This is a genomic window from Pseudomonas sp. TAA207 (genome assembly GCF_001529285.1).
GTDB lineage: Bacteria > Pseudomonadota > Gammaproteobacteria > Pseudomonadales > Pseudomonadaceae > Aquipseudomonas > Aquipseudomonas weihenstephanensis.
The window spans coordinates 57,672-115,342 of the sequence record NZ_LLWJ01000060.1 but is presented as its reverse complement, the minus strand read 5'-3'; the positions used below and the strand labels follow the sequence as shown (position 1 = coordinate 115,342).

General features: G+C 56.2%; 50 protein-coding genes, 1 other RNA gene and 3 pseudogenes (2 of these 54 cut by a window edge). 33 read left to right on the top strand and 21 right to left on the bottom strand.

The annotated features are described in order from the left end of the window. The 3 genes and pseudogenes from AP059_RS07490 to AP059_RS23215 all read right to left on the bottom strand — a co-directional run. A protein-coding gene (locus tag AP059_RS07490) for a hypothetical protein (RefSeq protein ID WP_059762639.1) crosses the window boundary here: on the bottom strand, positions 1-51 show its start. It extends 330 nt beyond the left edge of the window; 51 of the gene's 381 nt are visible here — the first part of the coding sequence; its start codon is at positions 49-51; the stop codon falls past the left edge of the window. 186 nt (positions 52-237) lie between these two features. After that, positions 238-1,101, bottom strand: coding sequence for a methyl-accepting chemotaxis protein (locus tag AP059_RS23220; protein WP_420877442.1), 864 nt, complete (start codon positions 1,099-1,101; stop codon positions 238-240). Further along, positions 1,093-2,025 (bottom strand): annotated as a pseudogene (locus AP059_RS23215) (methyl-accepting chemotaxis protein); the annotation flags it as partial. The gene AP059_RS23220 and the pseudogene AP059_RS23215, both read right to left, overlap by 9 nt. A gap of 482 nt (positions 2,026-2,507) precedes the next feature. On the opposite strand from AP059_RS23215, the gene AP059_RS07480 reads away from it, so the two are divergent. Beyond that, positions 2,508-3,230 (top strand): histidine phosphatase family protein, encoded by a 723-nt coding sequence (locus tag AP059_RS07480; protein ID WP_371260625.1) that lies wholly within the window; start codon positions 2,508-2,510, stop codon positions 3,228-3,230. Between the two features lie 5 nt (positions 3,231-3,235). Here the strand turns inward: AP059_RS07480 and AP059_RS07475 are convergent, their stop codons facing one another. The 5 genes from AP059_RS07475 to AP059_RS07455 form a co-directional block, all read right to left on the bottom strand. Further along, on the bottom strand, positions 3,236-3,823 hold the full coding sequence (locus tag AP059_RS07475; protein WP_256209752.1) for a DUF2589 domain-containing protein: 588 nt from the start codon (positions 3,821-3,823) through the stop codon (positions 3,236-3,238). A gap of 65 nt (positions 3,824-3,888) precedes the next feature. Beyond that, entirely contained in the window at positions 3,889-4,536 is a 648-nt protein-coding gene (locus AP059_RS07470) for a DUF2589 domain-containing protein (RefSeq protein ID WP_048365950.1), read from the bottom strand. A gap of 81 nt (positions 4,537-4,617) precedes the next feature. After that, positions 4,618-5,001 (bottom strand): transcriptional regulator, encoded by a 384-nt coding sequence (locus AP059_RS07465; RefSeq protein ID WP_048365951.1) that lies wholly within the window; start codon positions 4,999-5,001, stop codon positions 4,618-4,620. A gap of 233 nt (positions 5,002-5,234) precedes the next feature. Continuing rightward, positions 5,235-5,741, bottom strand: a complete 507-nt coding sequence (locus AP059_RS07460; RefSeq protein WP_059762632.1) for a hypothetical protein — start codon at positions 5,739-5,741, stop codon at positions 5,235-5,237. Positions 5,742-5,995: 254 nt separating this feature from the next. Continuing rightward, positions 5,996-6,439: a TM2 domain-containing protein gene (locus AP059_RS07455; protein ID WP_048402712.1), complete on the bottom strand. Its 444-nt coding sequence runs from the start codon at positions 6,437-6,439 to the stop codon at positions 5,996-5,998. Between the two features lie 291 nt (positions 6,440-6,730). Here AP059_RS07455 and AP059_RS07450 point away from each other — a divergent pair, with 291 nt between their 5' ends. The 17 genes from AP059_RS07450 (at position 6,731) to AP059_RS21965 (ending at position 24,988) form a co-directional block, all read left to right on the top strand. Further along, a complete protein-coding gene (locus AP059_RS07450) occupies positions 6,731-7,744 on the top strand; it encodes an ATP-grasp domain-containing protein (RefSeq protein ID WP_059762630.1) in 1,014 nt (337 codons plus the stop codon). Positions 7,745-7,785: 41 nt separating this feature from the next. Further along, on the top strand, positions 7,786-8,925 hold the full coding sequence (locus AP059_RS07445) for a trypsin-like peptidase domain-containing protein (protein WP_059762628.1): 1,140 nt from the start codon (positions 7,786-7,788) through the stop codon (positions 8,923-8,925). A gap of 76 nt (positions 8,926-9,001) precedes the next feature. Then, positions 9,002-10,138 (top strand): phosphoribosyltransferase domain-containing protein, encoded by a 1,137-nt coding sequence (locus AP059_RS07440; protein ID WP_059762627.1) that lies wholly within the window; start codon positions 9,002-9,004, stop codon positions 10,136-10,138. Then, the gene (locus tag AP059_RS07435) at positions 10,128-10,886 is read left to right on the top strand and encodes a hypothetical protein (protein ID WP_059762625.1); all 759 of its coding nucleotides are present in this window, start codon (positions 10,128-10,130) and stop codon (positions 10,884-10,886) included. Before AP059_RS07440 ends, AP059_RS07435 begins: the two co-directional genes overlap by 11 nt. Further along, positions 10,879-11,973 carry a cysteine protease StiP family protein gene (locus AP059_RS07430; protein ID WP_059762623.1) on the top strand — a complete coding sequence of 365 codons (1,095 nt, stop codon included), beginning with the start codon at positions 10,879-10,881 and terminating at the stop codon, positions 11,971-11,973. The genes AP059_RS07435 and AP059_RS07430 overlap by 8 nt, the downstream gene beginning before the upstream one ends. Continuing rightward, complete coding sequence (locus AP059_RS07425; RefSeq protein WP_048365959.1) at positions 11,973-12,932, top strand: HpcH/HpaI aldolase/citrate lyase family protein; 960 nt, start codon at positions 11,973-11,975, stop codon at positions 12,930-12,932. Before AP059_RS07430 ends, AP059_RS07425 begins: the two co-directional genes overlap by 1 nt. Continuing rightward, on the top strand, positions 12,929-13,603 hold the full coding sequence (locus AP059_RS07420) for an HAD family hydrolase (protein ID WP_059762620.1): 675 nt from the start codon (positions 12,929-12,931) through the stop codon (positions 13,601-13,603). The genes AP059_RS07425 and AP059_RS07420 overlap by 4 nt, the downstream gene beginning before the upstream one ends. Positions 13,604-13,679: 76 nt before the next feature. Further along, entirely contained in the window at positions 13,680-14,270 is a 591-nt protein-coding gene (locus AP059_RS07415; protein ID WP_048365961.1) for a TerD family protein, read from the top strand. Next, positions 14,267-15,478 carry a TerD family protein gene (locus tag AP059_RS07410; RefSeq protein ID WP_059762619.1) on the top strand — a complete coding sequence of 404 codons (1,212 nt, stop codon included), beginning with the start codon at positions 14,267-14,269 and terminating at the stop codon, positions 15,476-15,478. The genes AP059_RS07415 and AP059_RS07410 overlap by 4 nt, the downstream gene beginning before the upstream one ends. 66 nt (positions 15,479-15,544) lie before the next feature. Then, positions 15,545-15,994, top strand: a complete 450-nt coding sequence (locus AP059_RS07405) for a tellurite resistance TerB family protein (protein ID WP_048365963.1) — start codon at positions 15,545-15,547, stop codon at positions 15,992-15,994. A gap of 7 nt (positions 15,995-16,001) precedes the next feature. Then, entirely contained in the window at positions 16,002-17,048 is a 1,047-nt protein-coding gene (locus tag AP059_RS07400) for a TerC/Alx family metal homeostasis membrane protein (RefSeq protein WP_048365964.1), read from the top strand. A 27-nt stretch (positions 17,049-17,075) separates the two neighbouring features. Continuing rightward, positions 17,076-17,651, top strand: a complete 576-nt coding sequence (locus tag AP059_RS07395) for a TerD family protein (RefSeq protein WP_048365965.1) — start codon at positions 17,076-17,078, stop codon at positions 17,649-17,651. Positions 17,652-17,690: 39 nt separating this feature from the next. Further along, positions 17,691-18,269 carry a TerD family protein gene (locus AP059_RS07390; RefSeq protein ID WP_048365966.1) on the top strand — a complete coding sequence of 193 codons (579 nt, stop codon included), beginning with the start codon at positions 17,691-17,693 and terminating at the stop codon, positions 18,267-18,269. Positions 18,270-18,701: 432 nt separating this feature from the next. Then, complete coding sequence (locus AP059_RS07385) at positions 18,702-19,217, top strand: Hcp family type VI secretion system effector (RefSeq protein ID WP_059762617.1); 516 nt, start codon at positions 18,702-18,704, stop codon at positions 19,215-19,217. A 137-nt stretch (positions 19,218-19,354) separates the two neighbouring features. Beyond that, entirely contained in the window at positions 19,355-20,176 is an 822-nt protein-coding gene (locus tag AP059_RS07380; protein WP_238938491.1) for a DUF4123 domain-containing protein, read from the top strand. Next, the gene (locus AP059_RS07375; protein WP_059762613.1) at positions 20,176-23,853 is read left to right on the top strand and encodes a toxin VasX; all 3,678 of its coding nucleotides are present in this window, start codon (positions 20,176-20,178) and stop codon (positions 23,851-23,853) included. Before AP059_RS07380 ends, AP059_RS07375 begins: the two co-directional genes overlap by 1 nt. Further along, positions 23,846-24,988: a hypothetical protein gene (locus tag AP059_RS21965; RefSeq protein WP_120752325.1), complete on the top strand. Its 1,143-nt coding sequence runs from the start codon at positions 23,846-23,848 to the stop codon at positions 24,986-24,988. Before AP059_RS07375 ends, AP059_RS21965 begins: the two co-directional genes overlap by 8 nt. Positions 24,989-24,997: 9 nt before the next feature. Here AP059_RS21965 and AP059_RS07365 read toward each other — a convergent pair whose 3' ends face one another. After that, positions 24,998-25,555 (bottom strand): hypothetical protein, encoded by a 558-nt coding sequence (locus tag AP059_RS07365; RefSeq protein ID WP_059762609.1) that lies wholly within the window; start codon positions 25,553-25,555, stop codon positions 24,998-25,000. Between the two features lie 381 nt (positions 25,556-25,936). On the opposite strand from AP059_RS07365, the gene AP059_RS07360 reads away from it, so the two are divergent. From AP059_RS07360 to AP059_RS07345, 4 genes are read left to right on the top strand one after another with little or no spacing between them, the layout of a single operon-like run. Then, positions 25,937-27,913, top strand: coding sequence for a type I restriction-modification system subunit M (locus AP059_RS07360; protein WP_059762607.1), 1,977 nt, complete (start codon positions 25,937-25,939; stop codon positions 27,911-27,913). Next, positions 27,910-29,253 (top strand): restriction endonuclease subunit S, encoded by a 1,344-nt coding sequence (locus AP059_RS22680; RefSeq protein WP_059762605.1) that lies wholly within the window; start codon positions 27,910-27,912, stop codon positions 29,251-29,253. Before AP059_RS07360 ends, AP059_RS22680 begins: the two co-directional genes overlap by 4 nt. Continuing rightward, entirely contained in the window at positions 29,253-32,453 is a 3,201-nt protein-coding gene (locus AP059_RS07350; protein ID WP_059762604.1) for a type I restriction endonuclease subunit R, read from the top strand. The genes AP059_RS22680 and AP059_RS07350 overlap by 1 nt, the downstream gene beginning before the upstream one ends. A 27-nt stretch (positions 32,454-32,480) precedes the next feature. Beyond that, a complete protein-coding gene (locus AP059_RS07345) occupies positions 32,481-33,392 on the top strand; it encodes a restriction endonuclease (RefSeq protein ID WP_082706769.1) in 912 nt (303 codons plus the stop codon). A 130-nt stretch (positions 33,393-33,522) separates the two neighbouring features. Here the strand turns inward: AP059_RS07345 and AP059_RS07340 are convergent. From AP059_RS07340 to AP059_RS07300, 9 genes and pseudogenes are all read right to left on the bottom strand, one after another. Further along, positions 33,523-34,603, bottom strand: a pseudogene (locus AP059_RS07340) (IS3 family transposase). Between the two features lie 102 nt (positions 34,604-34,705). After that, positions 34,706-34,933, bottom strand: a pseudogene (locus AP059_RS07335) (integrase arm-type DNA-binding domain-containing protein); the annotation flags it as partial. A gap of 187 nt (positions 34,934-35,120) precedes the next feature. Then, positions 35,121-35,512: a transfer-messenger RNA gene (ssrA, locus tag AP059_RS07330) on the bottom strand. Positions 35,513-35,584: 72 nt separating this feature from the next. After that, positions 35,585-35,875 carry a hypothetical protein gene (locus AP059_RS07325; protein ID WP_059762600.1) on the bottom strand — a complete coding sequence of 97 codons (291 nt, stop codon included), beginning with the start codon at positions 35,873-35,875 and terminating at the stop codon, positions 35,585-35,587. A gap of 257 nt (positions 35,876-36,132) precedes the next feature. After that, a complete protein-coding gene (locus AP059_RS07320) occupies positions 36,133-38,943 on the bottom strand; it encodes an FAD-binding and (Fe-S)-binding domain-containing protein (protein WP_059762599.1) in 2,811 nt (936 codons plus the stop codon). Next, positions 38,940-39,611, bottom strand: a complete 672-nt coding sequence (locus AP059_RS07315) for a LutC/YkgG family protein (protein ID WP_059762597.1) — start codon at positions 39,609-39,611, stop codon at positions 38,940-38,942. Before AP059_RS07315 ends, AP059_RS07320 begins: the two co-directional genes overlap by 4 nt. Beyond that, positions 39,608-41,068: a LutB/LldF family L-lactate oxidation iron-sulfur protein gene (locus tag AP059_RS07310; protein WP_059762595.1), complete on the bottom strand. Its 1,461-nt coding sequence runs from the start codon at positions 41,066-41,068 to the stop codon at positions 39,608-39,610. The genes AP059_RS07315 and AP059_RS07310 overlap by 4 nt, the downstream gene beginning before the upstream one ends. Beyond that, positions 41,065-41,889, bottom strand: a complete 825-nt coding sequence (locus AP059_RS07305; protein WP_059762593.1) for a (Fe-S)-binding protein — start codon at positions 41,887-41,889, stop codon at positions 41,065-41,067. Before AP059_RS07305 ends, AP059_RS07310 begins: the two co-directional genes overlap by 4 nt. 111 nt (positions 41,890-42,000) lie before the next feature. Then, on the bottom strand, positions 42,001-43,695 hold the full coding sequence (locus AP059_RS07300; protein ID WP_048365984.1) for a lactate permease LctP family transporter: 1,695 nt from the start codon (positions 43,693-43,695) through the stop codon (positions 42,001-42,003). A 258-nt stretch (positions 43,696-43,953) separates the two neighbouring features. Here AP059_RS07300 and AP059_RS07295 point away from each other — a divergent pair, with 258 nt between their 5' ends. After that, entirely contained in the window at positions 43,954-44,721 is a 768-nt protein-coding gene (locus tag AP059_RS07295) for a GntR family transcriptional regulator (RefSeq protein WP_048365985.1), read from the top strand. A gap of 148 nt (positions 44,722-44,869) precedes the next feature. On the opposite strand, the gene smpB is transcribed toward AP059_RS07295, so the two are convergent. Then, positions 44,870-45,352 (bottom strand): SsrA-binding protein SmpB, encoded by a 483-nt coding sequence (smpB, locus tag AP059_RS07290; RefSeq protein WP_048365986.1) that lies wholly within the window; start codon positions 45,350-45,352, stop codon positions 44,870-44,872. A gap of 116 nt (positions 45,353-45,468) precedes the next feature. On the opposite strand from smpB, the gene AP059_RS07285 reads away from it, so the two are divergent. Genes AP059_RS07285 through AP059_RS07275 form a run of 3 tightly spaced genes read left to right on the top strand, consistent with a single transcriptional unit; the run spans position 45,469 to position 47,627 of the window. Beyond that, positions 45,469-46,872, top strand: a complete 1,404-nt coding sequence (locus AP059_RS07285; protein WP_059762591.1) for a sodium-dependent transporter — start codon at positions 45,469-45,471, stop codon at positions 46,870-46,872. Positions 46,873-46,879: 7 nt separating this feature from the next. Next, positions 46,880-47,314, top strand: a complete 435-nt coding sequence (locus tag AP059_RS07280) for a type II toxin-antitoxin system RatA family toxin (RefSeq protein ID WP_048365988.1) — start codon at positions 46,880-46,882, stop codon at positions 47,312-47,314. Then, positions 47,307-47,627: an RnfH family protein gene (locus tag AP059_RS07275; protein ID WP_059762589.1), complete on the top strand. Its 321-nt coding sequence runs from the start codon at positions 47,307-47,309 to the stop codon at positions 47,625-47,627. The genes AP059_RS07280 and AP059_RS07275 overlap by 8 nt, the downstream gene beginning before the upstream one ends. A 51-nt stretch (positions 47,628-47,678) precedes the next feature. On the opposite strand, the gene AP059_RS07270 is transcribed toward AP059_RS07275, so the two are convergent. Next, on the bottom strand, positions 47,679-48,200 hold the full coding sequence (locus tag AP059_RS07270; protein WP_048365990.1) for an outer membrane protein assembly factor BamE: 522 nt from the start codon (positions 48,198-48,200) through the stop codon (positions 47,679-47,681). Between the two features lie 98 nt (positions 48,201-48,298). On the opposite strand from AP059_RS07270, the gene fur reads away from it, so the two are divergent. Next, positions 48,299-48,712 carry a ferric iron uptake transcriptional regulator gene (gene fur / locus AP059_RS07265; protein ID WP_003439580.1) on the top strand — a complete coding sequence of 138 codons (414 nt, stop codon included), beginning with the start codon at positions 48,299-48,301 and terminating at the stop codon, positions 48,710-48,712. Between the two features lie 95 nt (positions 48,713-48,807). Here fur and recN read toward each other — a convergent pair whose 3' ends face one another. Further along, positions 48,808-50,490, bottom strand: coding sequence for a DNA repair protein RecN (recN, locus tag AP059_RS07260; RefSeq protein WP_059762586.1), 1,683 nt, complete (start codon positions 50,488-50,490; stop codon positions 48,808-48,810). Positions 50,491-50,738: 248 nt separating this feature from the next. On the opposite strand from recN, the gene grpE reads away from it, so the two are divergent. The 6 genes from grpE to carB all read left to right on the top strand — a co-directional run. Next, the gene (gene grpE / locus AP059_RS07255) at positions 50,739-51,305 is read left to right on the top strand and encodes a nucleotide exchange factor GrpE (protein WP_048365992.1); all 567 of its coding nucleotides are present in this window, start codon (positions 50,739-50,741) and stop codon (positions 51,303-51,305) included. A 101-nt stretch (positions 51,306-51,406) separates the two neighbouring features. Then, positions 51,407-53,323, top strand: a complete 1,917-nt coding sequence (gene dnaK / locus AP059_RS07250; protein ID WP_048365993.1) for a molecular chaperone DnaK — start codon at positions 51,407-51,409, stop codon at positions 53,321-53,323. 320 nt (positions 53,324-53,643) lie between these two features. After that, entirely contained in the window at positions 53,644-54,768 is a 1,125-nt protein-coding gene (gene dnaJ, locus AP059_RS07245) for a molecular chaperone DnaJ (RefSeq protein WP_059762584.1), read from the top strand. Between the two features lie 10 nt (positions 54,769-54,778). Next, positions 54,779-55,585: a 4-hydroxy-tetrahydrodipicolinate reductase gene (dapB, locus tag AP059_RS07240; protein ID WP_059762582.1), complete on the top strand. Its 807-nt coding sequence runs from the start codon at positions 54,779-54,781 to the stop codon at positions 55,583-55,585. Positions 55,586-55,845: 260 nt separating this feature from the next. Continuing rightward, positions 55,846-56,982 (top strand): glutamine-hydrolyzing carbamoyl-phosphate synthase small subunit, encoded by a 1,137-nt coding sequence (gene carA, locus AP059_RS07235; RefSeq protein ID WP_059762580.1) that lies wholly within the window; start codon positions 55,846-55,848, stop codon positions 56,980-56,982. Positions 56,983-57,094: 112 nt separating this feature from the next. Continuing rightward, positions 57,095-57,671, top strand: the 5' portion of a protein-coding gene (gene carB / locus AP059_RS07230; protein ID WP_048366043.1) for a carbamoyl-phosphate synthase large subunit. It continues 2,645 nt past the right edge of the window; the window shows 577 of its 3,222 coding nt (coding positions 1-577); its start codon is at positions 57,095-57,097; its stop codon lies beyond the right edge, outside the window.

Below are 57,671 nucleotides of genomic sequence, written 5' to 3'. Positions count from 1 at the left end.
GGTAAGCAACACACACAACGCACTGATCCAGCCAACCACTTTCAAACGCATTCTCAACCTACTCAAGCCTGGGCCTGCGCTGTAACAGCGACCTGTCTGGATCAGCTGTTTCAGCGCATTTTCAGGAAAATAAACGGGTCAGGACTGTAGCGTTTAGGCCACCGTGAGTGCCTTCACTCACGGCCGCCATTTTTTAGAATTCACTCAAACCTTTCAGTACGTAGCCGTTGGCGCAGGTCAGATCTTGAAGTGGCTCACCATCATTTGCAGCTGGTTGCCCAAGCGTGCCAATTCAACACTGGACTTGGCCGTCTCATCGCTTGCAGCCGCTGTTTGCTCGGACACGTCGCGCACGTTGATGATGCTGCGGCTGATCTCTTCGGCCACGGCGCTTTGCTGTTCGGCAGCGGCGGCAATTTGCTGGTTCATCGACTGAATATTCGACACGGTGCGGGTGATGCCTTGCAGCGACGTGCCCGCCTGACGGGTCAAGGTCACGCTGCTGTCGGTCAGGCCACGGCTGGTGTTCATCACGCTGGCCACCTGTTGCGTGCCACTTTGCAGGGCTGCGACCAGGGTTTGAATCTCTTCGGTGGATTTTTGCGTGCGTTGGGCCAGGCCGCGCACTTCGTCGGCCACTACCGCAAACCCGCGTCCGGCTTCACCGGCACGGGCGGCCTCGATGGCCGCATTGAGCGCCAGCAAGTTGGTTTGTTCGGCCACAGCTTTGATCACGTCCATGACGCTGCCGATCTTGTCGCTTTCTTGTTGCAGCACTGCCATCGCTTCGGTTGAGCGAGCGACCTCAACCGCCAGGCGCTCGATTTGATCAATGGCCTGATTCACCACCCGATCACCCTCACGGGCTTCGCCATCGGCAGCCGCTGCGGCTTGCGAGGCGTCTTCAGCGTTGCGCGCCACTTCCTGCACGGTAGCGGTCATTTCGTGCATTGCGGTGGCCACTTGATCGGTCTCGATCTTTTGGCTGTTGACCCCGGCGCTGGTCTGTTCGGTGACCGCCGACAGTTCTTCGGCGGCGCTGGCAATTTGCGTCACGCCATCGCGGATACCGCCAATCAACTCGCGCAGGGTGGTGCCCATGCGTGCAATGCCTTGTTGCAACACACCCAAATCATCGCGGCGCGTAATGCGCAGGTTCTGGCTCAGGTCACCGGCGGCAATGCGCTCGACCACGTCCAGGGTTTCACGCAGCGGACGGGTGATCTGGCGAGTAATGACCACCGCTGCACAGATACCAAATAGCAACACAAGCAGGGTGCTGATCAATTGAATGGTGTTGGCGCTGGCGCTTTCGTTGTCGCGACGTTCGAGCTGGATTTTGTACAGCTCATCACTGCGGCTGAGGATGCCCGAGCCGTAGTCGGTCATTTCCTTACGCATGTCGGTGATGGTTTTGTCTGTGTCGGCGTAGACCTGCAACGCCTGTTTGTATTGCGCCAGAGCGCCATCCAGCGTGCGCAAGGTGTCAGGTGCGCTGGCGCTGAAGTGGGTATTGAGTGCGCTCAGGCTGGCGATGGCCTCGCTCAGTTGTTGGCGAGCGGCTTGTTCATTGGCAACCGTTTGGGCGGCAATGTAGGCACGCACCTGGTAGCGCGCCAGCAAGAACTGCTCACGGACGGCGGTCAACGTACTCAGTTGTTCAAAGCGCCCTTCATCACCGGGCGCGCTTTGCATCACGCGGGTTTTGAGCACGTCCATCGCATCGCGGGCGACTTTGGAGCTGTGGTCCATGTTGTCGCGTGAGACAGCGGACTCGACATACGCCTTGCGCATGGTCACCAGCGCGGATTGGTATTTGTTGATGATGTCGTGCTGTTCGTTGAGCAGCTTGAGGTTTTCCGGGCTTTTGAACGAGGCGATCAGCAGCTTTTGCTGCGCCACAAACGCGTCCAGTGTGTTCTGTACGTTTTGCGCGGCGGTCTCGTCGCCATCGGTCAGCATGTATTGCAAACGTGCAACGCGCAGGTTGGTCAGCGAGCCGTTGAGGCGCGTGATGTCACTCATCCAGTTACTGCGGTCGATCAGTTTGTCCAGGCTGAGCCAGTCGCTGATTGCCATTAATAAAGTCAGGGCCAGCACCAGGCCAAAGCCCAGTGCCAGTTTCATGTTCACGCTGATGTTGCTCAGCCAGCTATTCATCTGTTCCTCCAGGAACCGTTCGCTACTTGATCGAGATTTCGCTGGAGAGTCTTTTTATTCTGGCCCAGCAGAAGGTGTATTGGGCTGTATCGGCGGGCAGTTGCAGAGCTGAAACGGTTTTTTAAACAGCTCGATAAACGGTAAACAACCTTATAAACATTGTGCTTTTTTGGGTCGGCGCGAATGGCCGATCACGTTTTTTTTCACATTCGTTTCACTGATCACTTACGTCGCAGTTTTTAGACTTCTGTTCAGTCGGGTGATGGCTGCCGCGTGCAAGGATCTGCCTCGCACACACGGCTTTTCGACCTCATTCGTTCACCGACTCGTACAGGGGCATGTGTATCGTGACGTTAAGTTTCGGCCTTACCGGCGTTAAAGGCTCAGCGCTGCGCAGCGTGCTGGCGCGTTACAGGAATGCTCTGGTGGTGCTGGCCGCCAGCGTGTTGGCAATTGCGCTGACCGTGCAACTGCTGGCACCCGCCTCGGCGCCGAACCTGGCGCAGCCGCGTCATCTAGACCGTTTGCAGACACTGACTGAGAGTTGGGCACGGGGCGATGTGATTGCTTTGGTGCGCCATGTTGAGCGTTGCGACCGCTCACGCGCGGCGTGCCTGGGACCGGTGGATGGCGTGACCCTGCGCGCAACCAGCACCGCCCGCCGGCTCGGTGCCGACTTTCAGCACCTGGGGCTACAGAGTGTCGACGTTTACAGCAGCCTGCTGACCCGCGCCCGGCAAACAGCCGACTTTATGTTTGAGCGGCCCGTGCAGCCGCAGGACTGGCTGTTCAATTGTCGTGGCTCCATGCTGCGCGATGCCCTCAAGCACAAGGTGGCGGGGCGCAATCTGATACTGGTGACCCACAGCGAGTGCATGGATCAGTTAGAGAAGTCGATGCACGTGGCCACCGACACGACTTTCAGTTACGGCGCCTCGTTATTTATCAATGCGCCGGGGACAAACACGCCACCGCAGATGTTGGGTTTTATCGAAACCCAGGACTGGAAAAAGGTCTTGCCGGCGCAAGTGGCGAGCGTTCACGAAGAGGCAGACATGCCCCACCTCTGATGGCCTCACGGTTCATTCAAGGGGGTGGCGGGTGTTTTCAGGCGTGAGTCATCATTGCGCACCGGACTGATCAGTTGGGTGTATTCCTCGATCATGCGGTGAATCGCCTCTGGCGGCTCGCACGCGCGAAACTCCATGCTGATTTGCATCTCATCGGTTTTACGCGTGTGCACGTCGTTCTTCTCACAGCCGAATGTCACAAAGAACTGCGCGCAATCGAGTTCGCCGTTCTCCAACGCATGGCTGGCCTTCTGTTGTTCGGTGGCGTGCATGCGCACCGACAGGTCGACTTTCATGACCTCCAGTGCCAACCCGCGCGGTGCCACCAGGGTGACCAGCGGCACGCGCATGGTGTGCTGCTCGTCGAGCGCGACGGCCACCATTTTGGCTTTCATGGGGGTTTGCAAATCATCAATGTCGTAGTCGAAAAACTGGTCGAACAGTTTTATGTATTGCTGCGCCACCAGGTTTTGCGTGGCGGCCGCGGCTTGCTGCAAGCCGCGGGTAATGCTGCTCAAATCGCAGGCCGTCATTGGCGTCTTGCGCCGGTCGGGCAACGCCAGCGGGTCTTTTTGGCGATTGAAAAGCGCCATGTTTCACACTCCTTGGTGTGGGGTGAGTAACCCCGTCGTCACGGACGGGGTCAGGTCGAGGAGGGTCAGGCCGGATCGTGGGTGGCGCTGCCTGGCGCTGGCAATACGCCTGCGGTGGGCAGCGCATCAAGGTGTTGCGCGGTCGCGTTCGGCATCACGATGGGCTTGGTGGCGGCATCGGTGAGGAAGTCGATCACACGCATCAGGGCTTCAGGCGGGTCTTGGCGTACCACTTTGGTGCTGATGGCATAGCGTGCGCGGGTATCGGTTTTGCGGGTTTGCGACGACTTATGGCTGGCCGAGCCTTTGATCGACACATTGAACGGGCCCCAGCCCATCGACGCGGCAAAACTGCCTTCGCCACTGGTTTCACGGGTGCTTTCGGCTTGCTGACTGATGGTCAGCTCGAAGTCGATATTGCCCTCTTCAATGGTGATGTTCGGGTGGCTGATGGCCGCGAGCAGCGGAATGCGCATCTGCTTGGTGACGGTCCCCTTGTAGACGCCTTGGTCGTCTACCAGCGTTTCGTCGTAGTCAAACTGCACCGAAACCGCTTTGCCATCCTGAATGCACACACCCATGAGGAAGTCGGCATAGGATTTACTGGCCTGTACTTGTGCCTGAATCATGGCCTGCAAAGGTCCGGCGATCATGCGGTCCAGCGGCAGGGCGTTGATCACTGAGCCGATGAGGCCCGAATCGATTTGTGACATGGTCAATCTCCGTATTGAGCTGCGCGAGGGTGCGCAATGTCACTCTAGGGGGCCGGCCGAGGGCCGTTCAGCGGGAACCGATTACCTCGCAATCGAGGTTTCGAGGCGGCGAATATTGCCGATCTGGCGCAGGCTCAAACCGTACTTGTCCGCCAGTACGCTGCGTGACAAGCCCTCACAGGTTTCCTGCTGAATGTGTTGATTGCGGATCTGGCGGCAGAAGTGATCGGCCTTGGGGATTTCCAGCGCCAGCCCGGCGAAACGCTTGATCAGCGCGCCGAGCGCATCGGGGGGCAAGATTTGCGACAGCGAGGTGCGTTCCGGGTGTTTGGGGATGTACTTGGGCCTGCCACCAAACGCGCAGGTCAGGGTGTACGCATGCTCAAGGCCCACGCAGTCGATCAGCGCTTGCAGCGAATGAGGCAGTTGGCGAATGTTGACCAGGTTGAGGTCGTTGACGTCCATTGTTCGGTCCTTGGAATCTTAAGTGTCCATTTGGATACTAAGGACGCGTGCCACCTCGGTATAAGTAGGAAATGCACCCCTTACAGATAGGAATTATTACCAAGTGATCTAGGGCGAAGCCTGAGCGCTGCACTGCGTTTTCCCCTAGCTATCAAGGCAAACGTCATCTCGGGCGGGGGTGTGAACGTCAGCGTTATCGCCCGGCCATTGCGGTCGGGCGGTGACAGGACGGCTTAATTGCGTGTCAGCAAGCGATCCCAGTTTTGCCCATCTGGAAAGGCTTTATCGCTCAGCTCGCGGGCCACAACATTGTCGATATCAGTGGCGCTCAACGTCTTTTCGTCCAGCCACGGCCACGTCGCATCGGCATCACGAAAGTTGAGTTGATCATTGAGTTGTTGGCAGGCGAGGGCGAGCAGGTGCAGCAGGTTCAGGTGGCTGGCGATGTACGGTTTTTGCGTTTGGGGGGTGCGGCTGAGCAGCGTCGATACATCACTCGCTTCAGCGCTGATCAAGGTATCGCTCAGCAGGCTCCACACCAGGGTGCCGTCACGGGACGTATCTTTATTGGCGTAGGCCGGGTCAGAGCTGACTTCAAGGGTGAGCTTGAGTTTTTGTTTTTCGAGCTGGTCAATCAAATAGTAGGCCAGGTCCGATTGACGCAAATAGGCAGTGGCCGTGTTCACAGCCAAATGGGCGTCATAGTCGTTCAGGGTTTTACTGGTCACGGTAATGGTCATGGCGGGTTCCTTGACGGGTAGAAAACATTGTCAGAGGAGCGTAGCCAAAACCCTGTGATCGGCCATGCCAAGTCGGGTTCTATTGCCGTGGATCAGGGTTGTGGCAGATGCCGTAGCCGATGGTGCAGGCTGCGTGCGGCAACAACGTCGTCGTAAAGTCCGATAAGGCGATGTTTGAGATCAAACGCCTGCTCAGAGTTCACGCCCGTTTTGCGTCCGGACACAGCCTGACGGCGGTTATGCGCAGCGGTTGCTTAGAACCAAGGCTTGCGGCCAACCACGTAAGTCTGTTCGAAGTCTTCGTCGGTCTTGGTCAGGTAGATGATGAATTCGATGAAGGCGATCAGGCCGATGATCATCGATGGCACGCCCAGCAGAATGAAGCCGAACAGGAACACCAGCAGCATGATGATGCCTTGAGCGTTGTAGCCCAGGTAGAACTTGTGCGCGCCAAAGGCACCCAGGAAAAACGCCAGCAACGCCGCCGGAATTTTTTTCGAGTTGCCGGAGGTGGCCGGGCCGTCCTGGAAGATCGCTTCAGCGTTGCTGCCATTGGTGGAGAAATCTACACGGCTGCCAGCCTTTGGCAGTACTGCGCTTTTCCACTGATCAACGCTGAACGAATAACGATTGCCGTCATCCGCCGAGATGGTGCCGGTACGACTCGTAGAGTTGAACTCAAGAACCTTGCCTTTCATGTACTGCTCCTTGTTTTCCCCTCGCTGAGTGAGGGGTAGATAGATGAGTTGCTGTGAAGTCTTTGGGGTGTAACCGGCGGACTTAAACGTGAAACACGTTCAATCGAATCGGCGACCGCAAACGAGCCGGTCAAAGCCAATTAATGCCGAATGTTTCAAAATGGGCGGCAATTGGAGCACGCGCGATAGTGGCATTTCAATAGTACTGTTTAGATGCGTTTAAATTGACAGGGCCTGGCGTAGAATCCCGCGCTTAGCGTGTCTCTCCTCTACCTGTACCAAGGGATGTCCATGATCTGGTTTCTTGAAGGGCAATCCAGCCAACGTGATGTGATTGCCGGCGCCCGAGCGGCGTTGCCTGACGGCGTTCAAATTTTTGCCTCGCACCGCCAAAGTCGTCCTGAAATCACCGGGTTGGCGGATGTGGCCTGGCGCGAGCCGCAGGACAACGAAGAGCGGATTGCCTGGGTCATCCAGCAGGCCTGCGCCAACGGCATCCAGGTGGTTTTGGCGGGCCGTGTGGGGCATGTCTACGAAGCGCATCGTGCAGACTTCGAAGCCGCAGGGTTGGTGCTGGTCACCGGCGCGTTGAGCCTGGACACCTTTGAACGGGTGGACGACAAGTCGATATTTACCCGTGAAGCGCTGGCTGCAGGCATGGCCTGTATCCCTGCGATCACGGTGCAGACTCAAGCCGAGCTGGAAAGTGCCTACGCGCAGTTATCGCGTGACGGCCGCGTCTGCGTGAAACCCACACACGGTATTTATGGACAGGGTTTTTGGCGTTTGGCCGAGGATGTAGACCCGTTTCGCTGCTTCGCCAACGCCGACTCCCACGAAGTGGACCTGAGTGTTTTCGCCCAGGCCTATGGCCGTTCACAACAGCCCAAGCCTTTGCTGGTGATGCCTTACATGCCGGGCAGTGAGTGCTCGGTGGACATGGTGTGCGAAGCAGGTAAAGCGGTGGCGTTCGTCGGTCGGCGCAAGCAGGGGTTAATGCAGTCGTTCGAGCGCGACGGCGCTGCCGTCGAGCTGGCGATCGAGGCCGCAGAGCATTTCAGGTGCGACGGTATCGTTAACGTACAAACCCGCGATGATGCCCATGGCGCGCCACATTTGCTGGAGATCAATTTGCGTTATTCGGGCGGTGTGGGTTACACCCGTGAAACCGGTGTGAACTTGCCCGGTATCTTCGCCACCCGTCGCCTGAAACTGCCCGAACCCGTGAGCGTTTGGCACCCGGATATTCAGGTCAAAGCCATCACGGTGGCCGTTTCGGTTCGTGAAGAAGAGCTGTTAAGGTGAGCGCCATTCATTAAGCGTACTGGCCAGAGGAATCAAGGAAGATGAAATTGATGCCGGGAGGCAATGGGCCTCTGAAGTCGGTGCGCTGTGAACTGAACCTGACCTGCGCACGCGCGGGGGCTTTGGGAGAGTACGCCGGGCTGGCATTGCTGGCGCTGGATGACAAGCGTCAGCCGGTCGCCGAGCCTGCGCTGCTCCATCAGCCGCAACCTTGGATGCAATGGCACGACACCTGCGGTGTGGCGCGTTTGAGCCTGGCACTGGATCAATTACCGGCGAGCTGTGAGCGCGTGTTACTGGTGCTGTATGTGTATGGCGCGCTGGGCCCGCTGCGTGAGTTGGGTTCATTTCAACTCCAGGCCGACGAAACCATCGAACATGACCTGACCCTGGCGGACTATGGCGACAGCGCGATGGTCATTGCCGAGGTGTACCGGCGTGGCGATCAATGGAAAATCCGCGCCTTGGCGGAGGCTTCGGCTTACGGTCTGAGCGCCTTTGCCCGGCGCATGGGCATCAGCCTGGATGACCGGCATCCGCAACGGCTCAGCACCGAATCTGACGACAGTGCCTCGCGGCAGAGCGCGACCGGTACAGGCTTTGCTGTCAGCGCGCAGCATATTTTGACGTGCGCCCATGTGATTGAAGGGCTGAACCATCTGTTTATTGACTCGTTCGACGGTCGCTTCAAGGCCGAAGCCGTGGTGGTCGACCGCAAGAATGATCTGGCGTTGTTGCGGGTCAGTGGCGCGCCAGCGTTCACGCCTGTCACGTTTCGTGAAGGCATCGGCAGCGAGTTGGGCGAAAGCGTGGTCACCCTTGGTTTTCCACTGGCCGGGTTGGCGGGTGGAGGCGTGCAAGTCTCCCAAGGTGTGGTATCGGGGCTATTTGGTGTGCGCGATGATGCCAGCCTCATGCAGTTCACGGCGCCGATTCAACCGGGCTCCAGTGGTAGCCCGGTGTTTGATCAGTACGGCAGGGTGGCAGGTTTGGTCACCTCAAGCATGGCCGATGCACAGAACATGAACTTTGCCGTGAAGACGGCGCTGTTGCTGGCTTTTCTTGAAGCTGCCCGCGTTCCCGCTCAGAGAGGACGCAGCGAACACGCATTGAGTACGCCCGAATTGGTGCGGTCTTCGCAATCGGGTTTGTGGCGAATAGACGCCAGCCATCTCCAGTAACGATTTCGCGCTTGTTTTAAACGGTTGAGTCGCGAATCGTCTCTCACTTTTATGTATTTCCAGGTATGAAACTTCAATGAATAGCGGTAACCCCCTGACCGACTCCAAGGCTTTGCACGCAAACCTTAAGCGCGGTCGCCTGGTGGTTGAGGTCAATGCATCGACCTTTGATCCTCAGGCACTTTTCAGCTTTGCCGAACGTCGTAATCCCAAGCGCGCCTTTTTATTTGTGTCACGCGTGCTCGGTCGTCACATCCCGGCCCGTCCTTCGTTGATGGCTGACAGTTTCAACGCCCTTGCGGCACACATTCCTTCGGACTTGCCTGGCCCCGTGCTGGTGATCGGCATGGCAGAAACGGCCGTCGGCCTGGGTGGCGGTGTACACCGCGCGCTGAGCCAGACCCGTGATGACAGTGTTTATCTGGTCAGCACCCGTCACCCCACTGGCAGCGAACTGTTTGCCCGCTTTGAAGAAGAACACAGCCACGCCAGTTCGCACTTGCTGCACCTGCCGCAAGACCCGAAAACCCGCGAACTGATGCTGACTGCTCGCTCGCTGGTGCTGGTGGATGACGAAGCCTCGACCGGCAACACGTTTATCAATCTCTCCAATGCCTTGGCCGAGGCCGGGCTGAGTAACATTGAGCGCCTCGTCACTGTCACCCTTACAGACTGGTCGCAAGATGCCGTGCGTAAAGAGCTGGGTCAACACGTCACCAGCGTGTCGTTGCTCGACGGTCGCTACACGTTCGACGAAGATCCAACCGCTGACCTGCCTGAAATGCCTGAAGTGGGCAGCGTTGCCCAAGGCGACTGGCCTCTGGATGCAAATCGCGACTGGGGGCGCATGGGTGTGCGCGAACACCTCGATACACTGGCGCCAGACCTTGAGGTCACACCCGGTGAACGCATCTTGGTGGTGGGTACCAGCGAGTTTGTATGGCGTCCCTTTTTGTTGGCCGAACGCCTGGAAAAAGCCGGTGCCGATGTGCATTTCAGCTCCACCAGTCGCTCGCCGATTGCCTTGGGCCATGCCATCGATCACGCGCTGTCGTTCTCTGACAACTACGGGCTGGGCATTCCCAACTTCCTTTATAACGTCGCCCCCGGCCAGTTCGACCGGGTGCTGATTTGCAGTGAAACCCCGGCCGCTGCTGTCGACCCGGCGCTGATCAGCGCATTGAATGCGCAGGTGATCGTTGATGACAAGTAATCGCCCGCTGGTGTTTGTTGACCTCGACGACACCCTGTTCCAGACCGCCCGCAAAATGGGCGACGAACCGCGCTTCACTGCGACCCTCGACGTTGACGGTCAGCCCAATGGGTTTATGAGCGCGACGCAAAAGAGCTTCGTTGAGTGGCTGTTGGCGACCTCGGATGTAGTACCGGTCACCGCGCGCAGCATTGAGGCCTACCAGCGGGTGCAAGTGCCGTTTACCCACGGCGCGGTGTGTGCCCACGGTGGCGTGATTCTCGCGGCGGACGGTTCGCTGGATGCCGCTTGGCACGCACGCATGTGCGAGCAGTTGGCACTTGAGCAAACGCGCCTGCGTCAACTGAGTGAGCAAACGCTGGCGATTGGCACTGAGTTGGGTTTCTCGTTGCGCGGTTGGGTGGTTGAAGAGCAAGGGTTGGCCAATTACGTGGTCACCAAGCACAACAACGAAACCGATGAAGCGCTGCTCACCGTATTGGCCGAGGTCAAGGCGCGGGGGCTGCTGGAGGGCTTGTACGTCCACGGCAACGGTAACAATTTGGCGTTCCTGCCGCTGGCGCTGCAAAAGCGTGAAGCGGTGCGCGAGTGGATCCGCCGCGACCAGGCGATCAACGGCAAGCGCCCAATGCTTGGCTTTGGCGACAGCGTGTCCGACCTGGGCTTTATGGCCGAGTGCGATTGGTGGGGCACGCCCCGGCGCGGGCAACTGGCCAGCCATGTAATGGCGAGCGTCGACCATGAGTGACGCGTTTGAAGGGTTGCAGACAGTGGGCAGCGGCAGTTATGCCGCTGATGACGTGCACTTCCTGCTGCGAGCGATGCAGATTGAAGTTACCGATGTGCAGGAAAAAGAGCGCCTGATCCAGACTCAACAGCGTCATTACTCCGAGATGATCAGTCAGGAGCATCCACCGTCTGACACGCATAAAAGCCTTTACCTGCTGGCGCTGGCGCAAAATGGCGCCCGCATGGCTGGCGATGTGCAAGCACTGGCTCAGGCGTTGAATGAGCGTTACACCGGGCCTTCCATCGCGCTGGTGTCGTTTGTGCGTGCGGGCCTGCCGCTCGGTGTGCTGTTACGCCGGGCGCTGGTAGAGCAGGGTCGCGACGCACGGCATTACGGAATCAGCATCATCCGTGACCGTGGCATCGACAGCGTGGCACTAGAAGCTATTATCAAAGCCCACGGTGCCGAGAACATCGTGTTTGTAGACGGTTGGACCGGCAAAGGGGCGATCAGCGGTCAAATCCGTACCAGCCTGGCGGGCGATTCGCGTTTCCCGGCTGACCCGCGCCTGGTGGTGCTGGCCGATCCATGTGGCCGTGCGTGGTTGTCGGCGTCGGCAGAAGACTGGTTAATACCGTCAGGTATTTTGGGGGCGACCGTGTCCGGTTTGGTGTCGCGCTCCATTTGGCCGCAAGAGCCCGGGCTGCATGGCTGTGTGGTGTATGGGCATTTGGCCGGGCATGACGTGACGCAAGCGTTTATCCACAGCATCGAAACCGAGCGCGCCAAGCTGGCGCCCAAAGCCTCGGCGCAACCGTGGACGCCAGCGCAAGCACAGGCGTTGCAACACTCGGCGGTGGCCGCGGTCGAACGTATCTCGGCGCGCTTTGGGGTGAGCAATCCCAACCGCGTCAAACCGGGGATTGCCGAGGCGACGCGCGCGGTAATGCGCCGTGTTCCTGACCATGTGCTGGTACGCAGCCGTGACGATCAGGATGTGCAATTGCTGATGCACCTCACCCGTCAGGCGAATATTGACGTCGAAGAAGTGGGTGACGAGCTGGGGCCTTACCGTGCCGTGACTGTAATCAGGAGTGTTCGCTGATGATCAAACATTCCGCTTATGCCTTGGGCGCCACCCTTTATATGCCGGCCACGCGTCCCGATATTCTGGACGTGGTGTTTGGCGAAAAAATTCAAGGGCTGCGCTCGTTGGTGGTGTGCCTTGAAGACGCTGTTGCCGACACTGACGTGCAGCAGGCGCTGGCCAACCTGAAGAATCTGTTGCTGGGGATTGAAGCGCGCGGCGGGCGACCGTCCAGCGGGCCGATCCTGTTTGTGCGTCCGCGCGATGCCGAAATGGCGGCGGTGCTGAACGACTGGTCATTGATGCGCCATGTCGATGGCTTTGTGGTGCCCAAACTGCGCTTGAGTAATATCGGCCAATGGCAACAGGCGGTCACGCGCAGCGAGTTGATGCTGATGCCGACCCTTGAAACCCCGGAGGTGTTTGATCCGGGAGCCATGGTAGAACTGCGCAGTGCCATGCTGGAACAATTGCCGGGGCGTATTATCGCGCTGCGCATTGGTGGTAACGACCTGATGGGTTGCCTGGGCTTGCGCCGTAACCCGGCGATGACCCTTTACAGCACGCCCATGAGTTATGTGATCCCGATGCTGTGCGGGGTGATGGGCTCTGCGGGGTTTGCGTTGACTGCGCCGGTTTTTGAACAGCTCAATACGCCGTACTTGCTGGAGCAGGAACTGGCGTTGGACATGGCGCACGGGCTTGTGGGTAAAACGGCCATCCACCCGTCGCAAATTGCAGTTATCCACAGGGCGCTGCAAGTCACCCTTGAAGATTTGAACAGCGCACGCCAAATACTCAGTGAGTCGGCGCCTGCGGTGTTCAAGTTCAATGACGCCATGTGCGAGCCGGCAACGCATTACAAATGGGCACAAACGGTGATTGAACGCGCGCATTGGCAAGGGGTTCGTACCGAGTGTGGTAACCCGTCCGACACTTTTGGAGGCAGCCTGAGATTGGCTGAATTGGTAGGTTGAACGAAGTTTTAAAGAAATCGGCTACAAATAAACAGGTGCTGTCCGCGTTCGATTTCGACGGCACGCTGACATATCACGACAGTTTTGTGCCGTTCTTGCGCTTTGCGTTCGGCAACCGGCTGTTCGCCATGCGTCTGTTGCGCATGATTCCAGCCACTCTTGGCTACCTGTTGGGTCAGATATCTCGCAACGATTTGAAAGAGAAGCTCATCACGGTTTATCTGACCGGCGCCAAAGTCGCCTGGGTAGAGGAACGCGCCGAAGCATTTTGTGACGTTTCGTGGCAGCGGTTAATGCGGCCTTTGGGCTTAACATCTGTCGCCCGCGAGCAAGAGGCGCAAGCATTGGTGACCATTTGCTCGGCCTCGCCTGAGTTAGTGCTCAAGCCTTTCGCCAAAAAACTGGGCATCGGCTTGATCGGCACTCAGCTGGAATCGGTTGATGGCGTGTTGACGGGTGAGATCAGCGGCACCAATTGCCGTTGCGAACAAAAAGTAATCCGGCTAGAGGCGCAATACGGGCCTTTGGACCAATACACATTGCGCGCCTGGGGTGACACCCGGGGCGATGAACAGATGCTCGGAGCCGCTCAAGAGCCACACTGGCGTGAATTTCACGCGTTGTGGCGCCGTAAGCGGCCACTTGACGTGTGCTTGCGTGAAGAACTGTAAGCACGACTCGTCATATACAGGCAATAAACTGGGTTAAACAGCACGTTGTGCACCGTAGCAGACAAGGAGACGCTTCATGGCCATTTCGCTGTCCAAGAACCAAACCATTTCCCTCGAAAAAGAAGCAGGAACCGGTCTCAAGAAAATCCGCATGGGCCTGGGCTGGGACCCGGTCAAGCCGAGCGGTTTTTTTGCCAAGTTGCTCAACAGTGACACGGCCATCGACCTCGATGCCTCCTGCATTGTGCTCGACAGCAGCAAACAGCTGTTGGATCTGGTCTGGTTTCGCGAGCTCAAATCCAAAGATGGCTCTATCGTTCACTCCGGCGACAACCGCACCGGCGAAGGTGATGGGGATGACGAGTCGATTCAGGTCAATCTTGAGCAATTGCCGTCGGGTGTTAAGCACCTGGTGTTTACGGTCAACTCGTTCACCGGGCAAAACTTTGAGTCGGTAGAAAACGCCTACTGCCGTATCGTCGATGAAGTGACAGGCAAAGAGCTGGCGCGTTTCAACCTGTCGGATAAAGGCCGGCATACGGGTGTGGTCATGGCCTACCTGAGCCGCACAGCGGCGGGCTGGGATTTGACCGCAATCGGGACTGTGGCCAATGGCCGTACTGCTCAGGACCTGGCTAACGAGGCTGCTCAGGCGGTGCGCGCATGAGCACATTGACTCCGGGCGCCAATACGTCCGTTTCATCGGGCAGCCAAACCGTCACCATCAGCTATGCCCCGGTTGCAGGCGCTGACCTTGACGTGTCGGCATTCCTGCTTGCGGAGTCAGGCAAGGTGCGTGGCGACAACGACATGTGCTTCTTCGGCCAGCAAAGCGTGAACAATGGCGCGGTCAAACTGGTGGAATCCGCCGCTGGGCGTACGGTGTTCAGCCTCAACCTGGAGGCCATTGATCCGGCCATTGAAAAAGTCGCGTTGACTGCCACGATCTACGAGAACAAAGCCAAATTTGCAGCGTTCCCGCAGTTGAACGTATCCGTGAGCGGGGGCATCGAAGCGCCGATTCCGACCCAAGGCATGCAAGAAACGGCATTGATTCTCGGCGAATTCTACCGTCGCCAGGGCGCCTGGAAATTCCGTTGTGTGGCCCAGGGCTTTGCCGGTGGCCTGGCGCCTTTGGCTGAGCACTTTGGGGTTGATATCGCCGCGCCTGCGCCCGTTTCTGCGCCAACGCCAACGCCAACGCCAACGCCAACGCCTGCTCCAGCGCCAGCCGCACCTGCGCCGGCGTCCAAAATCAACTTGTCGAAGATCACCCTCGACAAACAGCGTCCCTCCATCAGTCTGGAGAAGAAGGACGGCGATTTTGGCGAGATCAAAATCAACCTTAACTGGAACCGCACCTCGCAAAGCAGTGGCGCAGGTGGTTTCTTTGCTTCGCTGCGCGGCAAGTCGGGCGGCATCGATCTGGATGTGGGTTGCCTTTACGAAATGGCCAATGGCCAAAAAGGTGCAGTACAGGCCCTGGGCAATGCGTTCGGTGACTTCCGTGACGAGCCATTTATCCAACTGATGGGCGACGACCGTACAGGCTCGGTGAGTGATGGCGAGTGGTTGCGCATCAACGGCAAGGAATGGCGTCAGATCCGTCGCGTGCTGGTGTATGCCTTCATTTACGAAGGCGCCCCGAACTGGCAAGCGACTGACGGCGTGATCACGTTGTACATTCCGGGCGAAGCGCCCATTGAAGTGCGCTTGAGCGAGGAGGGCGGCAGCAAAGGCATGTGCGCCATCGCTCTGCTCGAAAACGTCGGTGGCAGTGTGCGGGTTAACCGCAAGGTCGAGTTCTTCAAAGGGCATTCGGACATGGACAAAGCCTTTGGCTGGGGCATGCGCTGGTCTGCCGGGTCCAAATGAGCGCTCTGTGAATGGCCGCCTGCTGATGCAGGCGGCGCTCCTTCAATCTCTGACAAGGTGACTCCAATGCTCGAATGGCTGAAAACCAATGCAACTGCCGCCCGTGACAAGCTCTCGGCGGAAGTCAGCAAGTTCAAGAACCGTGAATTCATGGAAGCAGTCGTTTCCGGGTGCGCTCTGGTGGCCGCCGCTGATGGCACCATCAGCAGCGATGAAAAGCAAAAGATGGTCGGTTTTATCCAGAACTCCAATGAGCTGAAAGCGTTCGACGTTAAAGACGTGATCAAGTCATTCAACGCCGTGTGCGAAAAGTTTGAGTTTGACCAACAGATCGGACGTGCCGAGGCACTGAAGTCGATTGGTCAATTGCGTAAAAAAGAAGATGCCGCCCGTCTGCTGGTGCGCGTGTGCTGCGCCATCGGCAGTGCAGACGGCAACTTCGATGAAAGTGAGCGGGCTGCTTGCCGCACCATCTGCAATGAGCTGGGGCTGAACCCTGGCGATTTTGATCTCTGAGGACATCATGGAAAACACGGCAATTGGCTTTCCGCCAACTACCATCGCTGTATTTGTGGCACTGGCGGTCATTGCTCTGGCAATCGATCTGTTCACCCACAAAAGCGATAAACCGGTCTCGCTGACCAACGCTGCCGTTTGGTCAGTGTTTTGGGTGCTGATCTCCCTCGCCTTTGCGGGCTACCTGTATTACGCCCACGGCCCAAGCGTGGCCAGCCTGTTTGTGACCGGTTACGCGCTGGAAAAAGTCCTCAGCGTCGACAACCTGTTCGTGTTCATGGCGATCTTTGCCTGGTTCAAAATCCCTGACGCCTTGCGTCACCGTGTTTTGTACTGGGGCATCATCGGCGCCATCGTGTTCCGTCTGATCTTCGTAGCGATCGGTACTGGTCTGCTGGCGTTTGGCCCATGGGTCGAAGTGCTGTTCGCGGTCGTTGTTGCCTGGACGGCGATCATGATGCTGCGCAGCAAGGAAGAGGACGAAGAAGAGGACTACTCCCAGCACATTGCCTACCGTTTTGCGAAAAAGCTGTTCCCGGTATGGCCGAAGCTGCACGGGCATAATTTCTTTGTTTCGCGCACAGAGCTTGAAAAAGAGATCACGAAGCCGCAGAACAAGGGAATGACCCTGGTCGGTAAGGGCGCTCTGTTCGCGACACCGCTGTTTTTGTGTGTGGTGGTGGTTGAGGTGTCGGACATTCTGTTCGCATTCGACTCCGTCCCGGCAGTGATTGCCGTGAGCCGTGAGCCATTGATCGTGTACTCGGCGATGATGTTCGCGATTCTGGGCCTGCGTACCATGTACTTCGTGCTTGAGGCCCTGAAACGCTACCTGGTTCACTTGGAAAAATCGGTTATCGCACTGTTGTTCTTTATCGCCGGCAAGCTGGCCCTGAACGCAACCGATCACCTGTTTGGCCACGGCATCAGCATTGATCCGAACACCAGCTTGATCGTTGTGTTGGTGGTATTGGCCATAGGTATCGTGGCCAGCATCATCTTTCCCGGTAAAGATGAAGAGCAATCTGACGTCAAAAACGACACGAACGCTTGATCGCATATTTATTAAGGAGAATTACTCATGGCACTTTCCCTCTCCAAAGGCGGCAACCTGTCTTTGTCCAAAGAAGCCCCCGGGATGACCAAAGTCCTCGTGGGTCTGGGCTGGGATGCTCGCTCCACCGATGGTCAGGATTTCGACCTGGATGCGAGTGCTTTCCTGCTCAAGGCTGACGGTAAAGTTCGCGCTGACTCCGATTTCATTTTTTACAACCAGCTCAAAAGCGTTGATGGCTCGGTAGAGCACACCGGCGACAACCGTACCGGTGAAGGTGACGGCGACGACGAGGCAATCAAGGTCGACCTGTCCAAGGTCCCTGCTGATATTGATCGCATCGCGTTCACGGTCACCATTCACGAAGCTGACGCGCGTAAGCAAAACTTCGGTCAGGTGCGCAATGCGTTTATCCGCATTGTGAATCAGGACAACAACAGTGAAGTCGCTCGTTATGACTTGGCTGAAGACGCCAGCACCGAAACGGCCATGATCTTTGCCGAGCTGTACCGCAACGGCGCCGAGTGGAAGTTCCGCGCGGTCGGCCAGGGCTTTGCAGGCGGTCTCAAGCCGCTGGCTGAAAGCTACGGCCTGAAATTTTAATCGTCACCCCATCAACTTTTTATATAAGGGTTCACGAACATGGCAGTAAGTCTGAGTAAAGGCGGCAACGTTTCCCTGACCAAAGAAGCGCCGGGCCTGACCGACGTAGTTGTTGGTCTGGGTTGGGATCCACGCGTGACCGATGGCCAGGAATTCGACCTGGACGCCTCGGTGTTCATCGTGGGCGAGAACGGCAAAGTGCTGAACGACGGCAGCTTTGTGTTCTACAACAACAAAACTTCGCCAGACGGCAACGTTGTGCACCAGGGCGACAACCGCTCCGGCGCAGGCGAAGGCGATGATGAGCAGGTCAACGTCAACCTGGCAGGCTTTGCTCCAGAAACCAAGAAACTGGTTTTTGCAGTGACCATTCACGACGCTGATGCACGCAAGCAGAGCTTTGGCCAGGTTTCCAATGCCTTCATTCGCGTTCTGAACAAAGCGGATGGCAAGGAAATCGCGCGCTACGACCTGAGCGAAGACGCCTCGACTGAAACCGCGATGATTTTTGGTGAGCTGTACAACCACAATGGCGAGTGGAAGTTCAAGGCAATCGGTTCGGGTTTTGCGGGTGGCCTGGCGCCATTGGCTGCGAGCTACGGCGTTAATTTGGGCTAATCCCCAGCGTTAATCAAAAGGCCCGCTGCGTAACCGCAGCGGGCCTTTTTTTTGAGCTACAGGCCACACGTATTGCTGGCGTATCCCGTCTAGAACACTTTAAAAATACTCATGTCCGCAGCAGACACGTTGATGTGAGCGATTGCGCAACTTTTACACAGTGAAAAATGTAATGTGCTTGGTTTTAAACTCGCCATCCCTTTAAAACAAAGGCCTGTGGTTCATTGCGCAATTATTGGCAGCTCGTTGCGCAACAAGTTGCTCACTATCAGCTGGGAATCAGACTTTTTAGTGTTTGTTTTTATTGTCGGTTTCGCCAAAGCCCCGGTTTAAACGCCTCGGTTTAGTGTTGGCACAACTCTTGGTTATATAACGGGGACTGCAAGTACATTTGTCTTGCGGGTTACTCATAGTGTTTTCAAGGAGAGTGTTATGGCTACGCCAGCGTATATGTCCGTCACCGGCGAGAAACAAGGATTGATCACAGCGGGTGCATTTACAGCAGACTCAGTGGGAAATACGTACCAGGAAGGGCATGAAGATCAAGTTATGGTTCAGGGGTTCAGCCATCAAGTGATCATTCCGCGTGATCCGCAGTCCGGCCAGCCAACCGGGCAGCGCATCCATAGGCCCGTGTGCATTACCAAAGTGTTCGATAAGGCGTCGCCCCTGCTGTTGGCCGCTCTGACGTCGGGTGAGCGCATGACCAGCATTGAGATCAAGTGGTACAGAACCTCAGCAGCCGGTACCCAGGAGCACTACTACACCACCACCCTTGAAGACGCGATTATTGTTGAAATCAAGGACTACATGCACAACTGCCAAGACCCTTCCAACTCACATTTCACGCACCTTGAAGACGTGCACTTTACCTACCGCAAAATTACGTGGACCCATGAAATCAGCGGCACTTCGGGTTCGGACGACTGGCGCGTCCCTAGTAAGTAATTAATCAGTGTGTGACCGTTATCGGCCCGTGCGCGGGTCGATAACTTTGTAGGAGTAATCCTGTGTTTAGTATGGAAACTTCGCTCTCTGAATCTCTCTCTTCTGAACTTGTTGCGCAGGGCTGCACAGGCCTATTAATGGATGCTGTAACTCTGCTCAACTTGCCCCATCAATTAGCGCAGTGGACGAATCCGTGGATATTCGAACCTTTATATACCGCCCCCCACATGGCAGGACTGGAAAGCGTATCGCCGCGCATTTTGAAAATCACAGATATTCAAAATCCGGTGTTGCAAGATTTTTTGGCTCATAGCCATGAAGAGTGGGGCTATTTGCTGCTGTGCGACGGTACGTGGCAGACGTTGGTCCAGCACATGCGCTGGTTGACCGTGGCGCGTATGCCTCACGGGCAAGATGTGTTTTTGAAGGTGGCCGATCCGGCGGTAATGCATGCCGTACTCAACAACAGAGCGTGCGAGCAAGACGCCACGCTGTTTGGTCCTTGTCGACAAATCCTCATGGCTGATGGCATTCAGGGCCGTTGGCATGCGCACAACCGCCCGGGTTCGGCGCCGGAGCCGAGCCATCAAACACCTTACCTGTTGAATGCGGCGCAAGCGCTTGCCTTTGACGATGTGAAGTTTCGTGGCGTGGTGAAAGATCTCGATACGCACATGCGCCACTACTTCTCGGGGTATCAAGGCGCAGCAACACCTGCACAACGTTGGGTTCATTTACAGGGCCTGGCCACTCAAGCGTATGAGCGTGGCTTTAACAGTGAACTCGACATCATCCGCTACGCCAATATCCACGGCTATTTGGGCGAAGAGGCCCTTCAGATCCACCTCGACCTTGAACGGATCCTAAGCACTGCCTCCCCCCAAACGCCTTCGCAGAGGGTAGAAAAAGCCGCCCATATAGCCCGATGCCGCGCCTTGAGTCTGCGGGAGCCTGAGTAATGCCAAACGCTTTCTTTCCAGAAAACCCGAACAACGTCAACAAAAGCCGGGATGACGCCCGAAGCAGCTTGGGCGCCTGCCCACTGATGAAAGACACCGTGCAATTGGTGCCGCTCTGTGATGGATTGGTGGATAACCCCGCGCTGGACCCTGCGGGGAAAATCGCGATGCCATACAACCTCACGACTCGCCCGTTGGGCATCAGGCTGCTGCGTGATGGTTGGTTGTATGTGATTGAAAGCAATGGCACGTTGACCGAATTCCGGCTGCTCGACGGCATACTCAGCGCCATGCTCTGGCAGGGCAAGCGCGTGACCCGGGATGTGCGTGATGAGCCGATCAAATCGCCGACGCTGATCGTCTCTAAACGCAGCGCACTGCACGTCACCTACAGCGAAGTACAGTGGACCGCCAAAAAGTGCCATCAAGTACTCGACAGCAAGGCTGAGCGCCAGCACTTCATGCAAGCGGTGAACGTGAGCAGCGCAAACTGCCAAACCGGCGCGCCGCATCTCTTAACCCCCGACATGGCCGAGCATTGGTTGGCAGAAGTCGCCAGCGAGCGGATCAGGGCCGAGCAGGTAGCCAAAGAAAAGGCCGAGCTACAGGCTTATGTCGAAGCCGAGAATGCGCAGCGGCGCCTCAACCAAGAACCGGAGCTGGAACTGGGCATGCCGTTACCCACCCTGACAGTGGATGCGGTGCCTGAATACGAGCGTTTGCCGTATCTATGGGAATTGCCCGCACGGTTCACTGAGCTGCCCATGACGGCACTCACGGCCTGCATTGACCCGCACTATCGGCATGACGTGCTGTACCTGGTGGTGGATGACACGCTGGGTGTGCTGCGCGAACTGGCCCAGTACCAGGACGAGGCCGTAGGCTGGATTGAAAGCTGGGCTAACGGCGGGCAGAACGAGGGTGACAACGAGCGCGATTATTTGCTGGCCTGTTATATCGAGTCCTTGAGTCAGCTCAACGCGCCTGATCTCTCAGCGCTGGGCGAGGCGAGCGATGATCCGGGGATCAAGGCGTTGTTTGCTGACTTGGCGCTTCTGCCGGAGCCGGATCGCGGGATAACGTCCACGGCGATTCTTCAATACGTCAATAAAGGTGGCTTGATGTCACCGCCTGCGGGCAGCCCGACGCCGCCTGAGTTGGTCGACCTGCGTAAGGCCGCGCAAGACGAAGCGATGCACATGGTCCGGTATCAGGGGTCTACACCGGACTACACCGCCTTGGGCCGTAATATCGGCGAGGCTGACCGACGCTATTACACCCGCGAGCATTTTCGCGTGGCCCCGCAAGGCTTTGTCGACACCCACTTCGATGCCTTGATCGCCCTGGGGCTCAAGCAGGACAGTCGCATGGACGACATCCTTTATGGCGCCAAATTTGGCCAGCGCGGGGTCAATGAATTGATTGACCGTGAGGCGATGGACAGCGACCTGTTCGCCCACCGTCACGGGCTTAAACGCTGGAATAACCTGCTGGATCGCATCACGGCTGACCGCGTCGCGCGGGTCTGCTGCGGAGCGTTTCACAAAGCCGCCTGGTATTTCGATGCGCAGAACAGCGCACAAGTCGGCATGGCGTTTGTGCTCGAATACGGCTGCCTGAAAGACATCTGCCGCAGTGACGACGCCACGCACCGGTTGTATGAATACACAGAACAAAATCCTCAATTCAGCCGTCCGCTGTACTACACCTTGCCCCATAGCGAACAGACTGCACTGTGGGTGCAATACGCCTTTTTAGCTGCGGCGGGTGTCGGGTTGCTCAACAACCTGAGCGCCTACCAAGGCGCGTTAGCCAAAATAGAGAATGGCCGCTTACCCGCGTTGGATCAGCTACCAGAAAGCACCCGTGCAGTGGCCGATGCCGCCCAACAAACCATGACCCCTGCGCTCAATCGCGGCCTTGAAAAAACACTTGCCGACTTTGATGGCGTATTCAAAGGGCAGACCATGCCCGACCTCGACCAATTGTTTCGCAACCTGCCTAAAAGCTTGCCCGCCCGCATTCTCGACGCCGCCAAACGAGAAGGCGTGACCTTCAGCATCGCCTCCGAGGCCGAAAAAATCAGCCTGCGCGAAAGTTTGCAGGAGGTGCTGAAAAACCGCAGTGAAATGACCGAACTCAAACGCGCACGCAACCGAATCAAGCGCACTCACGGCCACACCCACCGCAAGGCCCAAGCGTTGCTGGGGGAAATCGAACGTGTGCAGCAACTGTTGCTGTTGGACGAGGGCCGCTTGGCGGCGGGCATCAGCCCGATTACTGAATTGCCTGACGAACACCGCCGGCTGTACGGCTCAACCCCGGGACGTGCCGGGTTGACTGTGATCTTTCCTGCGGCTCACAGACAGGAAGTCGCGGGGCTGATGAAGAACTTTCGCAAGGGTATTGGCAGCACCACAACAACGAACAAACTGGGGGATGGGGCGGCCTTGTTATTGTTTGTGGCGCAAGCGGTGAATCTGGTGCAGTTGGCCAAAGAGGTCCTGAAGCAGGAAGCAGATAAACGTATTTTCGGGCCTGCGTTAAATGCGCTGGCTACGACCGCGGCAGTAGGCTTCGCTGCGGCTCAGGGCGTTTTTGATAACGCGCTAAATGCACGAAGTTTGGTGTTGGCTCAAAGTCTGCAGAATCATGCAGGTAAGTCGTTAATTGTACAAATGGGTAAGTTGCATGTTGGGTTGGGTCTAGCAAGTTATGGCTTAGGTTTGTATTCGGCTCTAGTTAGTTTGAATAATCATCATGAGGGTTGGGTGCAAGCCGTTAGAGCGGGGAATTACGCAGCTCAGAATGCTGCGTTATTCAGTGTGCTAGGTTCTGGAGGGCTGGCATTGAACAATGGGTATGGGCTCGCAAGTACTCTTCGTTCAGGGGTGGATGTAATTATTGCGAAGAGAGGTGCTGCTCGGGCTGCAGTATGGGCATCCTCTGGGGGGCATCTTGCAAAAGTTTTTTTTCGGATAAATTTAGCCGGGATTTTATTTACATTTTTAGAGCTGGGAGGTACTTGGTTTTACAATCGCTTTAACGTCAGTGCTCACGATAAATGGTTGCAAAGCACTCCTTGGGGACTAAAAGTGGCAGAGCGCAAAGTTTTTAGTATTTTGTGCTTTGAACAATATTTGAAAAAGTTGTTATACGCGCCATTTATCCAAGTCAAAGAAGAAGGATATGACTCGCTCTTGAAAAATATGCTGTTAAAACCTAAGCCGGGAGATGTTTGTTTGATTTTTCCAAATCTCACGCTGTCGGGTTTTCAAGCCGATCTTTACGGGACCGTGACTCAAAGATTGAAGATCGGAGCTCAGCGTATTACTACGATTTTTCATGAGCGTAGCTCCACCAGTCAGGTCTCTAGTGATGTGAGCCACCAGATTGAATCGGGGCTGATCCGGGGGGGCACAGAACAGTTAGTGCTTAAGTTGACCGGTTTTAGAAGTCCTGAACTAATGATTGGTCAGGTTCGTGAAGAATTATTAATCGGTCTTGAAATTTATTCGCTGAATAAAGAGGGACTGTGGAGCGTGCAGTCTTATCACATTCTGTTCGATACTCAAGGAGTCGGACGTTTCCCCTCGACTGAGCAATGCGTATCCAGTGCACAGTTAACACTTTTGACAATTGACGTAGATGCTTTGGGGTTAACGATATATGACTGAATATACAGCGGCTGGCTCGTCGTGCCCAGAGTTAAAGATAGAGCGGTGTGCGGGCGATAGAGAACCCTTTCCCTCAGGAGAGCTTACCTATTTAGCTCCCTTGCCTCTGCCCACACAAACTATTCCGTATAGCCCGCATATAACCCGGATTGGTGACGCCTATTTAGAGTTTGGCGCAAGTGAGCCGAAAGTCTTCGCCTATCAACTGTTCTTAGGTGGGCCGGTGGGGATTATATGTCTGATAATATTGGGGTTTCCGGTAATGATGAGTGTGTTGACAGTTTTGATTGGCTACGGTGATGAAGCTTGGAATATGTTTGTAGGTATTTATTTGGCTGCATGGGAGTCAGCACTCTGGTTTGGACTACTTTTATGCAGCCTATTCTTTTGCGTTTGGTTACATTGCCACATGCTCTTCATCAAAGTCGTTCCCACCCGTTTTAACCGTCAACGTCGCGAGGCCTGTTTCGTACCGGAAGGTTCAGATGAGCCGATCTTTGTACCTTGGGAATCACTATATGCCTGGGTAGTACAGTCCCAAGGCGCCTCCCAATATGGCGTGATTCGCCAATGCGGAATGGGGTTTGGGTTTGAGCATGAAGGCGAATGGGTTCGTGTGGAGTTTGAATGCGCGGGCACCGCGGCGGCGCTAGCGCATTGGGAAGCGATTCGTGGCTACATGGAATACGAAATAAACGACCTGAAGGACGTTCAAGATCCCGTCGACCTGCAAGGCCCAGACGACCCGCCCCACGAGGGCGTGCACACGTTTCGCAATGCCCGTGCCCGTTTGCATCAACGTATCCGCGACAAGGAAGTCGGCTGGGTGCACGGTTTTTTCTGGTATCTCTACCACGTCATGACCCTGTGGACGCTGCCCAACCATTTGGTCGAATGGGAGATAAAACGCATCGCCAAGGTAGGGCGCCGAGCGCTGCCAGCCGTAATGCGCGAATGGTCCGAGCCTCTACCTCCCGATCAATGGGCCAAACCCAGTGCTGAATTACTGCGCCTAAGCGCCAACGTCAAAGCCCTGAAAAAGCGCTGCCCACGTCTGTCGATTACCGATGTATTTGCACAGGTTTATGCCCGTGAAAAGTCGGAAGCGGGCAAGCGTAAAACCTTTAAAACATAGGCGCCATTATCAGAGCTGCCAACGGGTTCCTGGCAATGCCCAAGCCAATGCTGGCTGCTCACGCAGTAAGGTCCATTGACCGTTGTGCAATTGATGCATCGACATCTGGTGAAAGGTTCTTTTTGTAACGCCGGTGTATTCAATCAGCGACACCAACAAAGGCACCTGTGCTTTCCAGTTTTCGGCAATGAACTGATGCGCGCACTCGATGCTGCCTTGCAGTACATAGCTAAACAGAAAGCAGAACTGCGGGTTGTGCGCCAGTGCTGCATCCGACAGTTTTTTGGGTTCGCCGATCTGCTGTCGTGACGGATCAATCCATTCCCACTCGGCAAACAAAATAGGCGACCGCTGTGCGTCGCGCACCACTGCGTCAGTGCGGTTGGACGATTCAAAGTGAGTGAAAAAGCCGAGCAGGTCCCCGACACGACGCACCGTGATGCCGGTATGGATATTCCAGTCCGACAACGAGCCCATGTCCCGGTTGTACCCATCCATGGGGAAATCTCGATACCAGTTGTAGGCGAAGAGCGTGGCAAAGTCGTTCAGTAAATCAGTGCTTAGCATGTCTGTTGTACTCAGGGATTATGTGGCTGAGCGTGCGCGTTAAGGTCGTGCGCCCTGGCAGTGTGAAAAGCGGTTGTATCCAGATGCTAGCATTTAGCCACTTTTCTGGGCGGCGGTGCATTACGCTTCTCATCGCGCAGGAGCGCGCGTGGTGGGAGAGAGGGCTGCTGTAACGTGTTGTGCTTGTATCGAAAAAAGCCGAAGTCGCCCGATATCGATGGCTAAGTGAAGTTGAAGGACGAGCCGGCCCAGCCAGTGTCGGGGGTGGTGAACGCCTTAGAGCAGTCGTAACAGATTGAAATTTAGCCCTAAGGCATGTGCCATGCCACCAGCTTGACGGGGTAAACTTGCGTCTTTGCTCGTACTCCAAGGAGTTATTGCGTGAACACGGAAAATCATTCCCAGACGGCTGCGTTTCTTTGGTCCATTGCCGATCTGCTGCGCGGTGACTTTAAACAATCGCAATACGGCCGCATCATCCTGCCATTCACCCTGTTACGGCGCATGGAGTGCGTACTTGCCCCGACCAAGGATGAGGTAATCAAGCAGACATTTGCCCAAGAAGGTCGTCCTGATACTGTGCGCGAGATGATTCTGCTGCGCGCTGCCGGTCAGCAGTTCTTCAACGCCTCGCCGCTGACCCTCGGCACACTGTCCGACACCCAAACCGCCTCCGACTTGATGAGCTATGTTCAAGCGTTCAGCAAGGACGCTCGCGAGATCTTCGAGCACTTCCACTTCGAAGATTTCGTTCAACAACTGGAGAGTGCCAACCTGCTGTACCAAGTGGTGCAGCGTTTCGCGGCAACCGATTTGAGCCCCGAGTTCATCAGCAACTTCGGAATGGGCATCATCTTTGAAGAGTTGATCCGCAAGTTTGCAGAAAGCTCCAACGAAACCGCGGGGGAGCACTTCACCCCGCGCGATATCGTGCACCTCACCACCTCGCTGGTGATCACCGATCAGGACCACAAACTCGCGGCCAACAGCATCGTCACCATCTATGACCCAACTGCTGGCACCGGTGGCTTTCTGTCTGAGGGTGATGAGTACATCCAGTCCATCAGCAAAAAGGTCAGCGTGTCGCTGCACGGCCAGGAGCTCAACCCCGAGTCCTATGCCATCTGCAAGGCGGACATGCTGATCAAGGGCCAGGACGTAGCCAGCATCAAGCTCGGCAACACCCTGTCCAACGACCAACTGGCCGACAAACGCTTCGACTTCATGCTCAGCAACCCGCCGTTCGGCGTGGAGTGGAAGAAAGTACAAAAGCAGATCACAGACGAGCACAGCCACAAAGGTTTTGACGGCCGCTTTGGCCCCGGCCTGCCGCGCGTTTCCGACGGTTCGCTACTGTTTCTTCTGCACTTGGTCAGCAAAATGCGTGACCCGCGTGACGGTGGCTCGCGCATTGGCATCATCCTAAATGGCTCGCCGTTGTTTACCGGGGGCGCAGGTTCGGGTGAGTCAGAGATTCGCCGCTACCTGCTGCAAAACGACCTAGTCGAAGCTATCGTCGCGCTGCCAACGGACATGTTCTACAACACCGGCATCGCCACCTATGTGTGGATCCTCAGCAACCACAAGGCGGTTGCGCGCAAGGGCAAGGTGCAACTGATCGACGGCAGTAAGCACTACGCCAAAATGCGCAAGTCGCTGGGCAGCAAGCGCCAGTACATCACTGAAGATCAAATCATAGAGCTGGTGCGCCTGTATGGCAGTTTCGAGCACAGCGCACAGAGCAAAATTTTCCCCATCGACGCCTTCGGCTACCGGCGCATTACTGTTGAGCGCCCGCTGCGTTTGAACTTCCAGGCCAGCGCAGAGCGTATTACCACGGTTATGGAAGAAAAGGCTATTCAAAAGCTTGGCAGCGTTGCTCAGCAGCCACTGATAGTGGCCCTGCAAGCGATGGATGCCAGCGTGCTACACCGCAACCGCGAGCAATTCACTAAGCTACTGAAAAAAGCCCTGACCGCACACGGCGTCAGCATTAGCGCGCCGGAGCTGAAAGCACTGCTAAATGCACTGAGCGAACGCGATTCTGAGGCTGATATCTGCATGACCAAAGGCCAGCTAGAGGCGGACACTGGCCTGCGCGATTACGAGAACGTGCCGCTGGGCGAGTCGGTGTACGACTATTTCCAGCGTGAAGTTATCCCCCATGTGCCGGATGCTTGGATCGACGTGAGTAAGACCGATGTGCTGGACGGCGAGGTCGGTATCGTTGGCTTCGAGATTCCGTTTAACCGCCACTTCTACGTGTTCCAGCCGCCGCGTCCGCTGGCCGATATTGACCGCGACCTAAAAGCTTGCACCGACCGCATCAAGCAGATGATCGAGGGGCTGTCGGCATGACGCTCCCCTCTTATCCGAAATACAAGGCGTCAGGCTTTATCTGGTTAGGTGACGTGCCTGAAAGCTGGGCACTCAAGCGTCTTGGCCATTACTTCGATGAGCGCCGCGAAAGGGCCAGTGATACTGAGTTCGAGCCTTTGTCAGTGACCAAGTACGGGATTGTTCCTCGGCTTGAAAGCGCCGCAAAAACACAGGATGGGGACAATAGAAAGAAAGTGTTGGCTGGCGATTTTGTTATCAACAGCCGCTCCGACCGTAAGGGGTCTTCCGGATTATCTCCACTGGATGGATCAGTCTCGTTGATTTGTACCGTATTGATCCCGACTGGATTACACGGCCCATTTATTCATCACTTATTCAGAAGCGCGCTTTTTCAGGAGGAGTATTACCGTTGGGGCAAGGGAATAGTTGCTGACCTTTGGAGTACGAATTTTTCTGATATGAAGAATATTGTGCTGGGCGTTCCTTCTGAGGCTGAGCAAACCCAAATCGCCCGCTTCCTTGACCACGAAACCGCCCGCATCGACGCGCTGATCGAAGAACAGCAGCGGCTGATCGAACTGCTCAAGGAAAAGCGTCAGGCCGTAATCTCCCACGCCGTCACCAAAGGCCTCGACTCCACGGTGCCGATGAAAGACTCCGGCGTGGACTGGCTAGGCGAGGTGCCGGCGCATTGGGTTGTTGGTCCGCTGCGCTGGTATGCAACTATTCAGGGAGGCATCGCCAAAGGAAAAGATTACGAGGGGCGCGAGACCGTTTCGCTGCCTTACCTACGTGTTGCCAATGTGCAGAACGGTTTCGTGGATCTCACTGAGGTCAAAGAAATTTCGGTGCTTGAATCTGAAGTTGAGCGTTATAGCCTGCGTTCAGGTGATGTGCTTATGAACGAAGGCGGGGATAACGACAAGCTAGGCCGCGGAACTGTTTGGCAAGGGCAGATAGAGCCTTGTCTTCACCAAAATCACGTATTTGCTATTCGCCCGAATGATTTGCTCTCAGCAGAATGGTTGACTGCGTTTACGCAGTGCGATCAAGCACGCAGTTACTTTTTCTTGAACTCCAAGCAAAGCACTAACTTGGCCTCCATATCAGCAAGCAATGTCATGAGTCTTGCTTTGCCAATCCCTTCGGTTGCTGAGCAAAAAGAGATTCTTTCAGTTTTGAATGAAGGCCGCGTAGCTCACGAAGAGCTAGTTAATCTAGCTACTTCAACCGTCGAATTTCTCCAAGAACGCCGCTCCGCCCTTATCTCCGCCGCTGTCACCGGCAAAATCGACGTACGCGGATGGCAGCTACCGGCCAGCGCATCCACCCCAGAATTAGAACAAGAGGCCGTGTAATGGCGGACAGCAAGGAAGCGCAATTCCAGCAGGACGTCATCGACGCCCTGGCCGCCCAAGGTTGGCTAGTCGGCACAGCCAGCGGCTATGACCGGCGCACGGCGCTGTATACCGAGGATGTGCTGGGTTATTTCAAGGACGCCTGGCCGGAGCGATGGGACAAGTTCGCCAAGGCCAACCCGAACAACCCGAATGATGTGCTGGTGCAGAAGCTCGTTCGCGAGCTGGAGCAGAGCGGAACCCTGGATGTGCTGCGCCATGGCTTTAAGCTGCCGGCGGTGAAGGTGGAGATGTGCAGCTTCCAGCCCGACCACGGCATGAACCCGGACACCCTCAAACGTTACCAGTGCAACCGTCTGCGTGTGGTGCCGGAGGTGTCCTACTCGCCGCATGCGCGCGAGGCTGGTAGCAGCGAGCAGAGCTACAATCCACGGCTGGATCTGGTGCTGTTCGTCAACGGCATCCCCACCGCCACGCTGGAGCTGAAAAGCGAGTTCAAGCAGTCGGTAGAAAACGCCAAGCGCCAGTACCGCAATGACCGTCCGATCAAAGACCCGCTGACGCGAAAACCCGAACCACTTCTGACCTTCAAACGCGGCGCGCTGGTGCACTTTGCCGTGGGCCAGAATGAGGTGGCGATGACCACCAAGCTGGCGGGTAAAGACACCTTTTTCTTGCCGTTCAACCTCGGCAGCGCAGAAGGTGGTGCGGGCAATCCGATGCCTGAGGACGACAGCCAATACGCCACCGGCTACCTGTGGCAACGCCTGTTGCAACCGGATGCCTGGCTCAAAGTGCTGGGCCGCTTTCTGCACTTGGACAAAAAAACCAGCGAAAGCTTCGACGGCACGCCGGTGACCAAAGAAACCATGATCTTCCCCCGATACCACCAATGGGAAGTGGTCAATAAGCTTATCGACACCACCCGCGCCGAAGGGCCGGGCAAGCGCTATTTGATCCAGCACAGCGCCGGCTCGGGCAAGTCCAACTCCATCGCCTGGACCGCGCATCAACTGGCCTCGCTGTACGACGATGCTGGTCAGCGTCTCTTCAACTCGGTGATCGTGGTCACCGACCGCACGGTGCTCGACAGCCAGTTGCAAAACACCATCTATCAGTTCGAGCACGCCCAAGGCGTGGTTAAACCGATCAGCCGTGATGTCGGCAACCAAAGCAAATCCGAGCAACTGGCCGAGGCGTTGGCTGAGCAGACGCGCATCATCATCGTCACCATCCAGACCTTCCCGGCGTTGTTTGATGCGCTGGACAAATATCCCAAACTGGCCAGCGGGCGCTATGCAGTGATCGCCGACGAAGCACATTCCTCGCAAACCGGCTCATCGGCCAGCAAGCTAAAACAGATTCTCGGCAGTGATGCGCTCGAAGCCGAAGAGGTGAGCGCCGAAGAATTGCTGGATGCTGCCGTGCAAGCGCGCCAACCCAATGAGCGGATCAGCTATTACGCCTTTACCGCAACGCCTAAAGCCAAGACCCTGGAGCTTTTCGGTCGTCCGGCTGATCCGACGCTACCGGCCAGTGCCAGTAACAAGCCGGAGGCGTTTCACTTGTACTCTATGCGCCAGGCCATCGAGGAGGGTTTTATCCTCGACGTGCTGCGCAACTACACCACCTACAGCACTGCCTGGAAGATCGCGCACCCCGACGGCGAAGACGATGAGGTGGACAGCAAAAAGGCACGCATTAAGCTGGCGCGTTGGGTGCGTTTACACCCGTACAACATCAGCCAGAAGGTAGAGGTCATCGTAGAGCACTTCCGCGCCAATATCCGCGGTCTGCTTAATGGCCAAGCCAAAGCCATGGTCGTCACCAGTAGCCGTCAGGAAGCGGTGCGTTATCAGTTGGCTTTAAAAGCTTATGTGCAGCAAATGGGTTACAGCGATGTGCATCCGCTGGTGGCGTTCTCCGGCAGCGTATTACCGGATGAGGTGATCCCCGAAGAGGTGACGGAAAACAGCAGCCTGCTCAACGCTGGCCTGAATGGCCGCGATCTGGCAGACGCTTTCGACACCCAAGACTTCAACGTGATGATCGCGGCCAACAAGTATCAGACTGGCTTCGATCAGCCCAAGCTGTGCGCCATGTATGTGGACAAAAAACTGCAAGGCGTAGACTGCGTGCAGACGCTGTCGCGATTGAACCGCACTTTCGGGGATAGCAAGGAAACCTTCATCCTCGACTTCTTCAACGAGCCGCAGGATATTCTCGATGCCTTTTTGCCGTACTACACCAAGGCCGAGCTGACCGACGTGACCGACCCGCAGATCATCTATGACCTGCAGAAAAAACTGGATGCCGAGGGTATCTACCACTGGCAGGAAGTTGAAGCGTTTGCCTTAGCCTTCTTCGACCCCAAGGCGCAGGCCAGTAAGCTCAGTTATTACTGCGCACCCGCCAAAGAGCGCTTTGCCAAGCGTTATGCCTTCTCTCTTGAGTCACGCCAGCAAGCGCTGGATTACAAACGCATCGCCCAGGCCAATGGAGACAGTAGCGGCTTGAAAAAAGCCGAGCACGCCTTGAAAGAAGCGGGCGAACAGGTGGATCAGCTCGACCTGTTCCGCAAAAACCTGCAAAGCTTTGTGCGTCTGTACGAGTTTCTTTCGCAGATCGTGCCTTATGAGGATCGCGAACTGGAGCAACTGTGCGTGTACGCTAAGCACTTGCACCCGCTGCTGCGCGTTGATCGCCTGCTACAAGACGACGTAGATGTCGGCGAGCTTCAATTGAGCCATTACCGTCTGAGCAAGCGCGCTGAACACCAGTTGCGCTTGAATGAGGAAACCGGCGAGTACACTCTAAAACCTGGCAGTGACGTGGGCAGCGGCAAGCCCCATGACCCGGAAAAGAAGCGCTTGTCAGAAATCATCGAGGCGCTTAACGATATCTTCGGTGCCGAAGTGAGCGATGACGACCAGTTGCAGTTCCTCACCGGCATCGCCCAGCGCATCAGCCGTCAGGAAGATGTGATGGCCCAAGTGAACAATCACTCGGTGGATCAAGTGATGCACGGCCTGTTTCCCAAGCGCGTCCTCGACACCGTATTGGACGCCATGACCGATCACGAAAAGCTCTCGCTGGAAGTGCTGGATAACGAGACGAAGAGCCGTGCGTTTGCGCTGGTAATTTTGAAGATGCTCAAGACCGCAGCGGCCCTCGATGATAACCGCGTGGGCGGGGCCTGAAGTGGCCGCTAAAAATAGGGAGTAACAGTGGCAATTCCGGATTTTCAAAGTGTGATGCGCCCGGTGCTGAATACTGTGCAGAACGGTGCGCCGTTACCGCTCAATACGCTGCGCGAGCGGGTAGCTGATCAGTTTCAGTTGACCGAAGATGAACGCAAGGAGCGCCTGCCTTCCGGTCAGCAGACGGTGATCAACAACCGAGTGGGCTGGGCTCGTACCTATCTGAATAAGGCTGGTCTGCTGTGCATTCCGACAAAGGGCATGGTGCAAATTACGCCGCGTGGCCTTGAGGCCCTGGCCAGTGGTCCGCCGCGCATCACGGTGAGCTGGCTGAAGCAGTTCCCCGAGTTTGCGGACTTCCATACGACCAAACCGCGAACGGCTGACACACCCGTTGTGATGAGCATTGATAGAGCAGAAACCACGCCGGACGAGCAGTTGGCGGATGCACATCAGGCGCTGATGCAGTCCCTTGCGGACGAGCTGTTGGAGCAAGTCCGGGCAGCTAGTCCCATCTTCTTTGAACAGTTGGTGGTCGACCTGATGATAGCGATGGGGTATGGCGGTTCGCGCAAGGAGGCAGGTAAAGCCACCCAGGCGACAAACGATGACGGTATCGACGGCATCATAAAGGAAGACAAGCTTGGCCTCGACGTGATTTATCTGCAGGCCAAGCGCTGGAGCAACACAGTGCATCGTCCGGAGATCGACAAGTTTATCGGCGCACTGACCCGCCAACGTGCACGTAAGGGCGTATTCATCACCACCTCAGAATTCTCCGAGGGAGCACGCACTGCAGCGCTGGGGCTGGATATCAAAGTTGTGCTGATCGACGGTATTGAGCTGGCGCGGTTGATGGTGGAAAACAACTTGGGCGTGAGCGTTAAGCAGGTGTATGAAGTGAAACAGCTAGACAGTGATTACTTCGCAGGGGAGTGATCAGCAAGGCGGGTGAGCAGATTAGGCCGGTCGGATGCGCGCAGGCCAGGGTCTGGTCAAGCATCAAAAAACGTCCTCACTATCAGACAAAAGGTAATCCCCCATTTCTAATACACGTCAGAAATAGAGGTCAGGCCGCCAGGGCCAACTTCTGTTTAGGGGTGATGCCGCCGAGGGCCATATTCGGTCGCTCGTGATTGTATGTCCAGATCCAGCTCGTGCCGTAGTCCTGAACTTCAGTTATCGACTCAAACAAGTAATGGCCCAGCCAGTCGTAACGTACGTTATAGCGCTCGACGTAGGCGTTTTGTTGCGGGTTGCCCGGCTGAATAAATTCCATATCGAATGCCCTGCTTCTCTGCCCATCCAGTGAGTTTGGTGCTGATAAACTCGGGGCCGTTATCACTGTGGATTGTCTGTGGTTTCCCGCGCCATTCAATAACCTGGTTCAGCGCTCGACAACACGCTCTGCCGGTAGCGACAAATCAATTTCCATACTCAGGGATTCACGGTTGAAGTCGTCAATCAGATTGAATACCCGAAAACTGCGCCCATCGGCCAATTGATCGTGCATGAAATCCATCGACAAGCACTGATTGGTGGCTGCAGGAACGGCCAGCGGCTCAGGCTTCTCGCGCACGATGCGCTTGCGTGGCTTGATACGCAGATTCAGCTCCAGTTCGCGGTAGAAACGATACACACGCTTGTGGTTCCAGCTATGACCCTTGACGTTGTGCAGATACAAGAAGCACAAGCCAACCCCACAGTTATGCTGGTTGTGGGTGAGCTGGATCAGTTTGTCGGCGATCTCAGCATTTTCAGGCGCCAAACGCGGCTGATGGCGATAGCACGTGAGGCTGACTCTGAAAACAAGGCACGCCAACTTGATATTGCACCGACCTGAACGAACCACTTGCTGCGCCATCTCTCGTCGTCGCGATGGCTTCACCACTTTTTTGCCATGGCTTCCTGGATGATTTCGGCTTTAAGGCGCTCTTCGGCGTACATTTTTTAAGCCGTCGATTCTCTTCCTCCAGCTCACGCAAACGGGTCATCAGCGAGGCGTCCATGCCGCCGAACGTGGTGCGCCACTTATAGAACGTGGCCGAACTGATGCAATGCTCACGGCACAGCTCTGGCGCTGGAGTTACAGCCTCGGATTGCTTGAGGATGGCGATGATTTGGCTGTCTGAAAAACGCGATGTTTTCACGCAAAATTTCCTTGATCCGGTCAGGAGAAAATTCTACTTCTGATGCGTACTTATTTCAGGGGGATTACCGTCGATGCCTTGTGCAAGCAGCTCTCTGGCCTAAACGGTTTTCTTCCTGGCTTGCGCAAGAGAAACCTCGGGATATGATCCGAGTGCCATGTTGATTCGGTTCTTGGTTACGGGATGTCGATAGTTGAAGTTCCACTGCATCGAGTGATTGACCCTGACTCGCAGTTGGAGCCCGTCGCCATCAGTGAGGATGTAATCCTTGTCTTTCGGTTTGACCGCCTTGAGCTGGCGGTCGGAGAGGCGGGTGGTTTGAGCGCACATAAGAAGTACTCCATGACACCTTTCGGTATTCCCAAGATTAGCGCTGGGTAGCCGGGAATACCATTGGGAATACCAAAGCGCCTGGAACTCAAAAAACCTGGAAAGCCCTCCGCAGCCCTTAAATCCCCGTATTCACTGGATTTCAGGCACAAAAAAAGACGTCCGTGGACGTCTTTAGATGTTGAGTTGGTGGAGCCGGGGGGATTTGAACCCCCGTCCGCCAGTACTCCGCTGTCGGTACTACATGCTTAGCCGTTTCTATTAAGTTAACCCTCAGCGACCCGAAGGGCAGGGTGCTTTGGGCGAGTTGTGTAAGTTTTAGCCGCTTCGTCCACAACGTACTGCACGGCGATCCTGTTCTATATGACAATCACTTCAGGTTTACAGGCATCCCCTAGTGATTGCTGGACCCGAAGGTACCAGGAGGATGGCTAAGGCAGCTTACGCTGCGAGAGCTTGACCCTCGTAGGTTTCGTCATTGGCAACTATAGAAAGTTGCAACAGTGGATTTACGAGTTCTGTTACCAACTCGGCATGCACCTAGAGTTTCGCAACCGGCGTCGAATCCTAAACGGCCCCGATGCCTGCTGTGTGTAACCAGCAAGCCAGCGCAGTCTACGCCAATCCTGCGCAGAAGGCCAACCTCAAGGCTTATTTGCCTTCACCACCCTTGTTGATGTTTTGAATGCGCTGCAACTCTTGGGTGGTGATAGAAATGCATTCTTTGTCGTTGCCGCTCTCTTTTTCAGCCACGGCTTTGTCATAAGCGGCTTTGAGGTTGTCATTGGTGTTTTCGCTGGTTTGGCCAGACGTTGCCATCGCATCGTTGATCTTTTGCAGGTTGATGGAGCACAGATCATCTTTAGCCGGTTCGGCCGCAAATACGGGAGAAGCCAACATTGCAGCAGTGATAAACAGGCCAGCAAGAGCGGTACGCTTCATGGGAAAACTCCTTGTGCACAGATGAGGCCCGGTGTTTGCGGGCTCGGTTTTATACCCCAAACAGTGGGGCCTTAAGCCAATTGACTATAGCTGTGCTCAAGGGTTCTGCTTTTATTTGGCCATCATTGGATTAGTTTTTTTATGCTCAAAAAAGGTGCGCAGAACCTGCATTGTCTGGGGTAGTCGTTGCCACAGGCTGTGAGCTTTTCATTTGAGAAGCGCGCAGCCTTTGGCAGCGACATACCGACTACGTGGCGTTACAGCGATTTGGCCGCCGTCACGCGATCGACCAAATACACCAAGCCGTGGTAGTCAATGCCGCCATGTTGCGTCAGGCCAATCTCGCACGTGCGACTGGTGGAAATCCCTTCGCTGCAATGCTGCACGGCGTCTTTTAAGCTGCGCAGCGAATGGGCGTTCAGCTCTGGCGTGGTGAACCCTTTGTCGCCCGCGAAACCGCAACAGTGAATGCCTTCCGGGATCACGACTTCTGTGCTGCACATTCGTGCGATGTCGATCAGTGCCTGACTCTCGCCCAAGTGTTGCGTGCTGCACGTAACGTGGACGGCGATCGGAGCTTGTTGCGGGGTGAAGCGCAACTTATCCACAAGGTGGGTGCGAATGAAACGTACCGGGTCGTACAGGTCGAGACGCGTTTCACCCAGGTCTTGCACCAGGCGTAACGTGCACGGGCTAGTGTCGCAATAGATCGGGTCAAGCCCGCCACGGCTGGCGTGCAGTAGGGCGCCAATCAGTTCCTGGCGTTTGTGTTCGGCTTGTTCGGCGTAGCCCTTGGAGGCGAATGGCTGACCGCAACACAGGCTGTCCAGGTTGTCCGGGAAGACCACTTGGTAACCGGCTTTTTCCAGCAAGCCACGGGTTTTATCCAGCAGTGACATTTGCTCGCTGTCGCCTGCCGCGGGCCCCATGACGCGGGATACACATGCCGCGAGGTACACCACGCGTGGTCGTGCATCTTTCACCGGCGGGCTGAAGCGAATGGCCCGCTCGGGTTGCGGCATGGCGTTGGTCCACAGCGGGACTCGTCCTTTGCTGGCCTTGGTGAGCGTCGCCGATAGTTTGGTTAGGCGCGGCGCGCCCAGTAACATGCGCGCACCGTTGGCCACGTGCAGGGTAAAGCGGGCGCCTTGTAGCGTGGTCGGAAAATGGGTGCCCAGCCAGTCGGCCGTTTTGAGGTGAGTTGCCTCGCGAGCGCGCAGTTTTTTGACCAGTTCTCCAGTGTTAATCCCTACCGGGCAACGTTGCGCGCATAAACCGGTCGCGGCGCAGGTATCGATGCCTTGGTATTCGTAGGCTTTTTCCAGTTCGCGGGTATCCACGCCTGCGCGTTTTTTCGCCTGTATGTCGCGCCAGATCACTATTCGCTGTCGGGGGCTGAGCGTCAGTCCTTTGGACGGGCACACCGGCTCGCAAAATCCGCACTCGATGCACTTATCCACAATCTCGTCGGCGGCAGGCAGGGGCTTCAAGTGTTTGAGGTGGATTTGCGGGTCTTCGCTGAGTACCACGTCCGGGTTGAGAATGCCTTGCGGGTCGAGCAGGCGTTTAAGTGCCCACATGAGTTGATACGCGTCGCTGCCCCACTCCAGTTCTACAAAGGGCGCCATGTTGCGACCGGTGCCGTGTTCCGCTTTGAGGGAACCACCAAATTCCACGGCCACCAACTGCGCCACGTCATCCATGAACGCCTGATACCGTGCCACTTCTTGCGGGCTATTGAAGCCCTGGGTGAAAACAAAGTGCAGGTTGCCTTCAAGCGCGTGGCCGAACAGGATCGCTTCTTCATAGTGATGTTTGTCGAACAGCTCAATCAGGCGATTGACGCCGATGGCCAGTTGTTCGACAGGGAAGGTCACGTCTTCGATGATCACTGTTGTGCCGGTTTTACGTACCGCGCCGACTGCCGGGAAGGTGTCTTTGCGAATGGCCCACAGCTTGGCGTTTTCGGCTGGATCTTCGGTGAAGTCGACTTGTTTCTCGACAGGGAATGCCGACAGCGAACCCATGATGTGCGCCAATTGTTCGTGCAACAACGTCTGCGTAGCGGCGCGGGACTCGATCAGCAGGGCGCAGGCATTAGCCGACAGTTGTTGTACGAAAGCAGGCATGCCGGGTTTGTCTTGTACTGAGCGCAGGCTGCGGCGATCGAGAAGTTCAACGGCAGACACGGGTTGGCTTTTCAGTACGGTCACAGCGTTACAGCAAGTTTCGACGTCCGGGAATACGATCAACGCCGAGGCTTTGTTCGGGTGATCAATGACGGTGTCGTAAGTCACCGAGCTGATAAACCCCAGCGTTCCTTCGCTGCCCACCAGTAGGTGGCTGAGGATATCCAGCGGGTCGTCAAAATCCACCAGGGCGTTGAGTGACAACCCGGTGGTGTTTTTCAGACGGTATTTGTGGCGGATTTTCGCAGCCAAATCAGTGTTGGCGCGGGTCTCGCGGGCCAGGGTCGCAAGCTGTTCCAGTAACGGGCCGTGGCTTTGGCGAAAGTCGGCGACATTAGCGGCGTCTTCGGTGTCGATACGCGTACCGTCGGCCAGCACTACGCGCATGCCCGCCAGGGTGTGATAAGTGTTTTGCGCGGTGCCGCAGCACATGCCACTGGCGTTATTGGCGACGATGCCGCCAATTTTGCAGGCGTTGATCGAGGCCGGGTCAGGACCGATCTTACGCCCGTACGGTGCGAGCCAGGCATTGGCTTGTGCGCCAATCACACCGGGTTGCAGGCGGATTTGAGTGCCTTGGCCGCGAATTTCTTTAGCGTTCCAGTTATCGCCGAGCACGATCAGTACGGAGTCGCTGATGGCTTGGCCGGACAAGCTGGTGCCGGCAGCACGGAAGGTGACTGAAACCTGGTCGCGGCGCGCCAAGTGCAGCAGTTCAACCACTTCGTCTTCGGACTCGACGCGGATGATCAGCTTTGGGATCAAGCGATAAAAGCTCGCATCGGTGCCAAAGGCCAGCGTCGACAGCGCGTCAGTGAAGCGACGATCGGGTGGGATCAGTCGCTCAGCATCACGCACAAAGGCTACGGGCAGGCTCATGCATCCTCCAGAATTAACAGCACCAGGTCTTTCGGACCGTGGGCACCGTAAGCCAGGACTTGTTCAATGTCAGCGGTTTTAGAAGGGCCGGACACCAGCAAGGCATTGGTCGGCATGCCGGCGGACCAGTTCATTTCACGTTGCACCTGATAGAAGTTGTCGCGAATTTCGCTGGCTTTCAGCAGGGCGAAATGCACCGGTGGCACAAGGCTCATCAGGCGCGGCTCTTCGGCTGTCGGCCACATGATCAGGCTACCCGTGGCCGCGATCGCGCCCAACGTAGTGGTCAAGCTGGCGGGCGTGTCGTTGAACAACTCGTCTTTCCATTCCTCCACCGGCCGATCGTAGGCTTTGAGTGTCGCTAGCGTCGGGTTCTGCGCCCAGTGCGCGGTAACTTTCTGTCCGTGGGGCGTCGACGGAGCAATCAGCAAACTCGGTAGCTGGCGATCTGTAATCAGCTGGGCCAGCAGCGCAGGCCAGTCGTGTTCGGTGCTGAGGTGGATTTCCGTGTGCACGGCTTCCATCAACTTACGCAGTTGGGGGATGCGCTGTTCAAGCGTGTACGTCCAGGGCTGGGTCACCAATTGTTCGTCGAAGTTGTCAGCCACGGGTGTAGTGCCCGTCAGGCTGTTGCGCAGTTTGTTGAGGATATTTTGCTTAGCGCTCATGACTGATCTCCCGACTGTTTCGCCAAGTGCTCGCGGGCCATGTCGTGCAACGAACGGGCGGCGGGTTTAGGGGCGCTGTGGTTTTGGGTCCAGGGTCCTACCTTGTTCGGCGTCAATGCGCGCAAGCGAGTGGCGGCCTTGAGGAACAAGCGGTACAGGTTGGGTGAGCTGTTGAGCTTGGCCCAGGCGTTCCAGATGAAGCGTTCTTTGCGTGAATACTTGCTGCCCTGACCGCGCATGATGCGAGGTTGGGTGGTGGGCGCTTTGACGTTTTCTTCACGCAGGCGGCGTAACAGAGCAGGAATCGGGATCTTGACCGGACAGACTTCCCCGCACGCTCCGCACAGCGACGAAGCGCTAGGGTGATCCGGCACCTTGGCCAGCCCCACCATGTGCGGCGTGATAATTGCGCCGATAGGGCCGGGGTACACCTCGCCGTAGGCATGACCGCCAATGCGTGTGTAAACCGGGCAGTGGTTCATGCAAGCGCCACAACGAATGCAATTGAGGGTTTGGCGCAGTTCACTGTCGGCAAATGCCTGGCTGCGGCCGTTGTCCAGCAGCACTAAATGCACTTCTTCAGGACCGTCTAGCTCGCCGGGCTTACGTGGCCCAGAGATCATGTTGACGTAAGTCGTGATCGGCTGGCCGAGCGCAGAGCGGGTCAATAGCGAGAGCAGTGGGACCACATCACGCAGGTTCTCGACTACCTTCTCGATTCCGGTGACGGCAATGTGCACCGGTGGAACGGTGGTCGACATGCGCCCGTTGCCTTCGTTTTCCACCAGTAGCAGGGTGCCGGTTTCGGCCACCGCGAAGTTGACGCCTGAGACGCCGATATCTGCTTCAAAGAATTTTTGTCGCAGTACACGCCGACCAATCTGGATCAGTTGGTCGACATCTTTGGTGTAGTCCACACCGAGTTTTTCGTGAAACAAGTCGGCTACTTGCCCGGCGTTTTTATGGATCGCGGGCATGATGATGTGGGACGGTTTTTCGTTATCCAGTTGAACAATGTACTCACCCATGTCGGATTCGAGGCATTCAATGCCTTGAGCACCCAGGACATGGTTCATCTCCATTTCTTCGCTGACCATCGACTTGCCTTTGATCACCTGCTTGGCGGCGCGGCGGCGTGCAATCGAGAGCACGATGTCGTTGGCTTGTTCGACCGTTTCAGCCCAGTGAACGTGCACGCCGTTACGGGTCAGGTTGGCTTCGAGCTGTTCAAGCAGGTCTGGCAGTTTGGATAAGGCGCGGGCACGGATTGCATTGCCCAGTGCCCGTAGGTGCTCGCGCTCGTGGGCGTCGCTGAAGGCCACGGCGCGTTTGGTCATCAGAGAATCCATGGCGCTGCGAAAGTTATTGCGCAGTTGTTTGTCAGCCAAGGCTTCATGGGCGCGCTCGCGGAAGTCTTCTTCCACTGCAACGGTCGGAATCAGTGTGCCGGTGCTCATTGTTCACCTCCGGTGCGCTGCCACAGGAAACTGGCCAGATGCTGACCGCGCAGGGATTGTTTCTGTTTTTCCAGTGAGCCGTTGATGTTCATCAAGCAACCGCAGTCAGCGGTGAGTACTTGATGCGCACCGGTTTCAATCAGGGAGCGGGTTTTGTCAGCCACCATCGCACCGGAAATATCCGGCATGCGCACGCTGAATGTTCCACCAAAGCCGCAGCATTCACTTTCGTGGCTGTGGTCGATGCGTTCCACATTCGCTAATTGCGCCAGCATTTCGCGGCCGTGCAGGTGGGTGTTCATTTCACGGCGGGCCGAGCAAGACGTGTGCAGCGCCACCTTGACCGGGGCGCCGTGGTCTTTGAATTGAACCTTGCACACGTACAGCAGGAATTCGGTGAGTTCGAAAGTACGCTCAGCCAAGGCATGCACGCGTTGCAACGTCTCAGGTTCGTCTTTGAACAGGTCTTCATAGTGTTCGCGCAGCATGCCCGCGCATGAGCCGGACGGCACGACAACGGGGTAGCTCTCGGTAAACAAGGCGAGCTGTGCGCGTGCGACTTCGCGCGCCTGATCGGTGTAACCGGAGGTATAGGCGGGTTGTCCGCAGCAGCTTTGACCTTGCGGGTAGTCGACAGCAATGCCTTCGCGCTCTAGCAGGTGGATCGCGTCCATGCCGGCTTCCGGGAAGAACAGGTCGACCACGCAGGTGCCGAACAGGTACACCTTATGTGGTTTTTGCGTGGGGTAAATACGAGGTGTAGGGAGGGGCGGGGCGACACGGGTCGCGTTGGGCACGGCGTTGTAGAAAAGCTCGCTCATCAGGCGTCTCCGGGTGGTCCCGGTTATGTGTCCACGGGTGTGGACCGGGTAGTGAATTACTGACGCCGGGGCAGCCCCGGCGCCATTAACGTGCTGTAACCATAGCGCGTATCAGTGCACCAGCATGCCGGTGAACCAGTAGGCTTGCGCGAGCGTGATCAACCCCACGATGGTGGCGAAGAACAGGCTGTGTTTCAGGGTGAAACGGAACAGGTCGGATTCTTTACCCACCAGGCCGGTGGCCGCACACGCCACGGCAATCGATTGGGGTGAAATCATTTTGCCGGTTACGCCGCCGCTGGTATTGGCGGCCACCATCAGGGTGTCGCTGACACCAATCTGGTGTGCGGTGGTGGCTTGCAACGAGCTGAACAGGGCGTTGGACGAGGTGTCCGAGCCTGTCAGAAATACGCCCAGCCAGCCCAAGAAAGGCGAGAAGAACGGGAACGCAGCGCCCGTGCCAGCCAGCACCAACGCCATGGTCGAAGACATGCCGGAGTAGTTAGTTACAAATGCGAACGCCAGCACCATACCGATGGACAGGATGGGCCAGCGCAGTTCGAAGAATGTTTCTTTTAAAGTGGTCAGACCCGTTTTGATGTCGATTTTCAGGATCAGCATCGAGATCAAGGCCGAGAAGAAAATAGCGGTGCCGGTGGCGGAGATCGGATCAAGTTTGAAAACAGCTGCAATCGCAGTCGGTGCATTTACGATCGGTGCGGTTTTGATCACCAGTTGATCAAGGTGCGGGATCGCGAAGTTGAACACCCAGCCGTACATCGAACCGCCTGCCGAGAACAGGGCTTTGAACGGTTTAAGCGTCCAGATGGTGACCAGAACCGTCAGGATCAGGAACGGGGACCACGCTTTCAGGATCTGCAACAGGCTGTAAGGCGATGCCAGCAGATTGGCTGGTTTGCCGAAACCGCCCGGGTTGGCCGTCACGACAACATCAGAGGCCACGCCTGCAATCTGCGCGCCTGCGGTGCGTTTTGGTTGCCAGATTTTCAGAAACAGCGTCAGGCTGACCAGGCTGGCGAGGGCAGAGGTAATGTCCGGCAGCTCGGGGCCAATGTAGTTCGAGGTGAAGTACTGGGTCACAGCGAAGCTTAGCCCCGCCACCAGCGCGGCTGGCCACGTTTCACGCACGCCGCGCAGGCCGTCCATCATGAACACCAACCAGAACGGCACGAACAGCGACAGCAGCGGCAGTTGACGGCCTGCCATGGCGCCGATCTTGAACGCGTCAATGCCTGTCACTTGGCCAGCCACAATGATCGGGATGCCCAGTGCGCCGAACGCGACGGGGGCGGTGTTGGCGATCAGGCACAGGCCCGCGGCATACAGTGGGTTGAACCCCAAGCCTACGAGCAGGGCGGCCGTAATCGCTACTGGTGCGCCGAATCCGGCTGCACCTTCCAGGAAGGCGCCGAAGCAAAAACCGATCAACAGCACCTGCAAGCGTTGGTCGTCAGTGATCGACAGGACCGAACTGCGGATAATTTCGAACTGGCCGCTTTTTACCGTCAGCTTGTAGAGGAACACCGCGGCCACGATGATCCAGGCGATTGGCCAGAGGCCGTAGGCAAATCCATAGCCCGCTGCTGCAAAAGCCATGTCGACAGGCATCTGGAAGGCAAAAATAGCCACCAGAATCGACAGGGCGAGGGTGATGCTGCCGGCGACATGTCCTTTGAGACGGAACACGGCCAAGGCCAGAAAGAAGAACACGATCGGGATGACGGCGGCGAGTGCGGACAAGCCGAGGCTGCCGAGCGGACTATAGAGCTGTTGCCAGGTTTGCATATGGGGTGGCCCCTAATTGTTATTGGTCGTTGCTGCTGGTCGCGTCTGGGTAATTGGTATTACCAATTTACAGTCGCTGTCGGGTAGGTTAAAAGCCTTATGTGGGGTGTGTCAATTTGCCGCCCTAAATCTTTTGTCTGACAAAACGTTACTGGCGAATCTGATGGGGTGTTTGTTAATGCTTCTGGCAGGTGTCTGAAGCGCGCTAATCAGCGAGAATGGCGGCCCCGGCACGTGGCCGGGAGGATGGAGAGCGTTATGGGGTTTGATCAAATTCGTCAGCGCCGTTTGTCTGACGATATTGTCGAGCAGCTTGAGGGCATGATCCTTGAGGGCACATTGAAGTCCGGTGAGCGCTTGCCAGCTGAGCGTGCCTTGGCCGAACGATTCGGTGTATCGCGCCCGTCGTTGCGCGAAGCGATTCAAAAACTATCAGCCAAGGGGTTGCTGGTCAGTCGTCAGGGTGGCGGCAATTATGTGGCGACTTCACTTGGATCGACGTTCAGTGATCCGTTGCTGCAATTGCTGGAAAGCAACCCTGAAGCGCAACGCGACTTGCTTGAGTTTCGTCATACGCTAGAGGCGTCATGTGCGTTTTATGCGGCTTTGCGCGCCACAGAGGTGGATCGTGATCGGCTGCGCCTTGCATTTGAGCGCTTGCAGGATTGTTATGCGCGGGTTGACGAGGTCAGTCGTGCCGAGGAGGGCGAGGCGGATGCAAGCTTCCATTTGGCCATTGCCGAGGCCAGTCATAACGCGGTGTTGCTGCACACCATTCGCGGGTTGTTTGACCTGCTAAAGCGCAACGTGGTGACCAACATTGGCGGGATGTACAAGCAGCGCAGCGAAACGCGCGACATGCTGATCAGTCAGCATCGCGAGTTGTACCTGGCGATTATTGAGGGGCGGGCAGAGGATGCGCGGGAAGTGGCCAGCCGCCATCTGATGTATGTGCAGGAAGTGTTGGAGGAGGTGCGTCAGGAGGTTCAGCGCACAGCGCGGGCCGAGCGGCGTAATGGGTTGTAATAGCTGCCGAAGGCTGCGTCCGGCGACGGAGTCGTCGTAAAGCCGGTGAACACGAACTTTCTCTAAGGTCGTGTCTTCAGCATTTACGATCGCTTCGCGACCGAACGCAGCCTCGCAGAGCACGGCAGCTGCTACGGGGGGCTTGGAGCTAGTCTTCCTTGCCCTTGTTGCGCACCGCACGCTGTAGCTCACGATCAGAATCGCGCTCGCGTTCGGTATGGCGCTTGTCGTATTCCTTCTTGCCTTTACCCAGGGCAATTTCGCACTTGATCAAGTGCTTGCTCCAGTAAATCGAGAGGCAGACGCAGGCGTAACCCTTCTGCTGTACCGCGGCAAACAGCTTTTCAAGCTCGCGCTTGTTGAGCAACAGTTTGCGGCTGCGCGTGGGGTCGGCAATAACGTGCGTGCTGGCGGTCGTCAAAGGGGCGATGTGGCTGCCGAGCAACCAGGCTTCACCGTCCTTGAGAAGCACATAGCTGTCGACCAGCTGTGCTTTGCCTGCACGCAGACTTTTTACTTCCCAGCCGGCCAGGACCAGACCAGCCTCGAACCGATGTTCGATGAAGTAATCGTGTCGCGCCTTTTTATTCTGCGCGATGGTCCCTGTGGGGTGTTTCTTTTGTTTAGCCATAGGGGCGGCATTATAGGCAGTTGCGAGCAAGTCGGCTACGGGCACCTGCGTGCTTGAGCACGTAGGTTGAATCCCGGACAATGCGCGCTCTTTTTTATCGGTTGGGCGTAGTAACGATGTCGACAGACAAGGTTTCTGTCCACGGCAGTTGGGCAAGCCGTTGGGTCTTTATTCTCGCTGCGACCGGTTCTGCCGTTGGTTTGGGCAGTATTTGGAAATTCCCTTACATGGTTGGCGTCTACGGTGGTGGCGCATTTGTGTTGGTGTTTTTGGCGTGTATCGCGCTGATCGGTGTGCCGGTCATGCTGGCCGAGACGTTGATCGGGCGTCGCGCGCGGCTAAGTCCGGCTAACGCCTTGAAGGTGCTGGCGCTCCAGGCGGGGCATTCGGGGCGTTGGTCCTGGTGGGCCTTCGCCGGGATGATCACGGCGTTGCTGATTCTTTCTTTTTACAGCGTGGTCGGTGGCTGGTCGCTGGATTACATCATCAATATGGGCAAAGGCGACTTCCAGGGCACGACGGCCGATCAGGTGGGTGCTTATTTTGGCAAGGTTATTTCTGATCCCTGGCGTCTGACGTTCTGGCACACCGCGTTCATGCTGCTTTCAGCTTTTGTCATTGCTAAAGGTGTAGTGGCGGGGCTTGAGCGCAGTTTGCGGATCATGATGCCCATCCTGTTTGTGTTGCTATTGGTATTGCTGGGTTACAGCATGACCACGGGGCATTTTATGGAGGGCGTGCATTTTATGTTCGACTTCAACCCGGACCGCGTTATGGATGGATTGCTGGCTGCGATGGGCCATGCGTTCTTTTCACTGAGCGTGGGCGTGGGGTCGATCATGATCTATGGCGCCTATATGCCGAAGAATGCATCGATATCCAGCACGGTGGTGGGCGTAGCGTTGATTGATACGTTTGTCTCATTGCTGGCTGGCCTGGCATTGTTTCCAATTGTATTTGCATCAGGACTTAACCCGAGTGAAGGCCCGGGGCTGATGTTTGTGACGTTGCCATTCGCCTTCGGTAACGTGGCGTTCGGCCAATTGATGGGCGTGGTGTTTTTCGTTTTGGTCGCTGTTGCGGCCTGGAGCTCTGCGATTTCCTTGCTGGAACCGATGGTGGCTTATTTGGTTGAGCGCACTAAGGTGCGGCGGCTTTGGGTCACGTTTTGGCTAGCGTTTAGCTGCTGGTTTGTTGGTTTGGGCACAGTTTTCTCGTTCAATATCTGGAAGCAGGCCAAGTTTTTTGTGAACGAAGAATCAGGCTTTCGCCTCTACCAATGGGGAGCGGAGCAGGGTTTGGACTTCTTTGGTGTCGTCGATTTCCTTACCTCGCGTATCATGCTCCCCTTGGGCGGGCTGTGTTTTGTAGTCTTTGCGGGCTGGATCATGGGCCGTGGCGCCGTGCGCGACGAGTTGTCGATGCGCAGCCCGGTACTGTTCGCCCTGACTCTTTTTTTGATGCGCTATGTGGCGCCACTCGGCATTCTGATTGTGTTTGCCGCCCAGCTGTGGAAGTAACGCTGACATGACTACCCATATTCAACGCTCCGCCTTGCTGCCTTACCCTGCGCAGGCCCTGTATGACTTGGTCAACGATGTGGCCAAGTACCCGGAGTTTCTGCCGTGGTGCTCTTCTGCCGAAATTATTGAAAGCACTGAAGTGCTGATGCGCGCCAGTTTGGGGGTGGCAAAGGGGGGCTTGAGCCAGCACTTTGTGACGCGCAATACCCTGGTGCCGGGCCAGTCGATTGAGATGAATCTTGAAGAAGGCCCGTTCAAGCAGTTGCACGGTGTTTGGGTCTTCAAACCCTTGGGCGAAAAGGCCTGCAAGATCAGTTTGGACATGTCGTTTGACTACGCCGGATCAATCATAAGAACAACGCTGGGTCCGCTGTTCAATCAGGCGGCAAATACGTTGGTGGACGCCTTTTGCCAGCGTGCCAAGCAGTTGTATGGCTAAGCCGGTGATTACCATTGAAGTGGTGTATGCCGCCGTTGAACGTCAGCGTCTGTTGGAGATGACTGTTGCCGAAGGCACCACCGTACGTGCAGCGGTGTTGGCGTCGGGGTTGAATGCTGATTTTCCCGAGTTGGATCTGGCGAGTTGCCCTGTCGGAATTTTCGGTAAGCAGGTTAGCGATCCCGAAGAACGGTTGTTGCAGGCGGGGGATCGAATCGAAATTTATCGACCGTTGCTGGCTGATCCCAAAGAAATTCGTCGCCAGCGTGCAGCCAGGGCGGCTGAGATTAAGCGGTTGAATCAGTCGTCGTAGTTTTGCAGGCAACAAAAAGCCCGGCATGCCGGGCTTTTTTGTACCGAACGATTATTGTTCGGTGGTATCCAGTGGTTCTGGCGTCGGCACGGGCACTGTTTCGACCCCGTCGACATCCTTCTGGATTTGATCAAGCAGCGAACCAGGCTTGGCTGGAACTTCGCTCTTCTCGGTCGGAGCAGCCGGTGTGGTCACGTTGGAGCCACCGTCTTTACCAAGAATCGCTTCGTCTCGGCTTACACCAGGCATGAAATCACCTGACAAGCTGACGAGCTGGTCATTTTGGTTGAAGAACACGCTGACGCGTTCCTGTTGGCGTTCACCGCCGCCTGGTTGCAGGCTATACAAATAATCCCAACGATCCGGATGGAATGTATCGGTCAGCAGGGCGTTCCCCATGATAAACCGCACTTGCCGACGGGTCATTCCCGGGCGTAACTGGTTTATCATGTCCTGCGTGACGACATTGCCCTGCTGGATGTCGATTTTGTAAACCCCGGGGAATGAACAACCGGCGAGTGCGAGCAGTCCCACAAAGGTGAAACTGGTTAGCAAGAGCTTGGTGTTTTGCATCGGTGGGCGACTTCCACTATCTTGGCTGGGACAACGTAAACGCCGATCATACCCGTATTAAGAGAAGCTGCGAAGCGGCTTCCGCGAGAAAGCTAACCATGGTTGAAAATAGCGAACTACGTAAGGCCGGACTTAAGGTGACTCTGCCACGAGTCAAAATTCTGCAAATGCTTGATTCTGCTGAGCAGCGTCACATGAGCGCCGAGGATGTTTACAAGGCTCTCATGCAAGCTGGCGAGGACGTCGGTCTGGCCACGGTTTACCGTGTACTGACTCAGTTCGAGTCTGCTGGGCTGGTGATTCGCCACAATTTTGATGGCGGTCATGCTGTGTTTGAGTTGGCGGATGCCGACGGTGGCCACCACGACCATATGGTCAACGTGGACAGTGGCGAAGTGATTGAGTTTTTCGACGAAGACATTGAAAAGCTCCAGCATGCGATCGCTGCCAAACACGGTGTTGAGTTGGTAGACCACAACTTGGTGCTCTACGTACGTAAGAAAACCAAGTAAGCAAGTCACACGAATTGCGGTTCGTGAAACGATCGAAGGCGACCTTAGGGTCGCCTTCGTGCTTTCTCTCGGTCTAGTGTGTTAACCGTTCGTCGCTAAGCTGCCTGGTTTTTTGCACTGACGACCATTTTCTTGGCGTGCGCCAAGGACTCTTTGGTCAGGTCGATGCCTCCCAGCATGCGAGCGACTTCTTCTACGCGTTCTTTTTGGCTGAGTTTTGACACCGCCGTGCGCGTGGCTTCGCTGTCGCGGACCTTGTGCACAAATAGATGCTGATGGCATTGCGCGGCGACTTGCGGCAAGTGCGTCACGGTTAATACTTGGCCCCGCTCGCCCAAACGGCGTAGCAACTGGCCGACAATTTCTGCCGTTGGGCCACCAATCCCCACATCCACTTCGTCGAAAACAAGGGTCGGTACGCGAGAGGTTTGTGCGGTGATGACCTGAATGGCCAGGCTGATGCGTGACAGTTCGCCGCCAGATGCCACTTTTGCCAAGGCTTTGAGTGGCTGACCCGGGTTTGCACTCACCAGCAGTTCGACGTGTTCAAGGCCGTAGGGCATCGGGTCGCTGCTGCTTTGCGATTTGAGTTCGATCACGAAACGGCCACCGGGCATGCCCAGGCGCTGAATCTCTTCTTCAACAGCGCTGCCTAAGCGTGTGGCTGCTTGAGTGCGCAGGTTGCTGAGTTCGCGCGCACATTCTTGATAGTGACGAGCGTAAGCCGTCAGTTCATTCGCCAGTCGTTCGATGGACTCATCATTGGCATTGAGCGTTTCGAGTTCATCCATCAGTTTTTGCTGCAAAGCGCATACATCAGCGGGCTGGACGCGGTGTTTGCGCGCCATTGTATAAATGGAATCCAGTCGTTCTTCTAAATACTGCAAGCGCCGCGGGTCTGCATCGAAATGATCAAGGAAGCGATTAAGCTCGCCGACGGCCTCTTCGACTTGAATCTGTGCACTTGCCAGTAGATCAGAGGCTTCATTCAAGGCGCTGGCATTGTTGTTAACGCTGGACAGCCGATTCAGGCTGACAGTCAGGGCGTTGAGCACATTGCCAGAATCGCTTTCGCTGCACTGCTCGACAACCTGGCGGCAGATGGTGAGCAGGGTTTCGGAATTGGTCAGGTTTTTGTGTTCCTGCTCCAGTTCTTCCAGCTCGTTTTCGGCAAGTGCCAGATTTTCGAGCTCTTCAAGCTGGTAGCTGAGCAGCTGGTGGCGCGCTTGTTGTTGCTCGCCTGAGTTGGAGAGATGTTCGAACTCTTGCTTGGTCTGGCGCCAGCGTTGTGCGGCGAGCTGAACCTGGCGAGCGAGATCGGTGGCGCCCGCATATTCGTCGAGTAGTCGGCGATGAGTGTCGGGTTTTAGCAGTGACTGGTGTTCATGCTGGCTGTGGATATCGATCAGCAATTCGCCCAAGGCTTTTAAGTCGCCTTGAGGGCATGGTGTGCCGTTGATGTACCCGCGCGAACGACCTTCACTGGTAATCACGCGGCGCAGAATGCATAGGCCATCGTTGTCGAGGTCGCGCTCGGCCAGCCAGGCCCGTGCCTCGGGGATTTCCTGCAAGTCGAAGCTGGCCAGGATGTCCGCTTTTTCGGCTCCGGGGCGGACTACACCACTGTCTGCGCGGTCGCCCAGGGTTAGTCCCAGTGCGTCGAGCATGATCGATTTACCGGCGCCGGTTTCGCCAGTGATTACACTCATTCCGCGATCGAGTTCAAGATCGAGGTGTTCAACGATGGCGTAATTGTGTACGGACAGGTGCACCAGCATAGGAGCCGCTCCAAAACGTAATGTCTGGTTATTTATACAGTGTTTTGATTCGTGCTGACAATGGGCGGACTTAGTTCGATTTGCTCGTATTCTCAGAATTCTTAGGCCGTTTAGTATTTTTACGTGGCCAGGAGTGACGCAAACCCATGACTTCCTGTTTCTGGCTCTTGAACCTGAAAATTGCGACCCCATATAACTTGGCACAAGCGCGAGTCGAGCTCGCGGACAAAGTTTGAAAGGAGAAATCTATGGCAGACGAACAGACTATGGATACGCAGAACCAAGACGCTAATCAGGCCGCCGATGCAGCAGGCGAAGATCTGGTGGCCCGTGTGCAGTCACTTGAAGAGCAGCTGGCAGCCGCCAATGATCAGGCTCTGCGCGTAGCTGCCGATCTGCAAAACGTCCGCCGCCGTGCCGAGCAGGACGTTGAGAAAGCACACAAGTTTGCTTTGGAAAAATTTGCGGGCGACCTGTTACCGGTTATTGATAGCCTGGAGCGTGGTCTTGAGCTGTCCAGCCCGGACGACGAGAGCATTCGTCCGATGCGTGAAGGGATTGAGCTGACCCTGAAAATGTTTCAGGACACCCTGAAGCGTTATCAGCTGGAAGCGATCGATCCGCACGGCGAGCCCTTTAATGCTGAGCATCATCAGGCAATGGCCATGCAAGAAAGTGCTGACCTGGAGCCTAATAGCGTGATCAAGGTGTTTCAAAAGGGCTATCAGCTCAATGGTCGCTTGCTGCGCCCTGCAATGGTCGTAGTGAGCAAGGCGCCTGCGCCGGTTTCGCCTTCGATTGACGAGCAGGCTTGAAATCGGTCGTAAGGCCCCCATTTAGAAGTCAAGCGATTAAGTAATGCCGCAGTTGGTCATTACTGCTGCGGCAAAAAAATTCAAATTTAGGGAGAGTTAACATGGGCAGAATTATCGGTATTGACCTCGGGACCACTAACTCGTGTGTTTCGGTTCTGGAAAACGGCAAGGCTAAAGTCATTGAAAACGCTGAAGGCGCGCGTACTACGCCGTCGATCATTGCGTACGCCAACGATGGCGAAATTCTGGTTGGCCAGTCGGCCAAGCGTCAGGCAGTGACCAATCCGCATAACACCCTGTACGCGGTGAAGCGTCTGATCGGTCGTCGTTTTGAAGAAGAAGTTGTACAAAAAGATATTCAGATGGTGCCTTACAAGATCGTCAAGGCAGACAACGGCGATGCTTGGGTTGAAGTGAACGGCCAGAAAATGGCGCCGCCACAAATCTCGGCTGAAATTCTGAAGAAAATGAAGAAGACCGCCGAAGACTACCTCGGCGAGCCAGTGACTGAAGCGGTTATCACCGTTCCGGCTTACTTCAACGACAGCCAGCGTCAGGCAACTAAAGATGCCGGCCGCATTGCGGGTCTGGACGTTAAGCGCATCATCAACGAACCAACCGCAGCAGCTCTGGCCTACGGTATGGATAAAGCGCGCGGCGACCACACTGTCATCGTTTATGACTTGGGTGGCGGTACGTTCGACGTGTCGGTAATTGAAATTGCCGAAGTGGATGGCGAGCACCAGTTTGAAGTGCTGGCGACCAACGGTGACACGTTCCTGGGTGGTGAAGACTTTGACATCCGTCTGATTGACTACCTGGTTGACGAGTTCAAGAAAGAAAGCGGCATGAACCTTAAGGGTGACCCGCTGGCGATGCAGCGTCTGAAAGAAGCGGCTGAAAAAGCCAAGATCGAACTGTCTTCCAGCCAGTCGACTGATGTGAATCTGCCGTATATCACTGCGGATGCCACTGGTCCTAAACACTTGAACGTGAAGATTTCTCGCGCCAAGTTGGAATCGCTGGTTGAAGACCTGGTTCAGCGCACTATCGAGCCTTGCCGTATCGCGTTGAAAGATGCCGGTATCGATGTGTCGAAAATCAACGACGTGATTTTGGTCGGTGGTCAGACACGTATGCCGCTGGTTCAGAAGCTGGTAACTGAGTTCTTCGGTAAAGAAGCACGTAAAGACGTGAACCCGGACGAAGCAGTTGCCATGGGTGCTGCTATCCAGGGCGCAGTATTGGCGGGTGATGTTAAAGACGTTCTGTTGTTGGACGTGAGCCCGCTGACTCTGGGTATTGAAACCATGGGTGGTGTAATGACTGCTCTGATCGAGAAAAACACCACGATTCCTACCAAGAAATCGCAAGTGTTCTCGACGGCTGACGACAACCAGGGCGCTGTGACTATTCACGTTCTGCAAGGTGAGCGTAAGCAAGCTGCTCAGAACAAATCGTTGGGCAAGTTCGACCTGGCTGACATTCCACCTGCTCCACGTGGTGTGCCACAGATCGAAGTGACCTTCGATATTGATGCCAACGGCATCTTGAATGTAAGTGCAAAAGACAAGGCGACTGGCAAGTCCCAGTCCATCGTGATCAAGGCTAACTCGGGTCTGTCCGAGGAAGAAATTGCTCAGATGGTACGTGACGCTGAAGTCAACGCCGAGGAAGACCGTAAGTTCGAAGAGCTGGCGGCTGCACGTAACCAGGGCGACGCACTGGTTCACTCGACTCGCAAAATGGTTGCTGATGCAGGCGACAAAGTAACCGAGGAAGAGAAGGTCGCAATCGAAGCTGCAGTAGTTGCTCTTGAAGCTGCTGTTAAAGGCGACGACAAAGCGGCTATCGAAGCCAAGGTTGAAGAGCTGTCCAAAGTGTCTGCTCCGGTTGCTCAGAAGATGTACGCCGAGCAAGCGAACCCGGCAGATGCGCAAGCTCAGTCAGCTGATTCGGCTGAAAAAGCAGACGACGTTGTCGATGCTGAGTTCGAAGAAGTAAAAGACAACAAGTAATCAGCTTGTTTGTCGCCCGGTTGACCGCGCTTAAGCGGTGACTGGTAGGATGTCGCCGCGCGGGAGCTAGCTCCCGCGTTGGCGTGTCTGGAGTAGAGGAATTTTTACAGCATGCGACAAGGTCGGGTGCTGGCGGGCTGGGTCGAAAATTTCTAACTTTTTGGCTTTGAGTTACCGCTCCTGTCGGCCAAAGCATTGGCTGTTAAACAGAAACCAAAATCGTTGAAAAGACGTGAGTCGAGACTGATCTCCATCGGGCTTGGCGGGTTTGGTGAGGCTCGGGAGGGTTTTGCCGAACGTCCTTGAGAGTGCAAAGAATTATGGCAAAGCGCGACTATTACGAAATTTTGGGTGTTGAACGCACCACAACTGAAGTTGAACTCAAGAAAGCGTATCGCCGCCTGGCGATGAAGCATCACCCGGATCGCAATCCGGATGACAAAGCATCTGAAGAGCTCTTCAAAGAAGCCAATGAAGCGTATGAAGTCCTGTCGGACTCCAGTAAACGTGCGGCCTACGATCAATACGGTCATGCCGGTGTTGATCCGCAAATGGGCGGCGGCGGTGCTGGTTTTGGCGGTCAGAACTTCTCCGATATTTTCGGTGATGTGTTCAGTGATTTCTTTGGCGGTGGTCGGGGCGGCTCCCGGGGCGGTGCGCAGCGTGGTAGCGATTTGCGCTATACGCTGGAGCTTGACCTGGAAGAAGCCGTGCGCGGCACCACGGTCAATATTCGCGTTCCGACGCAGGTCAATTGCAAGCCCTGCGATGGCTCTGGCGCAAAGAAAGGCTCTTCGCCTGTAACCTGTCCTACGTGCGGCGGTATCGGCCAGGTACGCATGCAGCAAGGTTTCTTTGCTGTGCAGCAGACCTGCCCGCGCTGTCATGGTCAGGGCAAAATCATTTCCGACCCGTGTGATAGCTGTCATGGCGCAGGTCGGGTCGAAGAATACAAAACCCTGTCCGTGAAAGTGCCTGCTGGTGTGGATACGGGCGATCGTATTCGTCTTTCAGGAGAAGGTGAAGCAGGCATTCAGGGTGGGCCGACTGGTGACCTGTATGTCGTGATCGATGTTCGTGAGCACGCGATTTTCCAGCGCGACGGTAAGCACCTGTTCTGCGAAGTGCCTATCAACTTTGCAGAGGCAGCATTGGGTGCTGAGCTTGAAGTGCCGACGCTTGATGGTCGCGTGAAGTTGAAAATCCCGGAAGGCACGCAAACCGGCAAGCAGTTCCGTCTGCGAGGCAAGGGTGTGGCTCCAGTGCGGGGTGGTGGTGCTGGCGACTTGATGTGCCGTGTTGTCATTGAAACGCCGGTCAAGTTGAGCCGTCGTCAGCGTGAGCTGATGGAGGAGTTTCGTTCGACACTGGAAGGCGATAGCAGTCATTCGCCGAATGCCACGGGTTGGTTTGAAGGCGTGAAGCGCTTCTTCGGCGATTTGTAAGGAGCAGGGCATGCGACGTATAGCTGTGATGGGCGCTGCCGGGCGCATGGGCAAGACGCTGGTCGATGCGGTGCAGCAGCGCTCGCCGCTGGGTGGTCTCACGGCGGCGATTGTCCGTCCAGGTAGCACGTTGGTGGGGGCTGATGCTGGTGAGCTGGCATCTCTGGGGCGCATCGGTGTGCCGTTGTCCTCTAATCTGGACGCAGTGATTGATGAGTTCGATGTGTTGATCGATTTCACGCTTCCAGAAGTGATGTTGAAAAATCTGGAGATCTGCCGCAAGTCGGGTAAGGCCATGGTTATTGGTACTACCGGATTGACTCAGCCTCAAAAGCATCTGTTGTTTGAGGCGGGCAAGGACATCCCGATTGTGTTTGCCGCCAATTTCAGTGTTGGCGTCAATCTATCGCTCAAGCTGCTGGATATGGCAGCTCGTGTGATGGGGGATGATGCGGACATTGAAATCATCGAGGCGCATCACCGTCATAAAATCGACGCACCCTCGGGCACTGCGCTGCGCATGGGAGAGGTCATCGCCGGTGCGTTGGGGCGCGATCTGGATAAGGTCGCGGTCTATGGTCGTGAAGGTCACACGGGCGCTCGTGAGCGTGAAACCATTGGCTTCGCCACTGTTCGCGGCGGTGATGTGGTCGGAGATCACACCGTGCTGTTCGCTACTGAGGGGGAGCGGTTGGAAATTACCCACAAGGCTTCCAGTCGAATGACCTTCGCCAAAGGCGCTGTTCGCGCAGCGCTGTGGTTGGAGGGGCGTGAGCCTGGCCTCTACGACATGCAGGATGTGCTCGACCTGCGTTGAGTTGACTCTGTAAAATCCGGCTGTTGGTACGCCACTAGCCGGATTTTTAACCGCTACGCGATGTTCTGTCGCATTCCTCTGCCTTTTAGGCTCTTTTAGCGGTAGACCAAAAAAGCCTTTTTCTGTAAGCTACAGCTTTAGTGTGTCCACTAAAAGCGCGCAGATAATTCGATGAAGAAGCGGGGTGACGTGTCCATACGTCACTCCGCTTTTTTACAACCTGCGATCGCCCTTTCAGGCTTTATTTACGGGAGGTCTTCTTGACTAAGCAAGCCATACTCGCCCTCGCTGATGGCAGCATTTTTCGCGGCGAAGCCATTGGAGCCGACGGTCAAACCGTTGGTGAGGTGGTGTTTAACACCGCAATGACTGGCTACCAGGAGATCCTGACGGATCCTTCCTATGCTCAGCAAATCGTGACCCTGACTTACCCGCATGTTGGCAATACCGGTACTACGCCGGAAGACGCCGAGTCTGATCGTGTTTGGTCCGCAGGTCTGGTAATTCGTGATCTGCCGCTGGTTGCCAGTAACTGGCGCAACACGATGTCGCTGGCCGACTATTTGAAAGCCAACAATGTAGTGGCGATCGCCGGTATCGACACGCGCCGCCTGACGCGCATCCTGCGTGAAAAAGGCGCGCAGAACGGTTGCATCATGGCCGGCGATAACATCTCTGACGAAGCTGCAATTGCCGCCGCACGCGGCTTCCCCGGCCTGAAAGGCATGGATCTGGCGAAAGTCGTCAGCACTGAAAAAGCCTACGAGTGGCGCTCCAGCGTCTGGAGCCTCGCTACTGACAGTCACCCGACTATCGAGGCCAGCGAACTCCCTTACCACGTTGTTGCCTACGACTACGGCGTAAAGTGGAACATTCTGCGCATGCTGGTTGAGCGCGGTTGCCGCGTGACCGTAGTGCCAGCACAGACCCCAGCCAGCGATGTACTGGCACTCAATCCGGATGGCGTGTTCCTGTCCAATGGCCCGGGTGATCCTGAGCCTTGCGACTACGCAATCACTGCCATCAAGGAAGTGCTCAACACCGAGATCCCTGTGTTCGGGATCTGCTTGGGTCACCAGTTGCTGGCTCTGGCCTCTGGCGCCAAGACGGTGAAAATGGGTCATGGCCACCACGGTGCCAATCACCCGGTTCAGGACCTGGACACAGGCGTGGTAATGATTACCAGCCAGAACCACGGTTTTGCGGTAGACGAAGCGAGCTTGCCGGCCAACGTGCGCGCCATTCACAAGTCGCTGTTTGACGGTACGTTGCAAGGCATCGAACTGACCGACAAGAGCGCTTTCAGCTTCCAGGGTCACCCTGAAGCAAGCCCTGGCCCGAACGACGTAGCGCCGCTGTTCGATCGCTTCATCAATGAGATGGCCAAGCGCCGCTGATCAGTTTCCTGCCGTAACGCCTTGTGGCGGTCCCGATTCCGGTGACCCCCGGGCGCTTCAGGAACCTGATTGACAGCTTGCCGACTGACCTGCGGATTTGAGTGACAAACCCATGCCAAAACGTACAGACATAAAAAGCATCCTGATTCTCGGCGCTGGCCCGATTGTGATCGGCCAGGCGTGCGAATTCGACTACTCCGGCGCCCAGGCCTGTAAAGCCCTGCGTGAAGAGGGTTACCGCGTCATTCTGGTGAACTCCAACCCGGCCACCATCATGACCGACCCGGACATGGCCGACGCGACGTATATCGAGCCGATCAAGTGGCAAACTGTTGCCAAGATCATCGAAAAAGAGCGCCCGGACGCCCTGTTGCCAACCATGGGTGGCCAAACTGCACTGAACTGCGCGCTGGACCTCGAGCGCGAAGGCGTTCTGGAGAAGTTCGGCGTAGAGATGATCGGCGCCAATGCCGACACCATCGACAAAGCCGAAGACCGTTCGCGCTTCGACAAGGCCATGAAGTCCATCGGCCTGGACTGCCCGCGTTCCGGTATTGCCCACACAATGGAAGAGGCCAATGCGGTCCTCGAGCGTCTGGGTTTCCCGTGCATCATCCGTCCGTCCTTCACGATGGGCGGTACGGGTGGCGGTATCGCTTACAACCGTGAAGAGTTCGAAGAAATCTGTA

Bases quoted from the DNA above. Each gene is read 5' to 3' on its own strand.
- AP059_RS07285 (WP_059762591.1), top strand. From the start codon at position 45,469: ATGTCGACAGACAAGGTTTCTGTCCACGGCAGTTGGGCAAGCCGTTGG.
- grpE (WP_048365992.1), top strand. From the start codon at position 50,739: ATGGCAGACGAACAGACTATGGATACGCAGAACCAAGACGCTAATCAG.
- AP059_RS07350 (WP_059762604.1), top strand. From the start codon at position 29,253: ATGGCGGACAGCAAGGAAGCGCAATTCCAGCAGGACGTCATCGACGCC.
- dnaK (WP_048365993.1), top strand. From the start codon at position 51,407: ATGGGCAGAATTATCGGTATTGACCTCGGGACCACTAACTCGTGTGTT.
- AP059_RS07435 (WP_059762625.1), top strand. From the start codon at position 10,128: ATGACAAGTAATCGCCCGCTGGTGTTTGTTGACCTCGACGACACCCTG.
- AP059_RS07440 (WP_059762627.1), top strand. From the start codon at position 9,002: ATGAATAGCGGTAACCCCCTGACCGACTCCAAGGCTTTGCACGCAAAC.
- AP059_RS07470 (WP_048365950.1), bottom strand. From the start codon at position 4,536: ATGTCACAAATCGATTCGGGCCTCATCGGCTCAGTGATCAACGCCCTG.
- AP059_RS07365 (WP_059762609.1), bottom strand. From the start codon at position 25,555: ATGCTAAGCACTGATTTACTGAACGACTTTGCCACGCTCTTCGCCTAC.
- AP059_RS07385 (WP_059762617.1), top strand. From the start codon at position 18,702: ATGGCTACGCCAGCGTATATGTCCGTCACCGGCGAGAAACAAGGATTG.
- AP059_RS07295 (WP_048365985.1), top strand. From the start codon at position 43,954: ATGGGGTTTGATCAAATTCGTCAGCGCCGTTTGTCTGACGATATTGTC.
- fur (WP_003439580.1), top strand. From the start codon at position 48,299: ATGGTTGAAAATAGCGAACTACGTAAGGCCGGACTTAAGGTGACTCTG.
- AP059_RS23220 (WP_420877442.1), bottom strand. From the start codon at position 1,101: ATGGGCACCACCCTGCGCGAGTTGATTGGCGGTATCCGCGATGGCGTG.
- AP059_RS07390 (WP_048365966.1), top strand. From the start codon at position 17,691: ATGGCAGTAAGTCTGAGTAAAGGCGGCAACGTTTCCCTGACCAAAGAA.
- AP059_RS07280 (WP_048365988.1), top strand. From the start codon at position 46,880: ATGACTACCCATATTCAACGCTCCGCCTTGCTGCCTTACCCTGCGCAG.
- AP059_RS07400 (WP_048365964.1), top strand. From the start codon at position 16,002: ATGGAAAACACGGCAATTGGCTTTCCGCCAACTACCATCGCTGTATTT.
- AP059_RS07325 (WP_059762600.1), bottom strand. From the start codon at position 35,875: ATGAAGCGTACCGCTCTTGCTGGCCTGTTTATCACTGCTGCAATGTTG.
- AP059_RS07465 (WP_048365951.1), bottom strand. From the start codon at position 5,001: ATGGACGTCAACGACCTCAACCTGGTCAACATTCGCCAACTGCCTCAT.
- AP059_RS07455 (WP_048402712.1), bottom strand. From the start codon at position 6,439: ATGAAAGGCAAGGTTCTTGAGTTCAACTCTACGAGTCGTACCGGCACC.
- AP059_RS07310 (WP_059762595.1), bottom strand. From the start codon at position 41,068: ATGAGCACCGGCACACTGATTCCGACCGTTGCAGTGGAAGAAGACTTC.
- AP059_RS07410 (WP_059762619.1), top strand. From the start codon at position 14,267: ATGAGCACATTGACTCCGGGCGCCAATACGTCCGTTTCATCGGGCAGC.
- AP059_RS07375 (WP_059762613.1), top strand. From the start codon at position 20,176: ATGCCAAACGCTTTCTTTCCAGAAAACCCGAACAACGTCAACAAAAGC.
- AP059_RS07430 (WP_059762623.1), top strand. From the start codon at position 10,879: ATGAGTGACGCGTTTGAAGGGTTGCAGACAGTGGGCAGCGGCAGTTAT.
- AP059_RS07300 (WP_048365984.1), bottom strand. From the start codon at position 43,695: ATGCAAACCTGGCAACAGCTCTATAGTCCGCTCGGCAGCCTCGGCTTG.
- AP059_RS22680 (WP_059762605.1), top strand. From the start codon at position 27,910: ATGACGCTCCCCTCTTATCCGAAATACAAGGCGTCAGGCTTTATCTGG.
- AP059_RS07445 (WP_059762628.1), top strand. From the start codon at position 7,786: ATGAAATTGATGCCGGGAGGCAATGGGCCTCTGAAGTCGGTGCGCTGT.
- AP059_RS07320 (WP_059762599.1), bottom strand. From the start codon at position 38,943: ATGAGCCTGCCCGTAGCCTTTGTGCGTGATGCTGAGCGACTGATCCCA.
- AP059_RS07380 (WP_238938491.1), top strand. From the start codon at position 19,355: ATGGATGCTGTAACTCTGCTCAACTTGCCCCATCAATTAGCGCAGTGG.
- AP059_RS07305 (WP_059762593.1), bottom strand. From the start codon at position 41,889: ATGAGCGAGCTTTTCTACAACGCCGTGCCCAACGCGACCCGTGTCGCC.
- AP059_RS07395 (WP_048365965.1), top strand. From the start codon at position 17,076: ATGGCACTTTCCCTCTCCAAAGGCGGCAACCTGTCTTTGTCCAAAGAA.
- AP059_RS07460 (WP_059762632.1), bottom strand. From the start codon at position 5,741: ATGACCATTACCGTGACCAGTAAAACCCTGAACGACTATGACGCCCAT.
- dnaJ (WP_059762584.1), top strand. From the start codon at position 53,644: ATGGCAAAGCGCGACTATTACGAAATTTTGGGTGTTGAACGCACCACA.
- AP059_RS07425 (WP_048365959.1), top strand. From the start codon at position 11,973: ATGATCAAACATTCCGCTTATGCCTTGGGCGCCACCCTTTATATGCCG.
- AP059_RS07270 (WP_048365990.1), bottom strand. From the start codon at position 48,200: ATGCAAAACACCAAGCTCTTGCTAACCAGTTTCACCTTTGTGGGACTG.
- AP059_RS07405 (WP_048365963.1), top strand. From the start codon at position 15,545: ATGCTCGAATGGCTGAAAACCAATGCAACTGCCGCCCGTGACAAGCTC.
- AP059_RS07475 (WP_256209752.1), bottom strand. From the start codon at position 3,823: ATGGCGCTTTTCAATCGCCAAAAAGACCCGCTGGCGTTGCCCGACCGG.
- smpB (WP_048365986.1), bottom strand. From the start codon at position 45,352: ATGGCTAAACAAAAGAAACACCCCACAGGGACCATCGCGCAGAATAAA.
- AP059_RS07275 (WP_059762589.1), top strand. From the start codon at position 47,307: ATGGCTAAGCCGGTGATTACCATTGAAGTGGTGTATGCCGCCGTTGAA.
- recN (WP_059762586.1), bottom strand. From the start codon at position 50,490: ATGCTGGTGCACCTGTCCGTACACAATTACGCCATCGTTGAACACCTC.
- AP059_RS07315 (WP_059762597.1), bottom strand. From the start codon at position 39,611: ATGAGCGCTAAGCAAAATATCCTCAACAAACTGCGCAACAGCCTGACG.
- dapB (WP_059762582.1), top strand. From the start codon at position 54,779: ATGCGACGTATAGCTGTGATGGGCGCTGCCGGGCGCATGGGCAAGACG.
- AP059_RS21965 (WP_120752325.1), top strand. From the start codon at position 23,846: ATGACTGAATATACAGCGGCTGGCTCGTCGTGCCCAGAGTTAAAGATA.
- AP059_RS07415 (WP_048365961.1), top strand. From the start codon at position 13,680: ATGGCCATTTCGCTGTCCAAGAACCAAACCATTTCCCTCGAAAAAGAA.
- AP059_RS07450 (WP_059762630.1), top strand. From the start codon at position 6,731: ATGATCTGGTTTCTTGAAGGGCAATCCAGCCAACGTGATGTGATTGCC.